At 68.8% G+C, this 55,971-nt stretch carries 56 protein-coding genes and 1 pseudogene (2 of these 57 running past the window's edge); 14 read left to right on the top strand and 43 right to left on the bottom strand.

Annotated elements, in window-relative coordinates; all coding sequences use genetic code 11:
* The 3 genes from FSB78_RS03055 to lptG all read left to right on the top strand — a co-directional run.
* Window positions 1–111 carry the end of an ATP-binding protein gene (locus FSB78_RS03055; protein WP_147083974.1) on the top strand. The gene continues 1,776 nt to the left of window position 1, outside the view, so 111 of the gene's 1,887 nt are visible here — the last part of the coding sequence; its start codon lies beyond the left edge, outside the window; its stop codon occupies window positions 109–111.
* A 111-nt stretch (window positions 112–222) separates the two neighbouring features.
* Window positions 223–1,419: an LPS export ABC transporter permease LptF gene (gene lptF, locus FSB78_RS03050; RefSeq protein ID WP_147079856.1), complete on the top strand. Its 1,197-nt coding sequence runs from the start codon at window positions 223–225 to the stop codon at window positions 1,417–1,419.
* Window positions 1,416–2,513, top strand: a complete 1,098-nt coding sequence (gene lptG, locus FSB78_RS03045; RefSeq protein WP_147079855.1) for an LPS export ABC transporter permease LptG — start codon at window positions 1,416–1,418, stop codon at window positions 2,511–2,513. Before lptF ends, lptG begins: the two co-directional genes overlap by 4 nt.
* A gap of 140 nt (window positions 2,514–2,653) precedes the next feature.
* Here lptG and FSB78_RS03040 read toward each other — a convergent pair whose 3' ends face one another.
* Window positions 2,654–3,757 carry a fatty acid desaturase family protein gene (locus FSB78_RS03040; RefSeq protein WP_242007958.1) on the bottom strand — a complete coding sequence of 368 codons (1,104 nt, stop codon included), beginning with the start codon at window positions 3,755–3,757 and terminating at the stop codon, window positions 2,654–2,656.
* A gap of 130 nt (window positions 3,758–3,887) precedes the next feature.
* Here FSB78_RS03040 and FSB78_RS03035 point away from each other — a divergent pair, with 130 nt between their 5' ends.
* On the top strand, window positions 3,888–5,039 hold the full coding sequence (locus FSB78_RS03035) for an N-acetyltransferase (RefSeq protein WP_147079853.1): 1,152 nt from the start codon (window positions 3,888–3,890) through the stop codon (window positions 5,037–5,039).
* 38 nt (window positions 5,040–5,077) lie between these two features.
* Here FSB78_RS03035 and FSB78_RS03030 read toward each other — a convergent pair whose 3' ends face one another.
* From FSB78_RS03030 to FSB78_RS02995, 9 genes are all read right to left on the bottom strand, one after another.
* Window positions 5,078–5,881, bottom strand: a complete 804-nt coding sequence (locus FSB78_RS03030) for a transporter (RefSeq protein WP_147079851.1) — start codon at window positions 5,879–5,881, stop codon at window positions 5,078–5,080.
* A gap of 9 nt (window positions 5,882–5,890) precedes the next feature.
* Entirely contained in the window at window positions 5,891–6,655 is a 765-nt protein-coding gene (gene xth / locus FSB78_RS03025) for an exodeoxyribonuclease III (protein ID WP_147079849.1), read from the bottom strand.
* A 23-nt stretch (window positions 6,656–6,678) separates the two neighbouring features.
* Entirely contained in the window at window positions 6,679–7,017 is a 339-nt protein-coding gene (gene erpA / locus FSB78_RS03020; protein ID WP_147079847.1) for an iron-sulfur cluster insertion protein ErpA, read from the bottom strand.
* A 264-nt stretch (window positions 7,018–7,281) separates the two neighbouring features.
* Window positions 7,282–8,409, bottom strand: coding sequence for a M23 family metallopeptidase (locus tag FSB78_RS03015; RefSeq protein WP_242007956.1), 1,128 nt, complete (start codon window positions 8,407–8,409; stop codon window positions 7,282–7,284).
* Window positions 8,410–8,685: 276 nt separating this feature from the next.
* Entirely contained in the window at window positions 8,686–9,144 is a 459-nt protein-coding gene (locus FSB78_RS03010) for a peroxiredoxin (RefSeq protein WP_147079843.1), read from the bottom strand.
* Window positions 9,137–11,737 carry a bifunctional [glutamine synthetase] adenylyltransferase/[glutamine synthetase]-adenylyl-L-tyrosine phosphorylase gene (locus FSB78_RS03005; RefSeq protein ID WP_242007954.1) on the bottom strand — a complete coding sequence of 867 codons (2,601 nt, stop codon included), beginning with the start codon at window positions 11,735–11,737 and terminating at the stop codon, window positions 9,137–9,139. Before FSB78_RS03005 ends, FSB78_RS03010 begins: the two co-directional genes overlap by 8 nt.
* 353 nt (window positions 11,738–12,090) lie before the next feature.
* The gene (locus FSB78_RS03000) at window positions 12,091–12,747 is read right to left on the bottom strand and encodes a sigma-70 family RNA polymerase sigma factor (RefSeq protein WP_147079838.1); all 657 of its coding nucleotides are present in this window, start codon (window positions 12,745–12,747) and stop codon (window positions 12,091–12,093) included.
* 96 nt (window positions 12,748–12,843) lie between these two features.
* Window positions 12,844–12,981, bottom strand: coding sequence for a hypothetical protein (locus tag FSB78_RS19230; RefSeq protein WP_199743104.1), 138 nt, complete (start codon window positions 12,979–12,981; stop codon window positions 12,844–12,846).
* A gap of 47 nt (window positions 12,982–13,028) precedes the next feature.
* The gene (locus FSB78_RS02995; RefSeq protein ID WP_147079836.1) at window positions 13,029–13,826 is read right to left on the bottom strand and encodes a response regulator; all 798 of its coding nucleotides are present in this window, start codon (window positions 13,824–13,826) and stop codon (window positions 13,029–13,031) included.
* 301 nt (window positions 13,827–14,127) lie between these two features.
* Here FSB78_RS02995 and FSB78_RS19420 point away from each other — a divergent pair, with 301 nt between their 5' ends.
* From FSB78_RS19420 to FSB78_RS02985, 3 genes are all read left to right on the top strand, one after another.
* Window positions 14,128–14,268, top strand: coding sequence for a NepR family anti-sigma factor (locus tag FSB78_RS19420; RefSeq protein WP_242007952.1), 141 nt, complete (start codon window positions 14,128–14,130; stop codon window positions 14,266–14,268).
* Between the two features lie 74 nt (window positions 14,269–14,342).
* Window positions 14,343–15,887, top strand: a complete 1,545-nt coding sequence (locus FSB78_RS02990) for a sensor histidine kinase (RefSeq protein WP_147079834.1) — start codon at window positions 14,343–14,345, stop codon at window positions 15,885–15,887.
* 292 nt (window positions 15,888–16,179) lie between these two features.
* Window positions 16,180–16,314: an entericidin A/B family lipoprotein gene (locus tag FSB78_RS02985; protein WP_147079832.1), complete on the top strand. Its 135-nt coding sequence runs from the start codon at window positions 16,180–16,182 to the stop codon at window positions 16,312–16,314.
* 100 nt (window positions 16,315–16,414) lie between these two features.
* Here FSB78_RS02985 and tatC read toward each other — a convergent pair whose 3' ends face one another.
* The 8 genes from tatC to argS form a co-directional block, all read right to left on the bottom strand.
* Window positions 16,415–17,182: a twin-arginine translocase subunit TatC gene (tatC, locus tag FSB78_RS02980; RefSeq protein ID WP_147079830.1), complete on the bottom strand. Its 768-nt coding sequence runs from the start codon at window positions 17,180–17,182 to the stop codon at window positions 16,415–16,417.
* Entirely contained in the window at window positions 17,179–17,682 is a 504-nt protein-coding gene (tatB, locus tag FSB78_RS02975) for a Sec-independent protein translocase protein TatB (RefSeq protein ID WP_147079827.1), read from the bottom strand. Before tatB ends, tatC begins: the two co-directional genes overlap by 4 nt.
* A gap of 36 nt (window positions 17,683–17,718) precedes the next feature.
* Window positions 17,719–17,955 (bottom strand): Sec-independent protein translocase subunit TatA, encoded by a 237-nt coding sequence (locus FSB78_RS02970; RefSeq protein ID WP_147079825.1) that lies wholly within the window; start codon window positions 17,953–17,955, stop codon window positions 17,719–17,721.
* Between the two features lie 28 nt (window positions 17,956–17,983).
* Entirely contained in the window at window positions 17,984–18,559 is a 576-nt protein-coding gene (gene scpB, locus FSB78_RS02965; protein ID WP_147079822.1) for an SMC-Scp complex subunit ScpB, read from the bottom strand.
* Entirely contained in the window at window positions 18,556–19,278 is a 723-nt protein-coding gene (locus FSB78_RS02960) for a segregation and condensation protein A (protein ID WP_147079820.1), read from the bottom strand. Before FSB78_RS02960 ends, scpB begins: the two co-directional genes overlap by 4 nt.
* 16 nt (window positions 19,279–19,294) lie before the next feature.
* Window positions 19,295–20,296: a glycoside hydrolase family 3 N-terminal domain-containing protein gene (locus FSB78_RS02955; RefSeq protein ID WP_147079818.1), complete on the bottom strand. Its 1,002-nt coding sequence runs from the start codon at window positions 20,294–20,296 to the stop codon at window positions 19,295–19,297.
* A 160-nt stretch (window positions 20,297–20,456) separates the two neighbouring features.
* Window positions 20,457–21,179 carry an SPOR domain-containing protein gene (locus tag FSB78_RS02950; protein WP_147079816.1) on the bottom strand — a complete coding sequence of 241 codons (723 nt, stop codon included), beginning with the start codon at window positions 21,177–21,179 and terminating at the stop codon, window positions 20,457–20,459.
* The gene (argS, locus tag FSB78_RS02945) at window positions 21,179–22,903 is read right to left on the bottom strand and encodes an arginine--tRNA ligase (RefSeq protein ID WP_147079814.1); all 1,725 of its coding nucleotides are present in this window, start codon (window positions 22,901–22,903) and stop codon (window positions 21,179–21,181) included. The genes FSB78_RS02950 and argS overlap by 1 nt, the downstream gene beginning before the upstream one ends.
* A 203-nt stretch (window positions 22,904–23,106) precedes the next feature.
* Between argS and FSB78_RS02940 the strand changes: the two genes are divergently transcribed.
* Window positions 23,107–23,412 carry a hypothetical protein gene (locus FSB78_RS02940; RefSeq protein ID WP_199743103.1) on the top strand — a complete coding sequence of 102 codons (306 nt, stop codon included), beginning with the start codon at window positions 23,107–23,109 and terminating at the stop codon, window positions 23,410–23,412.
* A gap of 107 nt (window positions 23,413–23,519) precedes the next feature.
* On the opposite strand, the gene FSB78_RS02935 is transcribed toward FSB78_RS02940, so the two are convergent.
* The 20 genes from FSB78_RS02935 to FSB78_RS02840 form a co-directional block, all read right to left on the bottom strand.
* Window positions 23,520–24,686, bottom strand: a complete 1,167-nt coding sequence (locus FSB78_RS02935; protein WP_147079812.1) for a deoxyguanosinetriphosphate triphosphohydrolase — start codon at window positions 24,684–24,686, stop codon at window positions 23,520–23,522.
* The gene (locus FSB78_RS02930; RefSeq protein WP_147079810.1) at window positions 24,683–26,959 is read right to left on the bottom strand and encodes an SPOR domain-containing protein; all 2,277 of its coding nucleotides are present in this window, start codon (window positions 26,957–26,959) and stop codon (window positions 24,683–24,685) included. Before FSB78_RS02930 ends, FSB78_RS02935 begins: the two co-directional genes overlap by 4 nt.
* 218 nt (window positions 26,960–27,177) lie before the next feature.
* Complete coding sequence (gene ftsZ, locus FSB78_RS02925; protein WP_147079808.1) at window positions 27,178–28,701, bottom strand: cell division protein FtsZ; 1,524 nt, start codon at window positions 28,699–28,701, stop codon at window positions 27,178–27,180.
* 109 nt (window positions 28,702–28,810) lie between these two features.
* Window positions 28,811–30,073: a cell division protein FtsA gene (gene ftsA, locus FSB78_RS02920; protein WP_147079806.1), complete on the bottom strand. Its 1,263-nt coding sequence runs from the start codon at window positions 30,071–30,073 to the stop codon at window positions 28,811–28,813.
* Window positions 30,074–31,021, bottom strand: a complete 948-nt coding sequence (locus FSB78_RS02915; protein ID WP_147079804.1) for a cell division protein FtsQ/DivIB — start codon at window positions 31,019–31,021, stop codon at window positions 30,074–30,076.
* On the bottom strand, window positions 31,018–31,968 hold the full coding sequence (locus tag FSB78_RS02910; RefSeq protein WP_147079802.1) for a D-alanine--D-alanine ligase: 951 nt from the start codon (window positions 31,966–31,968) through the stop codon (window positions 31,018–31,020). Before FSB78_RS02910 ends, FSB78_RS02915 begins: the two co-directional genes overlap by 4 nt.
* Window positions 31,965–32,960, bottom strand: a complete 996-nt coding sequence (gene murB, locus FSB78_RS02905; RefSeq protein ID WP_422396724.1) for a UDP-N-acetylmuramate dehydrogenase — start codon at window positions 32,958–32,960, stop codon at window positions 31,965–31,967. The genes FSB78_RS02910 and murB overlap by 4 nt, the downstream gene beginning before the upstream one ends.
* 83 nt (window positions 32,961–33,043) lie before the next feature.
* Window positions 33,044–34,474 carry a UDP-N-acetylmuramate--L-alanine ligase gene (gene murC / locus FSB78_RS02900; protein WP_147079798.1) on the bottom strand — a complete coding sequence of 477 codons (1,431 nt, stop codon included), beginning with the start codon at window positions 34,472–34,474 and terminating at the stop codon, window positions 33,044–33,046.
* A 13-nt stretch (window positions 34,475–34,487) separates the two neighbouring features.
* Window positions 34,488–35,642 (bottom strand): undecaprenyldiphospho-muramoylpentapeptide beta-N-acetylglucosaminyltransferase, encoded by a 1,155-nt coding sequence (murG, locus tag FSB78_RS02895; RefSeq protein WP_147079796.1) that lies wholly within the window; start codon window positions 35,640–35,642, stop codon window positions 34,488–34,490.
* Window positions 35,639–36,820, bottom strand: coding sequence for an FtsW/RodA/SpoVE family cell cycle protein (locus tag FSB78_RS02890; RefSeq protein WP_147083972.1), 1,182 nt, complete (start codon window positions 36,818–36,820; stop codon window positions 35,639–35,641). Before FSB78_RS02890 ends, murG begins: the two co-directional genes overlap by 4 nt.
* A gap of 59 nt (window positions 36,821–36,879) precedes the next feature.
* Window positions 36,880–38,169, bottom strand: a complete 1,290-nt coding sequence (gene murD, locus FSB78_RS02885) for a UDP-N-acetylmuramoyl-L-alanine--D-glutamate ligase (protein ID WP_147079794.1) — start codon at window positions 38,167–38,169, stop codon at window positions 36,880–36,882.
* On the bottom strand, window positions 38,166–39,236 hold the full coding sequence (gene mraY, locus FSB78_RS02880; RefSeq protein ID WP_147079792.1) for a phospho-N-acetylmuramoyl-pentapeptide-transferase: 1,071 nt from the start codon (window positions 39,234–39,236) through the stop codon (window positions 38,166–38,168). Before mraY ends, murD begins: the two co-directional genes overlap by 4 nt.
* Complete coding sequence (locus FSB78_RS02875) at window positions 39,236–40,594, bottom strand: UDP-N-acetylmuramoyl-tripeptide--D-alanyl-D-alanine ligase (protein WP_147079790.1); 1,359 nt, start codon at window positions 40,592–40,594, stop codon at window positions 39,236–39,238. The genes mraY and FSB78_RS02875 overlap by 1 nt, the downstream gene beginning before the upstream one ends.
* A gap of 121 nt (window positions 40,595–40,715) precedes the next feature.
* Complete coding sequence (locus FSB78_RS02870; protein WP_147079788.1) at window positions 40,716–42,143, bottom strand: UDP-N-acetylmuramoyl-L-alanyl-D-glutamate--2,6-diaminopimelate ligase; 1,428 nt, start codon at window positions 42,141–42,143, stop codon at window positions 40,716–40,718.
* 10 nt (window positions 42,144–42,153) lie between these two features.
* Window positions 42,154–43,872 carry a peptidoglycan D,D-transpeptidase FtsI family protein gene (locus tag FSB78_RS02865; protein WP_147079786.1) on the bottom strand — a complete coding sequence of 573 codons (1,719 nt, stop codon included), beginning with the start codon at window positions 43,870–43,872 and terminating at the stop codon, window positions 42,154–42,156.
* Window positions 43,869–44,549 (bottom strand): hypothetical protein, encoded by a 681-nt coding sequence (locus FSB78_RS02860; RefSeq protein ID WP_147079784.1) that lies wholly within the window; start codon window positions 44,547–44,549, stop codon window positions 43,869–43,871. Before FSB78_RS02860 ends, FSB78_RS02865 begins: the two co-directional genes overlap by 4 nt.
* Window positions 44,546–45,490 carry a 16S rRNA (cytosine(1402)-N(4))-methyltransferase RsmH gene (gene rsmH / locus FSB78_RS02855; RefSeq protein WP_147079782.1) on the bottom strand — a complete coding sequence of 315 codons (945 nt, stop codon included), beginning with the start codon at window positions 45,488–45,490 and terminating at the stop codon, window positions 44,546–44,548. Before rsmH ends, FSB78_RS02860 begins: the two co-directional genes overlap by 4 nt.
* Entirely contained in the window at window positions 45,487–45,987 is a 501-nt protein-coding gene (locus FSB78_RS02850) for a division/cell wall cluster transcriptional repressor MraZ (RefSeq protein WP_147079780.1), read from the bottom strand. Before FSB78_RS02850 ends, rsmH begins: the two co-directional genes overlap by 4 nt.
* Window positions 45,988–46,327: 340 nt before the next feature.
* The gene (locus tag FSB78_RS02845; RefSeq protein WP_147079778.1) at window positions 46,328–46,564 is read right to left on the bottom strand and encodes a hypothetical protein; all 237 of its coding nucleotides are present in this window, start codon (window positions 46,562–46,564) and stop codon (window positions 46,328–46,330) included.
* A gap of 77 nt (window positions 46,565–46,641) precedes the next feature.
* The gene (locus tag FSB78_RS02840) at window positions 46,642–47,610 is read right to left on the bottom strand and encodes a cysteine synthase A (protein WP_147079776.1); all 969 of its coding nucleotides are present in this window, start codon (window positions 47,608–47,610) and stop codon (window positions 46,642–46,644) included.
* Window positions 47,611–47,882: 272 nt separating this feature from the next.
* On the opposite strand from FSB78_RS02840, the gene FSB78_RS02835 reads away from it, so the two are divergent.
* From FSB78_RS02835 to aat, 3 genes are all read left to right on the top strand, one after another.
* Window positions 47,883–48,251 (top strand): hypothetical protein, encoded by a 369-nt coding sequence (locus tag FSB78_RS02835; RefSeq protein WP_422396666.1) that lies wholly within the window; start codon window positions 47,883–47,885, stop codon window positions 48,249–48,251.
* Window positions 48,252–48,359: 108 nt separating this feature from the next.
* Window positions 48,360–49,064 carry a ParA family protein gene (locus FSB78_RS02830; protein ID WP_147083971.1) on the top strand — a complete coding sequence of 235 codons (705 nt, stop codon included), beginning with the start codon at window positions 48,360–48,362 and terminating at the stop codon, window positions 49,062–49,064.
* Window positions 49,064–49,783: a leucyl/phenylalanyl-tRNA--protein transferase gene (aat, locus tag FSB78_RS02825; protein WP_147079772.1), complete on the top strand. Its 720-nt coding sequence runs from the start codon at window positions 49,064–49,066 to the stop codon at window positions 49,781–49,783. Before FSB78_RS02830 ends, aat begins: the two co-directional genes overlap by 1 nt.
* Window positions 49,784–49,818: 35 nt before the next feature.
* Here aat and FSB78_RS19415 read toward each other — a convergent pair.
* The 5 genes and pseudogenes from FSB78_RS19415 to FSB78_RS02800 form a co-directional block, all read right to left on the bottom strand.
* A pseudogene (locus tag FSB78_RS19415) lies at window positions 49,819–50,052 on the bottom strand (DUF2155 domain-containing protein); the annotation flags it as partial.
* 194 nt (window positions 50,053–50,246) lie between these two features.
* Window positions 50,247–50,639: an NADH:ubiquinone oxidoreductase subunit NDUFA12 gene (locus tag FSB78_RS02815; RefSeq protein WP_147079770.1), complete on the bottom strand. Its 393-nt coding sequence runs from the start codon at window positions 50,637–50,639 to the stop codon at window positions 50,247–50,249.
* Window positions 50,640–50,829: 190 nt separating this feature from the next.
* Complete coding sequence (locus tag FSB78_RS02810) at window positions 50,830–51,330, bottom strand: DUF192 domain-containing protein (protein WP_242007950.1); 501 nt, start codon at window positions 51,328–51,330, stop codon at window positions 50,830–50,832.
* The gene (locus FSB78_RS02805) at window positions 51,330–51,860 is read right to left on the bottom strand and encodes a cold-shock protein (RefSeq protein ID WP_242008398.1); all 531 of its coding nucleotides are present in this window, start codon (window positions 51,858–51,860) and stop codon (window positions 51,330–51,332) included. The genes FSB78_RS02810 and FSB78_RS02805 overlap by 1 nt, the downstream gene beginning before the upstream one ends.
* A gap of 113 nt (window positions 51,861–51,973) precedes the next feature.
* On the bottom strand, window positions 51,974–52,525 hold the full coding sequence (locus FSB78_RS02800; RefSeq protein ID WP_242007948.1) for a regulatory protein RecX: 552 nt from the start codon (window positions 52,523–52,525) through the stop codon (window positions 51,974–51,976).
* Window positions 52,526–52,635: 110 nt separating this feature from the next.
* Here FSB78_RS02800 and FSB78_RS02795 point away from each other — a divergent pair, with 110 nt between their 5' ends.
* The 3 genes from FSB78_RS02795 to FSB78_RS02785 form a co-directional block, all read left to right on the top strand.
* Window positions 52,636–54,387: a fatty acyl-AMP ligase gene (locus tag FSB78_RS02795; RefSeq protein WP_147079764.1), complete on the top strand. Its 1,752-nt coding sequence runs from the start codon at window positions 52,636–52,638 to the stop codon at window positions 54,385–54,387.
* A 31-nt stretch (window positions 54,388–54,418) separates the two neighbouring features.
* A complete protein-coding gene (locus tag FSB78_RS02790) occupies window positions 54,419–55,132 on the top strand; it encodes a FadR/GntR family transcriptional regulator (protein WP_147079762.1) in 714 nt (237 codons plus the stop codon).
* Window positions 55,133–55,534: 402 nt separating this feature from the next.
* Window positions 55,535–55,971, top strand: the 5' end (the start) of a protein-coding gene (locus tag FSB78_RS02785; protein WP_242007947.1) for a TonB-dependent receptor. The gene runs 3,163 nt beyond the window's last position; only the first 437 of its 3,600 coding nucleotides appear in the window; its start codon is at window positions 55,535–55,537; its stop codon lies beyond the right edge, outside the window.

Below are 55,971 nucleotides of genomic sequence, written 5' to 3'. Positions count from 1 at the left end.
GGGCACGAGGTGTTGCGCAAGCCGTTCACGCTGACCGGGCTGGAACGCGCGGTCGCGGCCGCGGTCGCCGCCGACCGACCCGCGACGCTACGGCCGATCGCCGCCGAATAGTCGCGCGATAGCGCGTGACGCCCTGCCCCGCCCCGCCTATATCCGGCGCGGATGATGCCCGCCAATCTCCCCGCCCTTCGAGCCTAGCCCATGAAATCCATCGATCGTTACATGGCCAGGCTCATCGCGGTGCCGCTGTTCGCGACGCTGCTGATCGCCGTCATGCTGTTCGTGCTCGACCGGATGCTGGGGCTGTTCAACTTCGTCGCGACGCAGGGCGGGCCGATCAGCGTGGTGTGGCGGATGCTCGCCAACCTGCTCCCCGAATATCTGGGCCTGGGCATTCCGATCGGGCTGCTGCTCGGCATCCTGCTCGCGTTCCGCCGGCTCGCGACCTCGTCCGAGCTCGACGTGCTGCGCGGCGTCGGCATGAGCTACAGCCGGCTGCTGCGCGTGCCGTACATGTACACGATCGCGCTGGCGCTCACGAACCTCGCCATCGTCGGCTATGTCCAGCCGATCGCCCGCTATTATTACGAGGGGCTGCGGTTCGAGCTGCGCACCGGCGCGCTCGGCGCCTCGATCAAGGTCGGTGAGTTCACCAATCTCGGCGACCGGATGACGATGCGCATCGAGCAGAGCAAGGACAAGGGCCGCGAGCTGTCGGGCATCTTCGTCCATGCGCAGTCGCAGAACGGCGACTGGGTCGGGGTGACCGCCGATCGCGGCAAGTTCCTCGCGACCGATGATCCCAACGTCATCATCTTCCGCCTGGCGAACGGCACGCTGATCCACAACCGGCCCGAGTTCAAGGCGCCGCGCGTGCTGACGTTCAGCAGCCACGATCTGCCGATCAACCTGCCGAAATTCGGCAATTTCCGTGTCCGCGGCGGCCGCAACCTCGAATACACGCTGCCCGAACTGGCGCGGCAGGGCAAAAGCGCGGCGAGCCTCGAGGCGCGCGACAGCAGCCGGTCGGAATTCCACTTCCGCCTGGCCGAGGTCGCGACGATGTTCCTGCTGCCGATGCTCGCACTCGCGCTCGGCGTGCCACCCAAGCGATCCTCGTCCGCGTTCGGCGTGTTCCTCGCGATCGTGATGATCGTCACCTATCACAAGGTGAACCAGTACGCCGCCGACATCGGCGAGCTCGGCCGGATCGACCCGATCATCGCGCTGTGGGTGCCGTTCACGATCTTCGCCGGGCTGATCCTCTGGATGTACTATACGATCGCCTATGTCCCCGGCGGGCAGCCGATCGGCGCGCTCGAACGCGTCTTCTCCAAGGCCGCGAAGGCGATCACCAGCCGCCTTCCCGGGCGCCGTAGAGATGTGGGTAGAGATCTGGCCCCCGGAGTGCCGGCATGACCTTCACCAGTTTCTTCCCGTCGCGCACCGTCGCGATCTACATGGCGCGGCTGTTCCTCGTCCGGACCTTCGCAGTCCTGGCCGCGCTGGTTCTGGTGCTGCAGGCGCTCGACCTGCTCAGCGAATCCGGCCGGATCCTGGCCTTCCCGGGCAATGGCGACGCACAAGTCTGGCATTATGTCGGGCTGCGCGTGCCGCAGATCATCGCGCGTTTCCTGCCCTTCTCGGTGCTGCTCGGCACCATCCTGACGCTGATCACGATGAACCAGAACAGCGAGATCATCGCGCTCAAGGGTTCCGGCCTGTCGGCGCACCAGGTGCTCGCGCCGCTGCTGGTGGCGAGCATGGGCATCGCGGTGATCAGCTTCGTGTTCAGCGACCGCGTCGTCGCGCGCGCGACCGCGACGCTCGACCAGTGGCAGAAGGTCGATTACGGCCGCCTGCCGATCGATCGCGGCGATCGCACCAATGTCTGGGTCCGCGACGGCGACGACCTGATCGAGGTCGCGCAGATCCGCGGCCGCGGCAACGCCGCACGGCTCGGCGGCGTAACGCTCTACGACCGGACCGGCGGCAACCTCGTGGCGGTGGTCCACGCTGACCATGGCCGGCGCGTCGCCGGCGGCTGGGCGATCTGGCCTGCCAACCGGTTCGACGTCGCGAAGGGCACCGTGACCCAGCTCGGCACGGCGGTGGTCGCCAAGAACGTCCGTCCCGACCAGTTCACGCTGTCGAGCGTCGACGCCGACGGCCTGTCGTTCGGCGCGCTGAAGTCGGCGATCGCGGACCTGTCCGATGCCGGTCGCCCGACCAAGGCGCTCGAGGGGTCGCTGTGGCACAAATTGTCGGGGCCGTTGTCGGCGGTGCTGATGCCGCTGCTGGGCGCGGTCGCCGCGTTCGGAATCGCGCGCTCAGGCAAGCTGTTCATCCGCGCGGTGATCGGGATGGCGCTGGGCTTCGCCTATTTCGTCGCGGACAATTTCGCGCTCGCGATGGGCAATCTCGGCGCCTACCCGCCGTTCCTCGCCGCCTGGGCGCCGTTCCTGCTCTTCTTCCTGATCGGCGAAGCGGTGCTGATCCGCAGCGAGGAATAGGGGGTCGCGTATCCCCCACACCGTCATCCTGAGGAAAGCCAGGACCCAGGGTAACTAAAGCTGCCACCTGTAACTCTGGATCCTGACTTTCGTCAGGATGACGGGGGAAAGCGCAGCTCTCCCCCGGAAACGTCGAGAAGTTACCGCGCCACCATCGTGCTGCGGGCGATCTTGCCGACCAGCCCTGGCAGACCCGGATAGCTCGCCTTGTGATAAGGCGACATCGCATCGAGCGTGCCAGAGAGCCGGCGATGCGCCTCGCCCAGCGCGTGGTACGGAACGCCGGGCAACAGGTGATGCAGCGCGTGGTAGCGCAGGCCGACCGGCGCCCACAGCATCGGCAGCAGCGCCGGCGGCGGCACGTTGACGCTGTCGAGATACTGCGCGGTGACGCTCATCACTTCGCCCTCATTCTCCCAGAGATGCGCGACCAGCGTGCGGACCTGGTTGAGCACGGCGACGGCCGAGCCGACCACCATCGCGATCGCGAACCCGTGGAGCGGAATGACGCCGGTCACGACCATCGTCAGCAGCGCGACCGCCCAGATCGACGTCGCGACCTCGGTCCTGAGCCACTGCGCACGGAACTCGCCCTCGGGCAGGCGGCGGCGGAACGACGGGTTGATCGACAGCGCCGAATAACGCTCGACGACGACCTTGCGGAACCCCGGGATCACCGCGGACAAGGGCGCCAGCACACCGTAGCGGATCAGCAGCCCGACCGGCGCCAGCGCCGAGACGAGGATGAACAGCGGCAACGTCCACGGCTTCATCAGCGCGAGCGGCAGATATTCGGGATCCTCCGACGTGCCGTAGCGCGTCTTGGCATGGTGGAGGTTGTGGACGCCCTCGTACATGAACGACGGCACCATCATCGGTACGCCGACCAGCGCGTTCCAGCCCGCCCGGAACCCGGGCAGCGCGGCATGCTTGATATGCGTGAGCTCGTGGATGAAGCTGAGCGCGCGGTACAGCGCGAGCACCGAGACGACCCCGGCGGCGATCATCCACCCGGTCGACGCAGTGGTCACCGCGATGCCGAGCGCGCCATAGCCGATGCCGACCGAGGCGAGCAGGTCGCCCCAGTAGATCGCGCGGCTCGGCGTGATCAGGTCGCGCGTCGCCTCCGCCGCGGTCCGCAACATCGCCTTGTCGTCGGCGACCCGGTGCGTGGGCTGCGAGATCGGCGCCGCCGTGGCGGGGCCGCGCGAAAGAGCGAGCGAGCTGTCCATAAGGCTATCCATTACCGGTAGATAATGGCGAGACAGTGACTTTACAGCCCGGCGCCGTTTGGAAACGCTGCGTTGCGCCATCGCCTTGACACAGGCGTCTGCCCAAGGGAACGAATGCCCCCGAACAACAAGGCGTCGTCATTTGGCCACCACCGTTATCCGTCCGATCGACTCGAAGCGCGACCGCAAGGCCTTCGTCGACCTGCCCTTTCGCCTCTATGCCGACGATCCCAACTGGGTGCCGCCGCTGAAGGGTGAGGCGCTGGGGCTGATCACGCCCGAGAAGAATGGCTGGTTCAGCCATGCCAAGGCGCAGCTGTTCCTTGCCGAGCGCGACGGCCGCGTCATCGGGCGGATATCGGCGCATATCGACACGCTGGCGCTGACGATGCCGTCGGCGCAGGGCTTCGGCCCGGGCGTCGGCCAATGGGGGCTGTTCGACGCCGAGGATGCAGCGACCGGGGCAGAGCTGATCGCGACCGCCGAGGACTGGCTGCGCGGCCAGGGCATGACCCGCGCGCTGGGCCCGATCAGCATGTCGATCTGGGAGGAGCCCGGGCTGCTGATCGAGGGCTACGACCATCCGCCGACGATCATGATGGGCCATGCCAAGCCGGACTATCGCGGCTGGATCGAGGGCGCGGGATACGAGCCGGTCAAGCAGCTGATGACCTATGAGGTCGACGTCACGCGCAACTTCCCGCCGATCGTCCAGCGGATCATCAAGTCGGGCGAGAACAACCCGCGCATCGTCATCCGCGAGGTCGACAAGACCAGGTTCGAGGAAGAGGCAGCGATCATCCTCGGCATCCTCAACGATGCCTGGTCGGACAATTGGGGGTTCGTGCCGCTCACCGAACCCGAGATCAAGGACGTCGGCGTCAAGCTGAAGCCGATCGTGTTCAACGACCTGATCCGCATCGCCGAGGTCGACGGCAAGCCGGCCGCGTTCATGATCACGCTTCCCGATCTCAACGAGCCGATCAAGCCGCTGAACGGCAGCCTGTTCCCGTTCGGCTGGGCGAAACTGCTGTGGTGGCTGCGCAAGCCCAAGGTCCGCACCGTGCGCGTGCCGTTGATGGGCGTCGTCAAGGAGCTGCAATCGTCGCGGATGGCGAGCCAGCTCGCCTTCATGATGATCGAATATATCCGCCGCGCCTCGGTCGCCAATTACGACGCGAAGCGCGCGGAGATCGGCTGGATCCTTGACGACAACCAGGGAATGCGCTCGATCGCCGAGACGATCGAGAGTCGCATGAACAAGGTATACCAGGTCTACGGCAAGACGCTCTAACGCGCCGCTACTGTTCTCCCGCGAAGGCGGGAGAACAGTCAGAACAGGATCGCGCCGCCCGTCACCAGCCGCACGTCCGGTGCGGCATGGTTCAGCCCGACCGCCCCGAGCAGGTCGAACTGAAGTCCGTTGCGCGGTTGCCACGCGAACGAGCCTGCGGCAACCGCCTCGGTATGCCGGTCGGCCGGATCGTCGTCGCGCGCGACCGACAGTTCGCCGACCACGCTCCATTGCTTGCTTAGTGCGTAACCCAAGCCCACGATCTCGCTATAGGCCAGGTGCCGGCCATGCGCGTCCTGGTCGGGCATCGCGTCCACTTCGCTGGTCAGCGCCAGGTTCACCGTGTCCGACAGGTCGTAGGTCACGGGCACGATGACCCCCGTCCCCCAATCGCCCTGCCCGATCGGGTCGCGCCCGACCGGCAGCGTGACGAACGGCTCGATGCCGTAGGACAGGCCCTTTCCGTCTGGGTTGGCGAGGTTCTGGCGCAGGGCAAGCCGGACGTCGCCGACGCCGTTGACGGTGTCGATGGCGCCGGTCGTCTTGTCGCGCGTGCGGGCATGGCCGAACCCGGTCCAGCCGATCTCCGCCTCGGTCGTAATACCCAGGCCGATCCGCACCAGCAGATCCCCCGAGAGTATCGTGTCCTCGCGCGAATCGGCGCTGTCGTCGCGCGTCCAGTCGATCCCGGACATCTCGGCCTGGACCCTGCCCGGCTCGGTGACGCAGGCCGAGGATCCGATGCTCGGCCGGTTGGGGCAGAAACGCGGTTCGTCCGCCTGCGCCAGCGCGGGTGTCGCCGCCATCATCGCGAGCCCGAACAGCCCCAGTCGTCCGATCATATCCGTCCCTTATCGCAGGCGTACCCAGGTCGGCGCATGGTCGCTGGCCTTTTCGCGGCCGCGATAGGCCTTGTCGACGCCCGCGTCGATCATCCGATCGGCGGCCTGTGGGCTGAGCAGCAGATGATCGATCCGGAACCCGGCATCGCGCGGCCACGCCCCCGCCTGATAGTCCCAGAACGTCCACACCTTGCCCTTGGGGAATTGCGTGCGGAGCGAATCGGTCCACCCCTGCGCCACCAACGCGCGGTAGCGTTCGCGGCTCTCGGGCTGCATCAGCGCGTCGTCCTGCATCGCGCGCACCGAGAAGGTATCGTCGTCGTTCGCGATGACGTTGAAGTCGCCGGCGATCACCGCCGGTTTCTCCTCCGCGAGCAGAGCGCGCGCACGCGCCGCGAGCCGGTCCATCCAGCGCAGCTTGTAGTCGAACTTGGGCCCCGGCTGCGGATTGCCGTTGGGCAGATAGAGCGCGCCGACGACGAGGCCGTCGACCTCCGCCTCCAGATAGCGGCTATGCTCGTCCTCGGGTTCACCCTCCAGCCCGCGCTGGCGTTCGACCGGCGTGCTGCCCCTGGCGAGGATCGCGACGCCGTTCCAGCTCTTCTGGCCGTGCCAGATCGCGCCGTAACCGAGCTCCTCGATCTCCGCGATCGGAAACGCCTCGGCCTTCAGCTCCTGCAGGCAGACGATGTCGGGCTGTTGCTCGATCAGATATTCGACCAGCCGCGGCAGCCGCGCCTTGATGCCGTTGACGTTGTAGGTAACGATTTTCATGCGGCCACGCTTAGCGCGGCGGATCAGATCGCGAAACTGGAACCGCAGCCACAGCCCGACGCAGCGTTCGGGTTCTCGACCTTGAACGCAGCCCCGCCGAGCGATTCGACATAGTCGACCGCGCAACCGCGGACGAGATCGATGCTGACGCTGTCGACGACCAGGCGGACGCCATCGGTCTCGGCGATGATGTCGTCGCTCTCCGCCGCGTCGGCGAAGCCGAACTTGTACTGGAACCCCGAACAGCCGCCGCCATCGACCGACAGGCGCAGGATTGCAGGCTTGCCCTGCTTGGACGCGATCGCCGCGACTCGCGCCGCCGCGGAGGGGGTCAGGATGATCTCGGGTGCCAGCGTTGCCATGGGGTGGAGATAGGGCGTCGCGGGGGGCGGGGCAACCTGCGGTCGCTCCGCGCCGGCTACTGGTTCGTCGTCCAGCGACGACGCTTCAACGCAGCCAACGACGCGTCACCTAGCCGCTGCCTTGTGCCTCACACCTCATCCGTCACCCCAGCGAAGGTGGGGTCTCCCGTTATCGGCCACGCCCTTGCCGCACGAGATCCCAGCCTTCGCTAGGATGACGATAGGGGGCTAGGATGACGGTCGGGCAGGACCGCCGACGAGCGCTCAGTCCTGCGCGGCAGGGCCCGTCGTCGAGATCGGGATCGCACGGACCGAGCGGTCCTGCGCGGCGAGCAGGTAGTCCGCGGTGGTCAGGAACGGCACCGGGTTTACCGCATGGCCGTCGATGCGGACCTCGTAATGCAGATGCGGACCGGTCGAGCGCCCGGTCGAGCCCATCAGCGCGATCAGCTGGCCGCGGGTCACGCGGGCGTTGTCGGCGACGAGGATCTTCGACAGGTGACCGTAGCGGGTCGCGATGCCCTTGCCGTGGTTCAGCTCGACGAGGTTGCCGTACCCGCCCTGCAGGCCGGCATGGCTGACGATGCCATCGGCGGTCGCGTAGATCGGCGTGCCGACCGGGCCGGGGATATCGACGCCGGCATGCATCGCCGCGGTGCCGCGGAACGGGTCCGAGCGGATCCCGAAATTGCTGGTGAAGGCGAGCGTGTGGACCGGATGGACCGACGGGATCGCAATCACGCCCTGCTGCAGCGTGTCGAGCTTCTTCCAGGTCTGGAACAGCGTGCGGAACTGCGCGTCGGCGCGCAGGTCCGAGGTTGCTTCCTCGCTGGCCGCATCGATCATCGGGCCACCCATCGCAGCCGAGCCCGCGGCGCTGCGCTTCACGATGCGCGCGGGGCGCAGGCCGAGCTTGCGAACCGCGGCAGTGGTGTCGGCATAGCGCTGGTCGAGCAGGCGCTGCGCGGCACCGGCGAGAACGACCTGGCGTCCCTCTGCCTTGACCAGCGGCCGGACGACGTCGGCGGAAACCTTCTCGGCGGTGGGATCGATCGAGAGCGTGGCGAGCGCGAGCTGCTTCGCATCACCCTTGCCGGTGATCGCGGCGGCGATCAGCGCCTGGCGCTGGTCGATGCGGCGGGCATGAACCTCGGCGGTGCGGCGGATCGTCGCGACGCGGGCGTGGAGCTGGCCAATCTGGCGCTCCATGTGCGCGACCTGCTGGTCCGAACTGGCAGTCGCGACGACACCCGTCGCGGCAGCGGCACCGTAGCCGGAGAAGCCGATCGTCACCGCGCCGATGGCGGCCATCACGGCCTGGCTCTTGCCGCCGATGCTGACGCGCTTCAGCGAGCGGCCATCGTGGAACAGAACGTCGCGCGTCGCGAACATGCGCTTGATACGGCTGGCGAAGGCGGCTGCGGATACGGAAATAATGACTGGTCCCCGACATTGAACGGGCCGCATTCCCCCTGAGAAATGCAGCGCCGGATACGGTCCTGAAGTGCAGCCCCTCCGCCCATCAGACAGGAGCGTTTAGGAACGATCCGCTTTAGTCAGGCAAGAGCCGCGCGCCAGACCGCCAGCTTCGCGCGGCGAGTCGTTGAATACAGTCACAAATGTCGGAACGAACTAAGATTTCGCCACAACCGCGACCTGCTGCCAAGTTCAGCTGCGCAGCGTGCCGACCGCGGCAAGGACCGCGTCGACATGGCCCGGAACGCGGACCTTCCGCCACGCCGTGACCAGCTTGCCATCGGCGCCGAACAGGAACGTCGCACGCTCGATTCCCAGATACTTGCGGCCGTACATGGCCTTCTCGACCCATACGCCGAACGCCTCGCAGACGCTGCCGTCGGGATCGGTCGCCAGCGCCACGGACAAGGCGTGCTTGGCGGTGAACTTGGCGTGCGCCTCGGGGCTGTCCTTCGAAATCCCGACCACCACCGCGCCGGCCTCTGCGAAGGCGGGGGCGAGCGCGGTGAAGTCCTGCCCCTCCCGCGTGCAGCCGGCGGTGTCGTCCTTCGGATAGAAATACACCACCAGCGGCAGGCCCAGCTCGGCGAGCGGCATCGGGCCATCCGCCATCAGCACCGTCACGTCGGGGATTTCGTCGCCTTCAACCACGGGTCAGCTCCTGCCATGTCCGCTCGACCTCCTGCCGGGTCGTCGCCAGCGTGGCAACCACCGCGGTCCAGTCGGCCAGCCCCAGCGCACGCGCGACGAGCGCCTGCGTCGCCGGTCCGGGCACCTGCGAATCGGGCGCGACCAGCCGCAACGTGACCAGCAGCCGGGTGAGCAGGTCGTGCGCCGCGCGCATCTCGGCCGGGAGCAGCCCCTGCCCGACCAGGTCGTCGATCGCAGATCCCAGGTTGGGATGGAGCCCCACGCGCCGGACGAGCTGCACGACGTGCACCGCGAATTCGAGGTCGACCAGCCCGCCCGGCAGTAGCTTGGCATCGAGTTCGCCGCGCGGCGGCTTGTGCGCCGCCATCTCGGCGCGCATCGCGACGGCGTCCGCAACGATGTCGCGTGATGGCCGCGCGCCGCCCAGCACCGCGGCGATCACCGCCGACACCGCCGCGCGCGCATCGGCCGAGCCGAACACCGGTCGCGCGCGCGTCAGCGCCATATGCTCCCAGGTCCAGGCGTCCTCGCGCTGGTAGCGCGCGAAGCTGTCGAGCGTGACGACCAGCGGCCCCTGCCCACCCGACGGCCGCAGCCGCGTGTCGATCTGGTAAAGCGGCCCCGCCGGCGTCGCCACCGATAGCGCCGCGGTCAGCCGCTGTGCGAGACGGTTGTAGTAGAGCGTCGCGCCCAGCGGCTTGGCGCCGTCCGATTCGGCGGTGAAGCTGCCAGTGAACAGGTAGATCAGGTCGAGGTCGGACGCGTGCGTCAGCATCGCGCCCCCCATCCGCCCGAGCGCGAGGATGACGAGTTCGCTGCCCGGCACGACGCCGTGCGCGCGTGCGAACTCGGCGATCGTCGCGTCCGCCAGCACGCCGATCGCGGCTTCCGCGACGCGGGCGTAGCCGGCCGCGACGTCGAGCGGGTCGGCGATCCCGGCGACGATCTGCGCGCCGAGCGCGAACCGCCGTTCGCCGACCACGCGCCGGACATGGTCGAGCCGCGCCTGGTAATCGCCCCCCGTCTCGTGCGCGCGCATCGTCGCCATCAGCGACGCGACATCGCCCACCGGATCGAACGCGGTGGCGTCGATCAGGCCGTCGAGCAGGTCGGGGCGCCGGCCCAGATCGTCCGCCAGCGTCGGCGCATGGCTGAGGATCGTGGCGAGCAGAGTCGCGAGCCCCGGCCGGGCTTCGAGCAGGCGAAAGATGTTGATCGCGCTCGGCAGCCGCTCGAGCAGCGCATCGAGCCGCAGCAGCGCCGCCTGCGGCACCGGCGCCGTCGCCAGCGCGGGCACCAGGGTCGGCAGCACCGCCTCCAGCGCCTCACGCGCGGCGGGACTGCGCAGCGCCGGATAGGCCGCGCTGCGCCAGGTCTCGATGCGTTGCCGCGCCGCCGCCGCATCGCTGAACCCCGCGCGCGCGAGATCGTCCTCCAGCGTCACCGCGTCGTGCGAGAAGGCAGGCCGGACGTCGTCGTCGAGCGCATCGTAGATCCGCCCGATACCGGCAACGTGCGGCGCCAGCGCCTCCAGCAACGCGCGCGAATCGTCGAGCCCGTGCAGCTTCGCGACCCGCTCCAGCGCATCGCCGGTCGGCAGCCTGTGCGTCTGGCGATCGTCGATCATCTGCACGCGGTGCTCGATCGTCCGCAGCACCGTGTAGCCGTCGATGAGGATCGCGGCATCGTCGGGATCGATCCACCCCGCCGCAGCCAGCCGCGCCAGCGCCTCGCGCGTCGCCGGTGCGCGCAGCGCCGGGTCGCGCCCGCCATGGATCAGCTGGTGGATCTGCGCGAAGAACTCCGCCTCGCGGATCCCGCCGCGCCCGCGCTTCAGGTCGTAGCCTGCGCCGAACACCTGCCCCTGCGCATGGTGGTCGCGAATCCGTCGCGAGATTCCCCGGATCTCGCCGATCGCGCCGAAATCGAGCGCGCGGCGCCAGACGAACGGCCGGACCGCATCGAGAAAGCGTTGCCCCAGCGCGATGTCGCCCGCCGCGGCCCTCGCACGAATGAACGCGGCCCGCTCCCACGGCAGCGCCTGCGCCTCGTAATAGCCGATCGCCGCATCGACCGGCAGGACGATGGGCGTGATCTCCGGGGACGGCCGTAACCGCAGGTCGACACGCAGCACATACCCGTCGCCGTCACGCGCCTGCAGCAACTCGACCACGCGCTTGCCGATGCGCACGGCCGCCTCCTCGGGCTCCTCGCGGGCACGCCTCGGCAACGTCTCGGGGTCGAACAGCAGGATCGGATCGATGTCGGACGAGTAATTGAGCTCGCCGCTCCCCTGTTTGCCGAGCGCGATGCCGACGAACCCGTGGGGTACCTCGCCCGGCGTGCGCTCCTCGATCGCAGCGCGGATCGCGGTATCGAGCGCGTAGTCCGCAAAGCCGGTCAGCGCCTCCGTCACCGCGGTCAGGTCGAGCACGCCCGCGATATCACCGATCGCGACGTTCAGCGCCAATGCCCGGCGCTCGATCCGCAAGCGGCGCCCCACCGGCATGTCGGGCGTCGCGCTCGATTTCGTCAGATCCAACCGACCGGCGGAGAGAGCCGCATCGAGCCCGGGCTCGCGGTCCAGCGCCATGGCAAGAAAGGGAGAGAACCGGCGCGCTCGCTCCACGGCGGCAGCCACGGGGTCGGGCGGTGCCACGCCGTCCATGCGATCAGAATTCCCTGCTGCCAGCACATCTCGTCACAGAAAGCAACAAAATCCGTTCTCGACCGTTCCTACCCCATGACATATGCATTTCTCACGATAGGCCAGGAAAAGGAAGGTCGCCAAATCGTCCGCCGTCCGCAAGCCACCGACGTGGTCGGACACGCGCTCCGCAACGCATTCAGCGAGGCGCCGGGCGTACCGGACGATATGGCGATGATCCTGCGGCAACTCGACTGCATCGGCCGGGCCTGAGCCCGGCGATCGCCGGCCGGCGGGTTTTACCGCCCCCGGCTCAGTTCCTCGACGTCGCCCATGATCGTATCGAGCGCGGTCTTGCTGGTATCGGTTTCGTGATCGCGGCGTGACGGCAGCGACCCGTCGGTCAGGATGGTCTCGAGGGCGACCCGGCCACGCGCCACGCGGCTCTTGATCGTCCCCACCGCGACATTGCAGATTTCCGCTGCCTCTTCATAGGCAAAGCCGCCCGCGCCGACGAGGATCAACGCCTCGCGTTGCGGCTGCGGCAGATGCATCAGCGCACGCTGCATGTCGCCCAGCTCGACGTGGCGATCCTGGCTGGCCGGTGCCGCGAGGATGCGATCGGCGACCAGGTCGTCCCATTCGCCCTTGAAACGCGCGCGGCGCATCTGCGACAGATACAGGTTGCGCAGGATGATGAAGGTCCAGGCGCGCATGTTGGTACCGGCCTGGAACCGCAGACGCGCCGCCCACGCCTTGAGCAGGGTTTCCTGCACGAGATCGTCGGCAAGGTCGCGGCTGCCCGACAGCGAGCGACCGAACGCGCGCAGATGCGGGATGACCTGCGCGAGCTGCACCTTGAACTCGGCGTCGGACAGGGAGACGTGCTCGATCGGCGCAACCGCCTCTGCGGCCTCCTCGTCGGCGTCGTGTTCAGGCGGAGCTGCTTGCGTCATGGAAATCCGATCAATCCCGTAGTGTCCGTCACGCGTGCGTAACAATAATTGCCGACGCACGCACCTTGGCGAGTCACGCGGGCGGATGAATGGTCGTTAGCGCAGGACCAGGACCGCAAAGATCACGATGACCAGGACGAGCGATATCCCCAGAATGTATCGGGTCATGTGCGGGGTCGCCCCCGCACGTGCTTCGTCGGTCGAGACATGGATTTGTTCGTTAGGATCAGCCATGCCGCGTCAACTCCCTAAAGCCGTTTTGGGTCCGTAACTGTTTGCGATCAACCGGTCGGCAACGTCGCCTGGTTGAAAAACAGCGCCTGGCTGATCGCCGCCTTCACCGTCGACCGCTGGAACGGCTTGGTGATCAGGAAGGTCGGCTCGGGGCGCTCGCCGGTGAGCAACCGCTCCGGGAACGCAGTGATGAAGATCACCGGCACTTCGAACTCGGCCAGGATATCCTTGACCGCGTCGATGCCCGAGCTGTCGTCCGCCAGCTGGATGTCGGCGAGCACGAGCCCGGGACGATCCTCCATCGCCAGGCCGACGGCTTCGTCGCGCGTGACGGCGACGCCGGTCACGTCATGGCCCAGGTCGCGCACGATCGTCTCGATATCCATCGCGATGATCGGCTCGTCCTCGATGATCAGCACGCGGGCGCGCGTCTGGTTCTCGATCTCGGACAATGCCTCGGCGACCAGCGAGTCGACCTCGTCGGTGTCGACCTCGATCAGATACGCGGCGTCCTCGGGCGTGAACCCTTCCATCGCGGTCAGCAACAGCGCCTGGCGCGACAGCGGCGTCATCCGGGCAAGGCGCGCACGCGCGGTCGCCTCATGGCCGCTCGTGTCGCCCTCGTCGGCGACCTCGTCGTAGTTCGCGGACGACCAGATCGCATGGAACATGCGGTACAGGCCGAGCCGCGGATCGACGTCGCGCGGAAATTCCTCCGGCGCCGCGACGATCGCTTCCAGCGTGGCGCGAACATATTTGTCGCCATGGCTCTGGCTGCCCGTCAGCGCGCGGCCGTAGCGGCGCAGGAACGGTAGATGCGGTGCGAGTTGCTGTCCGAGCGACATGGGTAATGATAACTCCCTGATCCTGTGCGGCCACCATGTGTCGGCTGGCTCGCGTCATTGCAATGGCCGCCGCCAAAATCGCGAACAGCCCGGCACGCTTGGTTCTGCATACCCAGCTGTCGCTTGTGCTTTTTTCGCGTCGGTAACGGAACCATCGAGAGGCTATTTGGTTTCACAGGCAATCTTTTAGCGAAAATGCGGCTGGACGCGGACCGGCGCGGCAGGCATTCGCCAACATATCGAGTGCGTCGTGCAGGGGGAAATTTTGAATTTTGACGACGACACGCCGAAGAGTTCCGCTGTGAAACCAGGCACCAAGACGGCGACCAAGGTTGGCGACGGGGACCAGCGGATGGGCTCGGCGCTGCGATCGGTCTATCAGAAGACGGTCGACGAGGCGGTGCCCGACGAAATGCTGGCGCTGCTCGGCAAGCTGGACTGACGGCGGGCCGCATGGCCTTGCCGCCCCCCACCCAGACCGAACCGTCTACTGCCCCGGACGACGACCCCACCAGCATGTCCTTCTTCGCGATCCGGCGTTTGCCGACCGGCGCCAAGCTTTTCCTGATCCTGAGCGCGGCGCTGTTGCCGCTCGCGCTGATCGCGATCTTCGCCACGCTGCAGACGACGCGTCTGGCCGATGCGGAAGCACGGGCGCGGCTGCGCGTGACCGCGAACGAGAGCGCCCGCGCGATTGCGATCGAGCTGATCGGCGACATGACTGCCTTGCGCGTGGCCGTGAATGCGCTGGGCACCGATCCCGCCGACGCGCCGTCCTGTGCCCGGGCGCAGGGGGTGTTCGCGCAGCAATCGTCCGCAGGCACGCGCTTCGTCATCGCCGATCGCCGCGGTCGGGTGCTGTGCGGCGAGCCTCTCCCCGACCCGGTCGCGGTACGGCCGGGCGACACTCCCATCGCCGCCGCCATCCTGCCCAACCGCGGGCTGGTCCTGGCGATCTCCGGCCCCAACGGCCAGACCACCGCGCGCGCCTATTTCCCGCAGCGCTTCCTCGAGACGATCGGCCGGCCGACCAGCCGCGCACTGACCTTCAGCAGTGCGCTGGTGCTCGGCGAGGACACGCTCGTGCTCGAGAGCATCCCCGACGAGGAGCCGCTCGATCGGCTCGAGACGATGCGGACCGATCTCGGCATTGCCGGGATCGCGCTGCGCACCAGCGTCCGCAGCGCGCCGATCACGTCGCCCGTGGTGATCGCGATGCTGCTGCCGTTGCTGATGTGGCTGGCGGCCGCGAGCATCGCCTGGTTCGTGGTCGACCATCTGCTGATCCGCCCGCTGCGCAACCTGCGCGCGAGCGTCGCCGCGTTCCAGCCGGGCAAGGAGATCGACTCGGGCAGCGTCCGCACGCTGCCCGCGCAGGAGATCCGCGAACTCGGCGAGACCTTCCAGGCGATCAGCCGCACCGTCGCCCTGCATGAGGCCGGGCTTGCCGAGGGGCTCGTCCGCCAGACCAAGCTGACCCGCGAAGTCCATCACCGCGTGAAGAACAACCTGCAGGTCATTTCCAGCCTGATCAACTTCCACGCCCGCAGCGCGAAGAGCGCGGATGCGACAGAGGCCTATTCGTCGATCCAGCGCCGCGTCGATGCGCTGGCGGTCGTCCACCGCAATCATTTCGCCGAGATGGAGGAGAATCGCGGGCTCAACCTGCGGACGATGATCGGCGAACTCGCCGCGAATATCCGCGCGACCGCGCCCGACCGCTCGCATGGCCTCGGCATCACGCTCGATATCGATCCCTACCTCGTCAACCAGGACGTCGCCGTCGCGCTGGCCTTTCTGGTCACGGAGACGATCGAGCTGGCGATGACGTGCGATCCCACCGCGCAGATCCGCATCGTCGTGAAGCCGTCGGACGATCCCGCACGTGCGGTCCTCCGCGTCGTGTCGCGTGCGCTGGTCGAAAGCGACATGCTGCGCGAGGCGGCGGCTCGCTATGGCCGCGTGATGGAGGGCCTCTCGCGCCAGCTCCGCTCGCCGCTGCACCACGACCCGCTGGCGGGTGCCTATGAGATCGCGTTCGCGTTCACGGGCCGCGACTGACGCTGGTTCGCACCGGCTGCGAAAGCCGGCTTCGAGGTTGGCTGCGAAAAAAGTTCTCGACAGCTGGAACCGAGCGACACGCCTGCCGTTTTACTGTTCGGATGGCGATTTTATGCCCCCCCGCTCTCGCCGTCCAAGTCATAGGCCCGGAAGCATCCACCCTCCCCCCCCCGGTGATGCTTCCGGGTCTTTTCACATTCCACAGATTGACGACGGTCGTTCCGTTGAAGGAACGAAACCGGCGTCCGATCATTGGGAACCCGGCATTCAAGCCCGTTCAGGAGATGGTATCATGCGTAAGTTGGTAGGTTTGGCGTTTGTCGCCGGCGCGTTGATGGTATCGGCATGCAACACGGTCGAGGGCGCCGGCAAGGACGTCAGCTCGGCCGGCCGCACGGTCGCCAAGACGGCGAACGACGCCAAGTAAACCGCTTTCCTCGCGGATACGGAACGGGCCCCGGTGCAGCCGCACCGGGGCCCGTTTTCGTTTTGGGGACAGGCCGCCCCACCGGCGTCGGCCGGTGCGCCTAGCCCTCGACGATCTCGGTCCCGGCGGCCTTCGCGCGGCTCCGCTCTGTGAACCAGATCCCGATCAGCGCGAGCTCGTAGAGGATCGTCAACGGGATCGCGAGCAGCAACTGCGACCCGATATCCGGCGGCGTCAGCACCGCGGCGATCGCGAACGCCGCGACGATCGCATAGCGCCGCGCCCCGATCAGCTGCTTGCGGGTCACGATCCCGGCGCGCTCGAGCAGCATCAGCAGCACGGGCAGCAGGAAGGCCAGCCCGAAGCCGAACAGGAACTGCATGATGAACGACAGGTAGTTGCCGATCGCGGGCAGTGCCTCTCGCTTCACCCCGCCGACCATGCCGTCGAACCCGAGCAGGAAGTGCAGCGCCATCGGGACCGCGATGTAATACGCCATCGCCGCGCCCATCAGGAACAGCACCGGCGTCGCCAGGATGAAGGGCAGCAGCGCGCGCTTCTCCTTCTTGTACAGCCCCGGCGCGACGAACTGCCACAGCTGGTTCGCGATCACCGGGAAGGACAGCATCATCGCCGCGAAGAACGCGACCTTGATCTGGACGAAGAACGCCTCGAAGATCTCGGTATAGATCACCGTGTTCTGCCCGGCGACGAGCAGCGGGTGAACGAGGAAGCCGAAGATGTCCTCGGCGAAATACATCGCCACCCCGAACGTCACGACCAGCGCGGCGATGCAGTAGAGCAGGCGGCGGCGCAGTTCGATCAGGTGATCGAGCAGGGGCGCGCGGCTGTCGTCGATCTCGCTCATGACTTCGCGACGTCCCTGTCGTCGGCACCCGGCTTGCCATCGGGAATGCCGGGTGCCGCGGGATCGAACAGATCGGGCGTATGCACCGGCGCAGCGGCGGGTACGGGTGCGGGCACTGGAGGGGCTGCGGCATGGTCCGGCTCGGCCGGTGCCACCACTGGCTTGTCGACCATCACCGCGGGCGCGGTGCCGTCTTCCTCCACGTGACCGACGTCAGCGACAGGATGAACGTCGGCCGCCGGATGCTCGTCCGACGTCGATGTCTGCGGATGCTCGCGCATGATCCGCTCGTTCTCGCTGGCCCAGCGTTTCTCCATCTCCTCGAGCTCCGCCTCGCGGACCATCGAATCGAATCCCGAACGGAATTGCCGCGCGACGCCGCGGGCCTTGCCGACCCAATAGCCGACGACCCGCATCGCCTTCGGCAAATCCTTCGGCCCGATCACGACGAGCGCGACGAAGCCGACCAGCAACAGCTCGGATGGCGCGATATCGAACATTCAGCCGCGCCTGTCTTGGTACGTCAAACGGGCGTCCTAGCGGTCTTCGCGGACGCGATTGCCGTCGCGGTCGAACGCGGGATCGGCGGTCTTCTTCGCTTCGATGCGCGCTGCGGGCTTGGCGTCGTCCTCGTCCTGCTCGGACATGCCCTTCTTGAAGTTCTTCACGCCCTTGGCGACGTCGCCCATCAGGTTCGAGAAACGACCGCCGCCGAGCAGAAGGATCGCTACGACCGCAAGCACGAGTAGGTGGATCGGGCTGAAACCGCCCATGGCAATTCTCCTGGAAACTCTTCCCTATCTAGTCGTCTTCGTGCGGGTTTGCCACCTCCAGTTGCTCGAAGGCGAGATCGACCGGATCGAGCAGGCCGGCGGCGCGAAGATCGTCGATTCCCGGCAGGTCCCGGCGGCTCGCCAACCCGAAATGGACGAGGAATTCGGGGCTCGTCGCATAGGTCAGCGGCCGCCCCGGCACGTCGCGCCGCCCCGCGGGGCGAACCCACCCCGCCTCCATCAGCACGTCGATCGTGCCCTTCGAGATCTGCACGCCGCGGATCGCCTCGATCTCCGCGCGCGTGACCGGCTCGTGATAGGCGATGATCGCCAGCGTCTCGATCCCCGCGCGACTGAGCTTGCGCGGTTCCTCGCGGTCGCGGCGCAGCAGATGCGCCAGGTCGGGCGCGGTCTGGACCTGCCAGCGCTCGCCGCGCCGGACGATCCCAATGCCGCGCCCGGTATAGTCCTCCACCAGCCGGTCGAGCGCGGCGCGGACGTCGCCCGCCCCGACATGCGCGCGAATCGCATCGAGCGTCAGCGGCACGTCGCTCGCGAACAGCACCGCCTCGACCGCGCGCGTGAAATCGTCGGGCGGGGTCACAGCGCGCGCAGATAGAGCGGCGCGAACGGCCCCGCCTGGCGCAACTCCACCCGCCCCTGCCGCGCCAGTTCCAGCGCCGCGACGAAGCTCGACGCCAGCGCCGACCGCCGCAGCGCCTCGCCCGATTCGGGCAGGAAGCTCTCGATCACGCTCCAGTCGATGCGTTCGCCGAGCAGCATCGACACGCGCTCGAGCGCCGCTTCCAGCGTCATTACCGCGCGGTCGGCGACGACGTGCATCACTGGCCGCGTCCGTGCGCTGATCCGGCCATAGGCGGCGATCAAGTCGTAGATCTCGGCGGTCCACAGCGCGGTGCGGACGGTACGCAGCCCCTCGGGCGCCCCGCGCGCGAAGACGTCGCGGCCAGTCCGATCGCGTGCCATCAGCCGCGCCCCCGCCTCCCGCATCGCGCTCAGTCGTTCGAGCCGCAGCTGCAGCTTCATCGCCAGTTCTTCGGGGTCGGGCTCCGCCTGCGGGTCGCGCGGCAACAGCAGCGCGGACTTCAAATAGGCGAGCCATGCCGCCATCACGAGATAGTCGGCGGCCAGCTCCAGTTTCAGGCTCCGCGCCTGGTCGACATAGGCGAGATACTGCTCGACCAGCGCGAGGATCGAGATCGCGCGCAGATCGACTTTCTGTCCGCGCGCCAGCGCCAGCAACAGGTCGAGCGGCCCCTCCCACCCGTCCAGCTCCAGCGTCAGTGTCTCGTCGGCGGTCATGCCGCGAGCTTAGCGCTCAGTTCACCGCCATCAAGGCGTCGCGCCGGGCGATCAACTCCGCGAAGTCGCCCTGCGGCGCGCCGACGCTCGCCATCGCGCGATCGAGCCGCGCGCGCGACGACGCCGCGATGTCGCCGAGCCGGCCCGCGATCTCGGTCATCTGCGCCATCTTCGCATGGCAATCGAGCACCAGGTCGCAACCCGCTGCAATCGCACCCGCGGCCTTGTCGCCCGCGCTGCCCGACAGCGCCTTCATGTCGATATCGTCGGTCATCAGCAGCCCGTCGAACCCGATCCGCCCGCGGATGACGTCCGCGATGACGGTCGGCGACAGCGTCGCGGGGCGCTGCGGATCCCAGGCGTCGAACACGATGTGCGAGGTCATCCCCATCGGCGCGCCGTTCAGCGTGCGGAACGGTTCGATATCGATCTCGAGCTCGTCGTCGCTCGCGGTCACGGTCGGCAGCAGGTGGTGCGAATCGACCTGGGCGCGGCCATGCCCGGGCATGTGCTTGACGACGCCGACGACACCGCCTGCCGCCAGCCCCTCAAGCGTCGCGCGCCCCATCGCCGCGACACGCATCGGCTCGGATCCGAACGCGCGGATGGTGATCGCTTCGGTGGTGTCGGGTTGCGCGACGTCGAGCAGCGGCAGGCAGTCGACGGTGATCCCGACCTCGGCGAGCATCAGACCCAGCGCCTGCGCATTGGCGCGCACCGCCTGGATCGCGGTCATCGGCGCGCGCTCGTACAGCGCATCGAAGGCGGGGCCGGCGGGGAAGTCGGGCCATTCCGGCGGCCCCATCCGCGCGACGCGTCCGCCCTCCTGGTCGATCAAAATCGCGAGATCGTCGCGACCCGCCACGTCACGCAGCGATTCGGTCAGCGCGCGCAGCTGCGCGCGGTCGGCGACGTTACGCTTGAAGAGGATGTAGCCGGCAGGCTCCGCGTCCGCGAAGAACGCGCGCTCGTCGGGGGTCAGGGTGAGGCCGGACAGGCCGAAGATCACGGGTTTCATGGGCTGGGGGCTTAGCCGTCCGCCCCTATCCCGTCACCCCTTCGCCCTTCTGTTCTCCCGCGAAGGCGGGAGCCCAGGGTCAAGCAGCGACACCGCCCGTAACCCTGGACTCCCGCCTACGCGGGAGAACCGAGGCGGGTCGCGTCAGCTTGCGCCGAAATCAGCTCGCAACGAAACACGTCTCGCCGGCAACGCGCAGCCGCCCGCAGATATCGGCCGCCTGGTTCGCGCTACCCGCATTCACGCGCAGCCGGTACAGCGTGCGCCCACCCGCCGCGACCGGCTGGACCGACTTGCCCAGCGCGGCGACATAGGCGAACCGCTTCGAGAAGCGATCCCAGGCGGCGTTGGCGACCGACTCGCTCGGAAACGCCCCCAGCTGAACCAGCGAGCCCGCAACCGCCGCACTGGCGTTGCCCGAGCGCGATGCCGAGACCGGCGCGGTGGCGACCAGCCGCCCGCCCGAAGCCGGGACCTGCGCGACCGCGTTGCGCCCCGTGGGATCCTTGGCGGCGACGGCCTTGGCGCGCTGCCCTGCGACCGGCGTTTCCGGCACGCCGCGCAGGTCGATCGCGCCGTTGCCCGCGCCCTTGCCGGCGCTCGTGGCGATCGCGCTGTTGCCCTCGCCCTCGACCTTGAGGCCGCCCGGATCGGTCGGCTTGACCTTGTAGTCGCCTTCCTGCGCGGCGATCAGCTGGCCGTCGCCCGTGAGCGGGCGGTGCTGCAGCGTGTAGATCCCGAAGATGATCGCGGCGAGCACGCCCAGACCCAGCACGACGAGCGCGACGACGCGGCCGAGACCGACGCCTTCCTCCTCATCGGGTTCGACCGTTTCCAGCCAGGGAAGCCGGTCTTCCTCGCGCAGATCCATGTCGTCGGCCATCATTTCATCTCCGAAACCGCCTCGACACCCATGATACCGAGGCCGTTGCGGATAATCTGCCCGATCGCGTCCGCCAAGGAAAGACGTGCCGCAGTCGCGCCGGGATCCTCGACGACGAGGAAGCGGCGGTCGGGGCGGTCGTTCCCGACATTCCACAGCGCGTGGAAAGCGGCGGCCAAGTCATAGAGATAGAACGCAATCCGGTGCGGTTCACGCGCCGTCGCCGCGGTCTCGACGATGCGCGGGAACTGCGCCGCGAGCTGCACCAGCGCCAGTTCGTCCGTATCAAGCCGGGACAGATCCGCCGAAACCGCTGCAATTCCCGCCTCCGCCGCACGCCGGTGCAGCGATGCGATGCGCGCATGCGCGTACTGGACGTAGAAGACCGGGTTGTCCTTCGATGCCTCGACGACCTTGGCGAAGTCGAAATCCATCTGCGCGTCGGACCGCCGGGTCAGCATCGTGAAGCGCACGACGTCCTTGCCGACCTCGCGCACGACGTCGGCCAGCGTCACGAAATTGCCCGAGCGCTTCGACATCTTGACCGGCTCGCCCGCGCGCAGCAGCCGGACCATCTGAACCAGCTTGACGTCGAACCGCGTCTTGCCGCCGGTCAGCGCGGCGACCGCGGCGACGATCCGCTTGACGGTGCCGCCATGGTCCGCGCCCCAGATGTCGATCAGCTGGTCGGCGGTCTGGCTCTTCTGGAAATGATAGGCGAGATCGGCGCCGAAATAGGTCCACGACCCGTTCGACTTCTTGATCGGCCGGTCCTGGTCGTCGCCGAACTGCGTCGATCGGAACAGCGGCAGCTCGACCGGCTCCCAGTCGTCCGCCATCTCGCCCTTGGGCGCCTCGAGCACGCCGTCATAGACCAGGTCGCGCGAGCGCAGCTCGGCCTCCGCCGCCTCGGGCTTGCCCAGCGCCTGCAGTTCGGCCTCGGACGAGAACACCTCATGCTCGATCCCGAGCAGCGCCAGGTCGGCGCGGATCATCACCATCATCGCCGCGACCGCACGCGTGCGGAAGGTGATCAGCCAGTCGCTCTCGGGCGCGTCGACGAAGCGGTCGCCGAACTCGGCGGCCAGCGCCTGCCCGACCGGCATCAGATACTCGCCCGGGTACAGCCCCTCCGGGATCGTCACTGCCTCGCCCAGCGCCTCGCGGTAGCGCAGGTGCGCCGACCGCGCGAGCACGTCGACCTGCCCGCCGGCGTCGTTGACGTAATATTCGCGGATCACGCGGTGCCCGGCGAATTCGAGCAAAGCGGCGAGCGCGTCGCCCACCACCGCGCCGCGGCAATGCCCCATGTGCATCGGCCCGGTCGGGTTAGCCGAGACATATTCGATGTTGACCGTGATCCCGCGGCCTTGCGTCGAGCGGCCGTAATCGGCGCCCGCCGCGTGCACCGCCGCCAGCTCGCCGCGCCACGCGTCGTCTGTCAGCTTGAGGTTGATGAAGCCCGGCCCCGCGACGCTCGCGCTCGCGACGTCCTCCAGCTTCGACAATTCGCCGACCAGCGCCTCGGCGAGCATCCGCGGATTGGTCTTGGCGGGCTTGGCCAGCACCATCGCGGCGTTGGTCGCGAGATCGCCATGGCTGGCGTCGCGCGGCGGCTCGACGGTGACGTTCCGGCGGTCCAGCCCGGCGGGCAGCGTCCCCGCTGCGGTCAGCGCGTCGAGCGCCGCATCGATATGCGCGGCGAAACGGATGTAGAGCGTCATCGAAGGTTCCAGGCTTGGCACGAAAGCGCGTCCCTTAGCCGCTCGGCTCAAAATTGAGAAGCGACGGGTTTGTGACGGATTGCGTCTCACGCAATCGCATTCGGTGGGTTTGCATTTGCCACTCATGCTGCACCGCAATATTTTGCAGCTCTGAGACCGGCCCTGCTGATCCGGCTCGACACCAACATTGTGGAGAAACGATCATGCGCAAGACCATCCTGATCCTGACCGCCGCTGCCGCCGCCATGACGTCGTCGATCGGCATCGCCGCTGACGCCCGCCAGAGCTTCGTCCATAACGGCAGCACCTATGTCTACACCGCGAGCCGCCAGGACGGCCGCCAGGTGATCGACGGCCGCCGCCTGCCGTCGGGCGAAGCCTTCCACCTCGTCGTTCGCGGCGACCGTGTCTCGGGGACCTCGGGCGGCGTGCCGGTATCGTTCAACACGCGCGAAGCAGCCGGCGCTGCGGGCGGCGTTGCCAGCGGGATCGCCACCACGGCGAACTGATTTGGCCTAGCCCCCTCCGTTCGCCCTGAGCGAAGTCGAAGGGCATCTGTCCCAGGTGCTTCGACTTCGCTCAGTACGAACGGGGGGATTTCACAGCTCAGGCTTTGCTAAAACCCCTCGGGCAGATCGATCGGCCCGACGATCTCGCGGTAGCGCGACACCGCATAGCGATCCGTCATCCCCGCGATGAAGTCGGCAATGTGCCGGCTCCGCTCGGGTTCCGCCTCGGGCAACCGCGCGCGCCACTCCTCCGGGATGGCCCCCGGGTCGGCGCGATAGGCCGCGAACAGCCCTGCGACGATCCCATGCGCCGCCCCCGCCGCCTCGAGCTGGCGCGGATGGTGGTACAAGTTCGCATACATGAAACGCTTCAGGTCGCGCTCTTCCTCGCGCATCGCGTCGGTGAAGCCGACCAGGCAGGTTCCCGCCGCGCGGACGTCCTCGACGCTGCCGACACCGCTGTCCGCGATCCGCCGGCGCGTCTCCGCGATCAGGTCGTTCGCCATCGTCCCGATCTGGCTGCGCACCAGCTCGCCCATCAGATGTTTGGGCTCCACGTCGGGATAGCGCGCGCGCGCCTCGTCCCAGCCGCGCGCGACCAGCGGCACCGAGAGCAACTGGTCGAGCGTCAGCAACCCCGCGCGCAGACCGTCGTCGATGTCGTGATTGTCGTACGCGATGTCGTCCGCGATCGCCGCGACCTGCGCCTCGAGACTCGAAAAGCTCGTCAGGTCCAACGGGAATTCCGCATCCGCCGCCGCCAGCGCCCAGCCCGGATGCCGCACCGGCCCATTATGCTTCGCAAGCCCCTCCAGCGTCTCCCAACTCAGGTTCAACCCGCGCCAGCGCGGATAGGGGTGCTCGATCGCCACCAGCGTGCGCAGCGTGTGGCCATTATGATCGAACCCGCCCTGCCCTTTCAGCGCAGCCTTCAGCGCATCCTCGCCGGCATGGCCGAACGGCGGATGGCCGATGTCGTGCGCCAGGCAAAGTGCCTCGGTCAGGTCCTCGTTGAGCGCCAATGTGCGCGCGATCGTCCGCCCGATCTGCGCGACTTCCAGGCTGTGCGTCAGCCGGACGCGGAAATGGTCGCCGTCGGGCGCCATGAACACCTGCGTCTTGTGCCGCAGGCGGCGGAAGCTGATCGAGTGAATGATCCGGTCGCGGTCGCGCTGGAAGACGTCGCGGGGGCCGCGCGCGGTCCCGTTCTGTTCCTCGTGAAGCCGACCTTTGCTGCGACCCGGGTCCGAAGCCCAGGGCGCACGGTAGCTCATTTCGCGGGAAGCCTCGTGACGGCCTGCCCCGCATCGCTGGTGAAGGTGAACGCCGACACGCCGCCCTTGGCGAGCTGGTTGACGAAGCTGCGCGCCTCGGCATCGGTCTTGAACGGCCCGGTCAGCACGCGGTTGGTCGCGCGCAGCGGCGTGGTCCAGCCGCTGCGCGCCGCGAACACCGTCGGTGCCTTGGCCTTCACGGCCTTCCACGCCTTGGGCAGGTCGCCCTCGGTCGCGCCGCCCGCGACCTGCACCCAGATCCGCTCAGGATTGGCGCGCGCGATCCGCTTCTCCTCGGCCGCTTCCTTGTCGGCCAGCGCCTTCTCGGCCGCGGCGGCCTTCTTCTCGGCGAGCGCCTTCTTGTCGGCCAGCGCCTTCTTGTCCGCCGCCTTCTTGGCGACCGCGGCCTTCTCGGCGGCGAGCTTCTTCGCGAGCACGGCCTTCGCCGCGGCATCGCGCTGCGCCTTGGCCTCCGCCTCGGCGAGGACGCGCGCCGCATCGCTCGACATCGCCGCGACGGCAGGCGCCGCGCTCGTCACCGGCGCGGCGGCGACCGGCGCGACGTCGAGCTCGGACGCCGGGATCGACAGCCCGGCGACGATTCGCGCCAGGATCGAATCATCGCCAGTCCGCCCGATCGATGGCGGCGCAGCGGCAACCTCTGCCGCGGGAGTCGGTGTCGCGGCCACGGCGACCGGTGCCGGCACGACTTGTGTCGGTGCCGGCGTGACCGTGGCCGGGCGTACGGCGGTCGCCGACAGCGACGCAGTCGGCGCTGCCGCAACAACCGCCGTACCGCCCGAAAAACCAGGCGACGGCAAGGGCTGCGCGCTCGCCACCGGGGATGCCGGGACCGTCGGCGACGGCGCCGTGGTCGGCAGGCTCGTGCTCGACGCGCGCGTGACCGGCGTGCTGGTCGGTGCAGGTATCGCCGCCATCTGCGCCACCATCGTTGCCGGCAGCTGCCCGCTCGCGGTCGGCATCGGCGCCCGCACCGGCGCGGACTGCGCCAGCACCGGCGCGATGGTCCGGGTCTCGACCTGGGTCTCGGTCCTGGTCGCGCCCTGGGTCTGCACCTGCGCCAGCGTCGTCGGCGCGCGATACGCGTACGGCGTCACGGGAACCGCTGTCCGGGCCGGCACCTGCGCGACGACGACGGGCGTCGACGACACGGTCGTCACGGGCGCGGTGCGAACCGGCGCCTGCGCAACGACGACCGGCGCCGGCAGCGCCTGAACGGTCGTCGGCGCGGTACGGACCGGAACCTGCGCCACCGCCGCGGGGGCCGGCGCCGCCTGGACCGTCCTGGTCGCGCCCTGCCGAATCGAATCCTGCCGGGTCGCATTTTGCCGGACCGCAGCCATCTCCGTGCGAGACGTCTGCCGCCGGTCGCGCTTCTGCGCCTTTTGCGATTGTGCCGAGGGCACGACGACCGGCTGCGCGGCGGCCATCATCACCGGCACCGTCGGGTCGGGACCCAGCATCGGCAGCGGCGGCGTCATCCGCGCATCGGCAAGCCGTTCGGGCGTGGCGTGGATTTCGCCGAAATGGACGGCAAAGGCGCGGTCGCTCGCTGGCAGCGACGGCAGCCGCGCAAAGAACGGCAACAGCCCCTGCGCCATCCCGGCCGGCATCATCGTCGTCGCGATCCGCTCGGCGGCGGGCACGTCGCCGGTCATCGCCAGGATGAACGCACGCGCGCGCCACGCGCCGCGGTCGGTCTTCTGCAACAGCGGCGCGAGCTGCTGCAACGCCAGCTCCTGCTTGCCCGAAATGCCGAGCGACAGCGCGTAGCGCCGGACCGTCTCGTCGTCGGGGGTATCGCGCAGCGCCACGCGGTAGTCGCGTTGCGCGCGGTCCTGCTGCCCGACCAGATCATAGGCGAGCGCGCGGTCGGTCGCGAACCGGCGCGGGTCGAGACCCAGCGCCTCGGCCTGCGAGAAATAGCGGAGCGCCTCGCCGGGTCGTTCCGAGCGGACGAGGATCGATGCCATCCCCGCCTTGATGCGGCCGTTGCGCGGATCGACCTTTTCCGCGCGCGCGAACAGCGCGGCGGCGCCGCTCAGGTCGCCGACGTCGATCGACAATTCGCCCGCGCGCAGCAGCGCATCGACATTCTGCGGACTCGACGCCAGCTGGCGCATTACGTCGCCCAACCGGTCGGCGTCCGTCGTGCCCGGCAGCGCCTGCACGACTTCCTGCGCCGAAAGCGCGCATGGCGCCGTCGCCAGCAACAGCACGGCGGTCAGGGAAAGGGTGAATCTATGAGTCATGGAGTGAACGACAGCTAGACCCGAGTACGGCCGAAGCGGCAATGTCACGTGAGGACGGTCGCGACGAAATGGGTACGGGCGGCGACGAACGTCGGAAGCTGCTGAAAAAGCCGCATTCCCGTCACCGGTCGCCGGGTCACGCCGCCCTGCTCACCGAACAAGGCGACGCGAGTCCCTGGGCGTGACCCCGGGGGCCGACGACGGGTCGGCCAGCCCGGTTACTGGTTGTTCTGCCGATGGAGGAACCGCGGAATATCGAGGGGGTCCGGGGTCGGCGTCTCGCCGTCTTCCTTGGCCGCGCCGCGAGCGGCATTCGACATGCGCTCGAACAAGGTGCCACCCAACTTCACGCGCGGCGTCGGCGCCGGTGCGGCCTCGGGGGCGGCTTCGGCACCCGGTGCGAGCCAGCGACGGCGTGCGCCGCCTTCGTCCGCGGCCGGAGTCGGCACATGGCCGGTCGCGACCGCTGGCGACGTGCCGAACGGCTCGTCGGCAAAGCTGCGCGGCGGCTCGGGCACGATCGTCTCGGCACCCAGCACCAGTTCCTCGTCGGCATCGGCTGCCGGCTCGGGCTTGATCGCGGAGGACGCGCCCAGGTCGAGCGGCTCTTCCTCGGCGGCGGGAGCCGTTGCCGGCGCGGCGGCGACGGGCGCTGCAGCGGCCGGCGCAGGGGCTGCGGCTTCGGTCGGGCGGAACGAGGTGGTCTCGTCGGTCTTGCGGATGCCGCCGAAGCTGAACGAGCGCGTGGGCTCTAGCGGTGCAGCCGGTGCCTTGGCGTCGGCGTCGATCCCGGTCGCGACGACCGAGACGCGGATCTTGCCTTCCAGCTCCTGGTTGAACGCCGAACCCCAGATGATGTTGGCATCGGGATCGACCAGGTCGCGGATATGGTTCGCCGCCTCGTCGACCTCGAGCAGGCGCATGTCGTCGCCACCGGTGATCGAGATGATGACGCCCTTGGCGCCCTGCATGCTGACGCCTTCGAGCAGCGGGTTCGAGATCGCCTTTTGTGCAGCCTCGAGCGCGCGGTTGTCGCCGCTCGCCTCGCCGGTGCCCATCATCGCCTTGCCCATTTCCTGCATCACGCTGCGGACGTCGGCGAAGTCGAGGTTGATGAGGCCCGGCATGACCATCAGGTCGGTGATGCTGCGCACGCCTTGCTGCAACACCTCGTCCGCCATCGTGAACGCTTCCTTGAAGGTCGTGTTCGCGTTGGCGATGAGGAACAGGTTCTGGTTGGGGATGACGATCAGCGTATCGACGTACTTCTGCAGTTCCTCGATGCCGCCCTCGGCCGACTTGGCGCGACGGTTGCCTTCGAACGCGAACGGCTTGGTCACGACGCCGACGGTCAGGATGCCCATGTCGCGCGCCGCCTTGGCGATGACCGGGGCTGCGCCCGTGCCGGTGCCGCCGCCCATGCCCGCGGTGATGAAGCACATGTGCGCGCCTTCGAGCATCTTGGCGAGCTGGTCGATCGTCTCCTCGGCCGCCGCGCGACCGATCTCGGGACGGCTACCTGCGCCGAGCCCTTGCGTGATCTTGGTGCCGAGCTGGATGCGCTGCGGCGCGGTCGACTGCTTCAGCGCCTGCGCGTCGGTGTTCGCGACGAGGAAGTCCACGCCCTGGACGTCGGCACGCATCATGTTGGCGATCGCGTTGCCGCCGGCGCCGCCGACGCCGATCACCGCGATGCGGGGGGCCAGTTCGTCCACTTCGGGACTCAAGAATTCGATGCTCATCGCCTGTCTCCGCACATCCCGGATGATACGCTGCCGGGCCCCTGATTAACTGTTTTGCACTATCGACTTGCGACGTTCCACACAAAAGCGTGCCGAACGTCACCAATCCTCAATAATTCGCGCGTGCCGCCTGGATCAGCTTGCGCATCATGCCCATGCCCTTGGGCCGATGCACCGTCGTCCGTTGCGGCGCGAGCCCGCGCAGGTCGACCGGATCGGTCGCTGCATAGAAGGCCAGCCCCGCTAGCGTGGCGAACGCCGGTCCGCCATGCGCCTCTGGCAGGGCGGTCAGTCCGCGCGGCCGGCCGATGCGGACCGAGCGTCCCAGCGCCTGTTGCGCATAGTCGGCGACGCCCTTCAGCTCGGCGCCGCCACCAGTCAGCACGACCTGCCGCCCGACCGGCCCCTCGAACTTCAGCTTGGCGAGCGCGGTGCGCACCTCGCCCATCTGATGTTCGAGCCGCTGGCGGATCACGCCGATCAGCTGCGCCTTGGTGATCTGCGCGCCCTCGCCCGCGCCGTCCTCGGCGGAGATCGGGATCACCGGGATCATGTCGTGGTTGTCGCGCGGGGACGCATTGGCCGACCCGTGGAAGCACTTCATCCGCTCGGCGAGCTGGCGCCGGGTGCCGAACGCCGAGGCGATGTCGTCGGTGATGTCCTGCGCGCCGATCGGGATCGAGGTCAGCCCGACCAGCATCCCGCCCGCGAACAGCGACACGTTGGTGATCCCCGCCCCCATCTCGACCAGCGCGACGCCGAGCTCACGCTCCTCCTCCGACAGGCAGGCCAGCCCCGTCGCGACCGGCGAGGCAATGATCGACTTCACCTCGAGATGCGCCGACCGCACGCACAGGTCGAGGTTGCGCACCGGCGACCCGTCCGCGGCGACGACGTGGATGTGCACGCCCAGCCGGTCGGCATGCAACCCGAGCGGCTTCTTCACCCCCGTCAGCCCGTCGAGCGTGTAGAGCGCGGGCTGTGCGTGCAGCACCATCCGCCCCTGCGGGTCGATCGAGTTGCGCCCCGCCGCGAGCAGTGCGTCGATGTCCTGCTGTTCCACCCGGTGGCCGCCCAGCTCGAACTCGACCTCCGCGACGTCGCTGACCAGCCCGCCGGCCGAGAAGCCGACCCAGACATTCTCGATGTTGATCCCCGCGATCCGCTCGGCCTGCTCGACCGCCTCGCGCACCGCGGCCTCGGTCGCGGCCATGTCGGCGATATAGCCGCGCTTGACGCCGCGGCTCTCGCGCTGGCCGGTGCCGAGCACGATCAGCTCGCCGCCATCGCCCTTCTGCGCGATCATCGCCGACACCTTCGACGATCCGATATCGAGCGCCGTGATCAGGCCCTCGGGTGCTACCTTCGCCATCTAGACTTCCTCGCCTGTTGCGGCCGCCCCCGCGGTCTCCGATCGGGTCTTCATCGACGTCGTATCCTGCGCCGGCACGTCGACGCTGTGCGCCAGGCTCGCGCCCGGCTTGCGCGCGACCAGCTTGGTCGGATCGCGCATGTCGAACCGGATCCAGCCGCGCCCCAGCAGCGGCCGCGACCCGTCGAGTTCGGCGAACTTCACCAGCGCACGAGGCGCCCCATCTTCGGGCAGTGCAAGCGTCTCGCCGCTCTCGAAGGTCAGGTCCCAGCGCCGGTTGCCGACCCAGGTCGCCGCTTTCACACGCGGCCTGAGCGCGGGCGCGGCGGCGAGCAGGGTCTGGTACGACGCCTCCTGCCGATCCGCGCCAGGACCGATCACCAGCGGCAGGTTCGGGATCGCATCGGGCTGCACCGGCTCGAGCAGCACGCCCGCCGCATCGATCAGCGTCAGCTGGCCATTGTCCTGCCACACCGCCGCCGGCGTCCGCTCGACGATATCGACGAGCAGGGTGTTGGGCAGCCGCCGCGACACGTGCGCGTCGGAAATCCACCCGTATCGCAACAACTTCTGGCGGATACTTTCCAGGTCGACAGAGAGCATCGAGGTCTGGTTCTGCTTGTCTTCCAGCGCGACCGCATAGACCGACATGCGGTCCATCCGCTTCAGGCCCGTGACCTCGATCTGGTCGACCTTGAACCCGGCGCGCCCCGCGCCCTCGGCCACCGCGCCGCCGATCATGCCCGGAATCCCGATCCAGACCGCGCCCGCGATGGCCACCGCCGCGCCCGCGCCGAGGATCGACCAGGTCGCGAGCTTCTTCAGCGTCTCCTCGCTGACCGGCAGCATGCCGATCACGCGGTCCATCACCGACACCTTCTTGACCGCGACCTTCCGCCGCGGCGCTGGCCGTTTGGGCGGAGGCCCGCGCTTGATCGTGCGGCTCATGGAGTGCCGTCCACCACCGGCCAGTCCGCGGCCATCGCCTCGTCGACGATCGCCTGGACCAGCGCGGCATAGCTCATGCCGATGTGCCGTGCCTGTTCGGGGACCAGGCTCAGCGGAGTCATCCCCGGCTGCGTGTTCACCTCGAGCAGGAACAGCCCGTCGACCCCGCGCTCGTCGTCCCAGCGGAAGTCCGACCGCGACGCGCCCTTGCAGCCGAGCAGCCGGTGCGCCTCGAGCGCGAGGCTCTTGCACGCCTCCGCGATCTCGTCGGGGATGTTCGCCGGGCATTCGTGCACCGTCATGCCGTCGGTGTATTTCGCGTCGTAGTCGTACCAGCCGCTTTTGGGGATCAGCTCGGTCACCCCGAGCGCCGCCCCGCCGAGCACCGCGGTCGTCAGCTCGCGCCCGCGGATATAGGGTTCGGCCAGCAGCTCGTCGAAATCGATCCAGGGCCCGGTCGCATCACGCGCGATCGGGTTGCCGTAATTGCCTTCATCGGTGACGATCGCGACGCCGACCGACGAGCCTTCGTTGACGGGCTTCAGCACATAGGGCCGCGCCATCGGATCGGCCTCGAACAGGTCTGCCGACTTGACGATCCGGCCGCCCGGCATCGGGATACCCGCGGGGACCAGCGCCTGCTTGGTCAGCACCTTGTCGATCGCGATCACCGAGGTCGCGAGCCCCGAATGCGTGTAGCGCAAGCCCATCAGGTCGAGCAGTCCCTGCACCGACCCGTCCTCGCCCGGCGTGCCGTGCAGCGCGTTGAACACGAGGTCGGGCCTCGCCTCGGCCAGCCGCGCCGCGACCTGCCGGTCCATGTCGATCCGCGTGACGCGGTGCCCGAGTGATTCGAGCGCGTCGGCGACCCCCGCGCCCGACATCAGCGAAACGTCGCGCTCCGCCGACCAGCCGCCCATCAGGACCGCGATGTGGAGGGGGTTCATGCCTCCCCTCCCGCCTGCGGGAGGGGTTGGGGGAGGGCCTGTTCGGAACACGTGTCGGACACGCCCTCCCCTAGCCCCTCCCGCGAGCGGGAGGGGAATACCCCAACCCGCTGGATTTCCCATTCCAGCGTCACCCCCGAATGCGCCTTCACCTTGTCCCGTACCTCTTCGCCCAGTGCCTCGATCTCGGCGCTCGACGCAGACCCGAGGTTCAGCAGGAAATTACAGTGTTTCTCGCTCACCTGCGCGTCGCCGCGCGTGAGGCCCCGGCAGCCGGCGGCGTCGATCAGCGCCCAGGCCTTGTACCCCTCGGGATTCTTGAACGTCGAGCCGCCGGTGCGCGATCGCAGCGGCTGCGACGCCTCGCGCTCGGCGGCGATGCGGTCCATCTCGACGCCGATCGTAACGGGGTCGCCGGGCGTCCCCGAGAACACCGCCTCGACCACCACGGCCCCCGCGGGCAGGTCCGAGTGGCGATAGACGTAGCCGAGCCGCGCGGCGGGCCAGGTCTCGACGGCGCCGTTGCGCGTGACGACGGTCGCCTCGACCAGGATGTCGCTGACGTCGCGGCCATAGGCGCCCGCGTTCATCCGGACCGCGCCGCCGACCGTGCCGGGGATCCCGCGGAGGAATTCGAGGCCCGCGATCCCGGCGTCGCGCGCGGCGCTGGCGACGGTGATCCCCATCGCCCCTGCGCCTGCACGAACGCGGCCGTCCTCGACCGAGACCTTCGCCATCGCCTTGGGCAGGCGGACGACGATCCCGGGTACGCCGCCGTCGCGGACGATCAGGTTCGAGCCGACGCCGACCGGGAGCACGGGTGTCGCGGGATCCAGGCTGGCAAGCATTTCCGAAAGATCAGCGATATCGGCAGGCCGAACCAGCCACTCCGCCGGCCCGCCGGTCCGAAACCAGATGAAGTCCGCAAGGCTGCCGTTGGGCACCACCGTCCCCCTCCCGCTTGCGGGAGGGGCTAGGGGTGGGAACGAGATAGCCGCCAACGCGTCGCCCGAGGCGGGAACAGGCCCTCCCCCAACCCCTCCCGCAAGCGGGAGGGGAGAAGATGCGCGCGCACTCACGCCACGACCATCCGCTTCGCGGCGATGGCATCCGCCAACCCGGCCGCCCATTTCGTGATGTCACCCGCCCCCAAGCACACGACCATGTCGTCCGCCTCGATCGTCGCCGCCAGCTCCTCGGCCAGCGCATCCGCATCCGCCACCGTCGCCGCAAACCGATGCCCGCGCCGCTTCAGCCCCTCGACCAAAGCCGCCGCGTCGACGCCCTCGACCGGAGCCTCGCCGGCGGCATAGACCGGCGCGACCAGCACCCGGTCGGCGTCGTTGAACGCGGTCTGGAAGTCCTCCATCAGATTGCCGAGCCGCGAATAGCGATGCGGCTGCACCACCGCGATGACGCGGCCCTTGGCCCCCTCGCGCGCGGCGGCGAGCACCGCGCGGATCTCGACCGGATGATGGCCGTAATCGTCGATGATCGTGGCGCCCCCGCTTTCACCAAAGGGTACGTCGCCGACCTTGGTAAAGCGCCGCTTCACCCCACCGAACTTGGCGAAGCCCTGCTGGATCGTCGCATCGTCGATCCCGAGTTCCAGCGCCACGCCGATCGCCGCCAGTGCGTTCTGGACGTTGTGCCGGCCCGGCATCGGCATCTCGATCCCCTCGATCGAGCGCGTGCCGCCGTCGCGCGAACGTACGATGCACTCGAAGCGGTTGCCGCCCGGGATCGGCGTCACGTTGACGCCGCGCACATCGGCCTGCGCGGAGAAGCCGTACGTCACCACGCGCCGGTCGCGGACGCGCGGCAGGATCCCCTGCACTTCCGGATGATCGAGGCACAGCACCGCGGCGCCGTAGAAGGGCACGTTCTCGACGAACTCGACGAACGCGTCCTTCACCGCGTCGAACGACCCGTAATGGTCGAGATGCTCGGGATCGATATTGGTCACGACCGCGATCGTGCCGTCCAATCGCAGGAAGCTGCCGTCGCTCTCGTCCGCCTCGACGACCATCCAGTCCGAGGCGCCGAGGCGCGCGTTCGATCCGTAGCTGTTGATGATGCCGCCGTTGATCACGGTGGGGTCGACCCCGCCCGCATCGAGCAGCGCCGCGACCATCGACGTCGTCGTGGTCTTGCCGTGCGTCCCCGCGACCGCGACGGTCGACTTCAGCCGCATCAGCTCGGCGAGCATCTCCGCACGCCGCACCACGGGCACGCGCGCGTTCAGCGCCGCCTCGACTTCGGGGTTCGAGCGCACGATCGCGGTCGACACCACGACCACTGCGGCATCGCCGATATTTTCCGCGGCGTGCCCGATCGCGACCGGGATGCCCTTGTCGCGCAGGCCCTGCACGACATAGCCCTCGGCCACGTCGGACCCCTGCACGCGGTAGCCGAGATTCTTCATCACCTCGGCGATGCCCGACATGCCGATCCCGCCGATCCCGACGAAGTGGATCGTCCCGATATCGGTCGCCACGCCCCTCATGCTTCGAAACCCTTCATGCGAATTGCGCCTTCGGCTTGGCCGGCGCGCCGACGGGAAGCCGCGCGACCGGCGAATCCAGGCTCTCGACCAGGTCGGCCAGGTCGCTGACCGCGTTCGGCCGGCCGACGCTGCGCGCGCGTCCGGCGGCATTTTCGAGCGCGGCGGGATCGAGCCCGAGCTTCTGCATCTGCTTGGCCAGCTCGACCGCGGTGAACTCGCGCTGCGCGATCGTGCGCGCGCCACCGACCGTGGTCATCTCGCGCGCGTTGACCGTCTGGTGGTCGTCGGTCGCGCTCGGCAGCGGCACCAGGATCGCCGGCCGGCCTGCCGCGGTCAGCTCGGCGATCGTCGACGCACCCGCGCGCGCGATCACCAGATGCGCCCAGGCGAGCTGCTCGGGCATGTCGGGCAGATAGGTCGCGAGTTCGGCCGGGATCTGATGCTCGGCATATTTCGCGCGTACCGCGTCGATGTCCTCGATGCGCGCCTGGTGCGTCACCTGCAGCCGGCGGCGGAAGGTCACCGGCAGCATCGCGAGCCCGTCGGGCACGACCTGGCTGAGGATGCTCGCACCCTGGCTGCCGCCGGTGACGAGTACGCGGAAGATGCCGTCCTCTTCCAGCAGCGGATAGGGGCGGGTGCGCAGTGCCAGCACCGCCTCGCGCACCGGATTGCCGACGAGGTGCGTCTTCGCTTCCAGCTTCGGGGTGAGGCGCTCGGTGCGCTCATAGGAGGTCGCGATTGCGTCGACGCGGCCGGCGACGAACCGGTTGACCCGCCCCAGCACCGCGTTCTGCTCGTGCACCGCGGTCGGGATGCCGTCCGCGAACGCCGCCAGCAGCGCGGGCATCGCCGGATAGCCGCCAAAGCCGATCACCGCGGCGGGGCGGAAGGTCTTGTACAGCTCGCGCGCCATCGCCCGGCCGCGCCACATCTCGCGCAGCGCCTTCGCCCAGCCAAGCGGTCCGCCGGTGAGGCGACCGGCCGGCAGGACATGCGTCTGGATGTCATCGAACAGCCCGGGAAAGCGCACGCCGCGCGCATCGCTGACCAGCGCCACGCGGTGGCCGCGCTTGGTCAGTTCCGCGGCGAGCGCTGCGGCGGGAACCATGTGTCCCCCGGTGCCGCCGGCGGCCAGGACATAATGCCGAGATCTGTTGACGTTCATTCACCACTCCAGCGGACGACGTAGGGGCTCCGCGTGAGAAACGGATTGCGCCGGGTGAACGCCAGCAGCAACCCCATGCCGATCGACAGCGCGATCATCGACGATCCGCCATAGCTGATAAAGGGCAAGGTCATGCCCTTCGATGGTGCAAGCCCGGTGTTCACCGCCATGCTGACCAGCGCCTGCGCGCCGAACTGCGTCGCGAGGCCCGCGGCGGCCAGCAGCTTGAACTCGTCCTGTTCGTCGAGCAGCTTGACGAACACGCGCACCACGATCGCGAGGAACAGCAGCGCGATGATCGAGCAGGCGATCAGGCCGAATTCCTCGCCGATCACCGAGAAGATATAGTCGGTATGCGCCTCGGGCAGCCCGAACTTGGCCGACCCGCCGCCGGGGCCGGTCCCGGTCCAGCCACCGCCGGTCAGCGTGTTGTGCGCCGCGTTGGTCTGGAAATGATCGCTCGCGCCGTCGCCTTCCGCGGTCGGGAACAGGAACGCGTCGATGCGGTTGCGGGCGGTGCCGTAGAACATGTACGCCGCGCCGAGCCCGATCGGCACGCACGCCACCAGCCCCGCCATCACCCGGATCGGCGTGCCCGCGATCATCAGCAGCGCCATCCACACCGAACAATAGATGATCGTCTGGCCGAAATCGGGCTGGAGCATCAGCATCGCGGCGATCGCCGCGGTCAGCCCCCCGGTGATCAGCACGGTCGGCAGCTCCGGGTCCTTCGCGCGCAGCGACAACAGCCACGCGACGCTGACGATGAACATCGGCTTCAGGAACTCGGACGGCTGGAACTGCGCGAAGCTGAACCCGATCCAGCGGCGCGCGCCGTTGACCTCGACCCCGATGAACGGCGTGACCGCGAGGATCGCGATCAGCACCGCGGTCCCGACCAGCGCCATCCGCCGCGCCATCGGCACGGGCATCATCGACACCCCGAACAGCACCGGCATCGACACCGCGACCCAGATCAGCTGTCGCCAGAAATAATAGAGCGGGGCGAGTTTGCGGTGCTCGCCCGAATAGCGCACCGCGGTCGCCGGGCTCGCCGCCGCCACCGCGATCAGCCCGATCGCGATCAGGAACAAGGTCAGCAGCAGGAGCATCCGGTCGATGTCCCAGAACCAGGTGCCGAGCGGCGAGCGATCGCCACGCCCGCCCCGCCGCTTCATCTTCGCGACGATCCCGCGGCCCTTGATGTCGTTCAGGTCGCTCACAGCGCGCGCATCCGTCATAATGCGTCCACCGCGGCGCGGAACGCGGCGCCGCGCTCCTCGTAATCGCGGAACTGGTCGAAGCTAGCACAAGCCGGCGACAACAGCACGGTCTCGCCTGCGCGCGCCTTAGCCGCAGCCGCACGCACCGCGGCGTCGAGCGTCCCGGCCTCCTCGACGGGCATGTCCCCCTTCAGGATTTGCGCGAAGCGCGGGCCCGCCTCGCCGATCGTGTAGGCGCGGACGACATGGCCGAAGGCGGGACGGCAGGCGTCTAGATCGTCGCTCTTGGCCTTGCCGCCGACGATCCAGTGCACGCGCTCGAACGCGGCGAGCGCGGGCGCGACGGAGTCGGGGTTGGTCGCCTTGCTGTCGTTGACATACGCGACGCCGTCGACGACGCGGACGCGCTCCATGCGGTGCGCGAGACCGGTAAAGCTGGCGAGCCCTGCCTCGATATCGGAGTCGCCGACGCCCAATGCCTTCGCGACCGCGGTCGCGGCGAGCGCGTTCTGCGCGTTGTGCGGCCCCTGCAACGACGGCCACGCGCTCTGGTCGACGGCGGCGCCGGGCGCGACCGTCGTCACACGATCCGATCGCCCCGACAGGCTGTCCGCGATCCGGGCAGACGCGTCGTCGCCGATCCCGATCACCACGGCATGCCCGGCCGACTGCATCGCGAACAACCGCGCCTTCGACGCGGCATAGCCCTCGAACCCGTCATAGCGATCGAGGTGATCGGGCGTGATGTTGAGCAGCACTGCGACGTCGCAGTCGAGGCTCTGCGTCAGGTCGATCTGGTAGCTCGACAGCTCGAGCACATAGACGCCGCCTTCGGGGAGCGGCTCCTGCCCGAGGATCGGCAGCCCGATATTGCCGCCCATCAGCGTCGGGACGCCCGCGGTCTTCAGGATGTGATGCACCAGCGCGGTGGTCGTCGACTTGCCGTTGGTGCCGGTGATCCCGACGACCTTGTGCGGCGGCAGGTCGGCCCGCGCCTGCGCGAACAGCTCGATGTCGCCGATCACAGGGACACCGGCGGCGCGCGCCTGCGCGGCGAGCGGGTGCGTGTTGAGCGGCACGCCGGGCGACACCACCAGCGCCGCGGCACCGGTCAGGTCGAGCAGCGCGGGGTCATGGACGATCACCCCGTCGACCGTTTCGGCCCGCTCGCGCGCCGCCGGATCGCTGTCCCACGCGACGACATAGCCGCCCGCCGCGGCGAGCGCGCGCACGCTCGCCAGGCCCGACCGCGCCAGTCCCAGCACAGCGTACCGCTTCTCCGCCCAGGCGCGTGCGCGGATCACCGCAGCTTCAACGTCGACAGGCCGGCCAGCGCCAGCACGAACGCGATGATCCAGAAACGGATCACGACGGTCGCCTCGGCCCAGCCGAGTTGCTCGAAATGATGGTGGATCGGCGCCATGCGGAACACGCGCTTGCCGGTGCGCTTGTAGAAGAACACCTGGATGATCACCGACAGCGCCTCGACGACGAACAGCCCGCCGATGATCCCGAGCACGATCTCGTGATGCGCGACCACAGCGATGGTGCCCAGCGCGCCGCCCAAGGCCAGCGAGCCGGTGTCACCCATGAACACCGCCGCCGGCGGCGCGTTGAACCACAGGAACGCGAGCCCCGCGCCGACGATCGCGCCGCAGAAGATCGCCAGCTCGCCAGCCCCCGGCACGTGCGGGATGCCCAGATAGCTCGCGAACTTCACGTTGCCCGCCAGATACACGATCAGCATGAACGCGACGCTGGCGATGATCACCGGCATCGTCGCGAGGCCGTCGAGCCCGTCGGTCAGGTTCACCGCATTGCCGAACGCGACGATCGTGAACGCCGCGAAGACGGGGAAGAACCAGCCGAGGTCGAGGTAGAAGCGGTCGGTGAACGGCAGGTACAGATGCGGGCCGTTCTGGCTCATGATGATCGTCGCGGCGATCCCGGCGATCGCGAATTCGAGCAGCAACCGCGTCCGTCCCGACACGCCCGCGCTGCTCGCCTTCCGGACCTTGTCGTAATCGTCCATGAACCCGATCGACCCGAACCCGAGCGTCACGAACAGGCACGCCCAGACATAGGCGTTGCTCAGATCCATCCACATCAGGATGGCGAGCCCCATGCTGGTCAGGATCATCAGCCCGCCCATCGTCGGCGTGCCACGCTTGGCGAGGTGCGTCTGCGGGCCGTCGGCGCGGATCGGCTGCCCCTTGCCCTGGCGGACGCGCAGCCAGCCGATGAAGCGCGGGCCGATGATCAGCCCGATCAGCAGCGCGGTCGCGACCGCGCCGCCGGTGCGCGTCGACTGATAGCGAAGCAGGTTGAGCACGCCGGGAAACCCCAGATGCTCGGCGATCCAGTACAGCATTAGTTTTTTCCGTCCGCGAGGGCAGCGACCAGCCGCGACAGCCCGACGCCGTTCGATCCCTTGACCAGCACCGTGTCGCCCGGCGCCAGGATCGTCCGTAACGACGAAAGCGCAGCGGCAGAGTCGGGCACATGGACGATATCGATCCGCCCCTCAAGCGCGGCGGCCAGCGGCGCCATCGCTTCACCGACCAGCAGCGCCGTTTCGACGCGCGCGGCGAGGATCGGCTCGGCCAGGCCGGCATGATAGGCGTCCGACCCCTCGCCCAGCTCGCGCATCTCGCCGAGCACCACGACGTGCCGTCCGGGCTCGTTGGCCAGCACCGCGAGCGTCGCGCGCATCGAGGCGGGGTTGGCGTTGTAGCTCTCGTCGATCACCAGCACGTCGCCCGCCACGAACCGCGCGCCGCGCCCCTGCAACCCGCCGAGCTCGGCGAGCGCGAGCCCAGCGAGGCCGAGGTCGCCGCCCGCCGCATCGACACAGGCGAGCACGCCCAGCGCGTTCGAGACCCAGTGCATGCCGGGCTGCGCGATCGTGAAGCTCAGCTCGCGGTCGCGGAACGCCGCGGTGACGAAGGTCCCGCCGGTCGCCAGCCGCATCGTCTCGATCGCGCGCACGTCCGCGCCCTTTTCGAGGCCGAACGTCACGATCCGGCCGGCATGGGGCGCAGCATGGCCGATCAGCCGGTCGCGGTGCGGGCTGTCATAGGGGATGATCGCAACGCCGTCCGACCCGAGCCCGGCGAAAATCTCGCCCTTGGCGTCCGCAATCGCGCTTTCGTCGGGGAAGAAGGCGGTGTGCGCCGGCGCGATCGTGGTCACCATCGCGATATGCGGGCGCACCAGCTGCGTCAGCTCGGCGAGTTCGCCGGCATGGTTCATGCCCATCTCGAACACGCCGAACCGGGCCTCGCGCGGCATCCGCGCCAGGCTCAGCGGCACGCCGGTATGGTTGTTGTAGCTCTTGACCGAGCGATGCGCTGCGCCCGGCGCCGCGCGGTCGAGACAGGCGAACAATGCTTCCTTGGCGCTGGTCTTGCCGACCGATCCGGTGACCCCGACGATCGTCGCGGAGGACCGCGCGCGGCTGGCGCGACCGAGGTCCTGCAGCGCGACGAAGCTGTCGGCGACCAGGACGTGCGGATGGTCGGTCGGCGCGGACACGATCGCCCCCGCCGCGCCTTGCGCGAACGCCTGGTCGAGGAAGCGGTGGCCGTCGCTCGCCTCGCCCTTCATCGCGACGAACAGGTCGCCGGGGCCAACCTCGCGCGAATCGAACGCGACGCCGGTCACGGCGAAGTCCCCGGACGCGGTACCCCCGGTAGCCGCGGCGATCTCGGCGGAAGTCCAAAGACTCACTGCCCCCCTCCCGCCTGCGGGAGGGGCTGGGGGAGGGCATGTCCCCGAACGACCACGATCATCGGGGAGGACAGGCCCTCCCCTAGCCCCTCCCGCAAGCGGGAGGGGAACAGCGCCCCCCTCACGCCGCGCACTCCCGCGCGACCGAGACGTCGTCGAACGGCAACACCATGTCGCCGACGATCTGCCCCTGCTCGTGTCCCTTGCCCGCAACCAGCACGATATCCTCGGGCCCCGCGTCACGGATCGCCGCCGCGATCGCCGCGCGACGATCGCCGATCTCCTCGGCGCCGACCGCGCCCTTCAGCACGTCGCGCCGGATCGCCGCCGCATCTTCAGTCCGCGGATTGTCGTCGGTCACGATCACGCGGTCCGCCTCGGCGATCGCGACCCGCCCCATCGTCTCGCGCTTGCCGGTATCGCGGTCACCGCCCGCGCCGAACACGACGACCAGCTTGCCACCCGCATGCGGCTTCAGCGCCGCGATCGCCGCCTCCAGCGCGTCGGGCGTGTGCGCGTAATCGACATAGACCGGCGCGCCGCTCTTCGCGATCGCCGCGCGCTCGAGCCGCCCGCGCACCGGCTGCAAGCGCGCCAGATTGGCGATCGTCGCCGCGACATCGCCGCCGGTCGCGATCACCAGCCCCGCCGACACCAGCGCGTTCGCTGCCTGGTACGCGCCGATCAGCGGCAGGTTCACCGTGTGGGTCCTGCCCTCGGCCTCGATCGTCAGCCCCTGCCCCAGCAAGGTCGGATCGCGCCCGACGAGGCGCAGCGTATCGCCTTGCGTCCCCACCGTGACCAACCGGTTGCCGCGCTCGCGCGCCAGATCGATGACACGTGCGCTCTGCGGGTCGTCCGCCCACACCACCGCGGTGCCCTCGGGCGACAGGATCTCGGAGAACAGCCGGATCTTCGCGGTGAAATACGCCGCCATGTCGCCGTGGTAATCGAGGTGATCGCGGCTGAGATTGGTGAACGCCGCGGCTGCGACGGTCAGCCCCTCGGTGCGGTACTGCGTCAGGCCGTGGCTCGACGCCTCGAACGCCAGGTGCGTGACGCCTTCGCGCGCCAGCCCGGCGACGTTCGACAGGAACGTCACCACGTCGGGCGTCGTCAGCCCGGTCGTCACGCGCTCGTCGGCGGTCGTCACGCCCAGCGTGCCCACCGACGCCGCATGGAACCCCGCCATCCGCCACAATTGCCGCGTCATCTCAACGCACGAGGTCTTGCCGTTGGTCCCGGTCACCGCGACCGAGGTCGCCGGGAACGGCGCGAAGAACGTCGCCGCCAGCCGGGCGAACGCCTCGCGCGGATTGGAATCGGCGATATAGGCGGCGCCCTCGATCTGCAGCCCTGGCCGTGCGACGATCGCGATCGCGCCCGAGCGGATGGCGTCGGCGATATAGTCCTCGCCGTTGACGCGCGCGCCCTCGAACGCGCCGAACACCGTGCCCGGCGCGACCTTGCGATGGTCGATCGCGAACCCGGTGACCTGGCGCTCGCCGGCTCCGGTCCCGTCGGAGTTGATCAGCGCAGCCAGTTTCATCTGTCCATCCTCATTGGCCGGTCGGTTGCTTCGCCCCCGGCTCCTGCCAGAGCAACGGCGTGATGTCGGACACGTCGATATCGCGGTTGGCATCGGGAATCACGCCCAGCATCGATCCGACGCGCGAGATCGTCCGCCCGACGACCGGCGCCGCGTTCCAGGCGGCGGTCTTCCACCCGCCGGTTTCCTTAGTGCCGTTGGGCGAATCGAGCATCGCCAGCACGACGTAGCGCGGCGCATCCATCGGGAAGGCGGCGGCGAAGGTCGCGACGTTGCGCGACCGGTCGTATCCGCCCGCGACCGCGGCCTCGGCGGTGCCGGTCTTGCCGCCGACACGGTAGCCCGGCGCCTCGCCCTTGCGACCGGTGCCGCGCAGCACGATCAGCCGCAACAGCTGGCGCATCCGCGCGCTGGTCGCCTCGCTGATCACGCGGCGGCCCTTGGCGGCGTGACCCGGCTCGACCTTCAGCAGCGTCGCCGGACGCCAGGTCCCGCCATTGACCAGGGCGGCATAGGCGCTCGCCAGGTGCAGCGGCGTCACCGCGATGCCGTGGCCGAACGCGGTGGTCATGACGGTCGTGCGCGCCCAGTATTTCGGCCAGAGCGGCCGCGCCTTCTCGCGCAGCTCGATATCGGGGCGCGTGTCGAAGCCCAGCTTGCGGAACATCGTCTGCATCTTGGTCGCGCCCACTTCGTCGGCCACGCGCGAGGTCGCCACGTTCGACGAATAGATCAGCGTCTCGGGGATGTTCAGCCAGCGCTTCGGATCGCCGCGCTCGTCGTGGATCGTGTAGCGGCCGACCTGCAGCGGATGCGTCGCGTCGAAGCGCCGCGCCATGCTGGTGACGACGCCGGTGTCGATCGCGGTCGCCATCGCGATCGGCTTGAACGTCGAGCCGAGCTCGTAGACGCTCTGCGTCACCGAATTGCGCAGCTCCTCGGTCCCCGCCATCCCGACCCGGTTGGGGTTGAAGAACGGCAGCGAGGTCATCGCGATCACTTCGCCGGTGTCCACGTCGAGCACCACGCCGGCCGCGGCGCGCGCGCCGAACGTCGTCATCGCGCGGTTCAGTTCGCTGTCCATCGCCGCCTGCACCCGCGTGTCGAGCGACAGCGCCACCGGCACATGGTTGAGCGCGGGGTTGGTCAGCCGCTCGTCGAGCACGCGCTCCATGCCGCTCATGCCGTGCCCGTCGGTCGACAGGAAGCCGAGCGCATGCGACGCCATCGTCGACTGCGGATAGAGGCGCTGCGTCTCTCGGTCGAACACGATGCCGGGTTCGCCGATCGCGTTGACCTGCTCGACCAGCGCGGGGCTCGCGCGGCGCTGCAGATAGGCGAAATTGCGGTTCGACGTCAGCACCGCATAATAATGTGCCTGGTCGCCGCCCTCGGGCATCAGCGCGGAGAGCTTGCTGGCGATGTCGCTCGGGTCGCCGATCAGCTTCTTGGGGTGGACCGCGATCGTCCAGGCGTCGATCGTCCGTGCGAGCGGCGCGCCGTTGCGGTCGACGATATCGCCGCGCCCCGCGATCGCCGCGGCCACCGCCTGCGGGTCGGCCATCGAACTCAGCACGCCGAGCATGCCCAGCCGCGCGATCACCAGCAGCACCGCCGCGCCGAACAACACCATGAGCATCATCAGCCGCGTATGTGCCGTCGCAACCAGCGCATGGCGCTGGCCGGCGCTACGCCGCTCGGGGACGGGCCGGGCGACGAGCACGGTCACCGGCGGCGACGCGCCTCGGCGCGGGCACCGCTGAGGATGTCACCCAGCGTGTTGTCGGACAGCAGCTTGTCGTCGAGCATCGCGACCGCCTGCGGCCGGACCTTGGCGACCGCCAGCTTGGCGCTCAGCTTGTCGGCCATGCGCTGCGGCAGCGCACGGACGATCGCCGCCTCGGCGGCGCGCGACGGCGCGGTCGAGACGTGGATCACCGCGGGCTTGAGCGCGGCGTTGGCGGCGGTCTGCACCGCGACCTTCATGACCTGGGGGGCTGCCTGGGGCGCCGCCTGGGCCTGGGCGATGGCGGTGGGCTGCGGCATCGTCACGGGCATCGACGGCACCAGCAGCGACGCCATCCGCGTGTCGGCGGCGCCACCCAGCGGCTGGTTGACGTCGATCGCGGCGAGCGCGCTCTCACTGGTCACGAACTGGCCGGCGACCGGGGCGGACAGCGCCAGCGTGTCGCCGTTCCAGCGCTCGAGCTGCGCCAGGTTGCCGCGCGTGTCGAACTCGGTCTCGAGCGCGCGGATATCGCGCTCGGCCGACCGGATCTGACCGTTGACCGCCTCGAGCTTCTTGCGCTCGGCCGCCACCTGCAGTGACACCAGGTAGAAGCCGAGCACGACGGCCACACAGCCCCCGAACCAGCCCACGCCCCTCAACCGATACGCCGCCGTCATCTCGTCACCTCGTTCGCCCAGGGTAATGCCGCGGTTCGCCGCGCCGTTCGTAATGTTGCCGACCGTGCACGCGGGTTGCGCGCCAGCTCGGCCTCGCTCGCCTTCACGCCGCGCCCGACCGCCTCGAAACTCGGGGCGACCGGCGCATTGGCCTGCGGAAGATGTCGCGAACCTGAAGGGGTGCCGCCGCTGCGCGCGCGCAGGAAATGCTTCACCATCCGGTCCTCGAGACTGTGGAAGGTGACGATCGCGAGACGGCCGCCCGGCTTCAGCACGCGCTCGGCGGCGGCCAGGCCATCGGCCAGCTCGCCCAGCTCGCGGTTCACATGGATGCGGATCGCCTGGAAGACGCGAGTCGCCGGATCCTTCTTGTCGTGCGGCTTGTAGCCGAGCGCACGGCGGACGACGTGCGCCAGCTCGCCCGTGCGCGTCAGCGGGCGCGCCGCGACGATCGCGCGCGCGACGCGGCGCGACTTGGGCTCGTCGCCGTAGCGATAGATGATGTCGGCGATCTCGGCTTCGTCGGCGTCGTTGAGGAAGTCGGCAGCCGACATCCCCGCCTGCGCCATCCGCATGTCGAGCGGCCCGTCGGCCTGGAACGAGAAGCCGCGCTCGGCCTGATCGAGCTGCATCGACGACACGCCGATATCGAGCGTCACGCCGTCGACCGGCACCGCGCCGCGCGCCGCGAGTTCGCTCTCCATCGCGGAGAAGTCGGCGGCGACCAGCGTCAGCCCGTCGAGCGCCAGCGCCTCGCCCGCCGCGATCGCGTCGGGATCGCGGTCGAACGCGATCACCCGCGCGCCGCTCGACAGCAGCATGCGCGTATAGCCACCGGCGCCGAACGTGCCGTCGACGATCGTCTCGCCGGGCGCGGGGGCGAGCGCGGCGACGACCTCGTCGATCAGGACCGGGATGTGCGGTTCGTCGGGACGGCTCACAGCGCCACCCCGCGTTCGGCCATGTAGAAGCGCGCCATCTCCTTGACGACGGGGGGCAGCCCGTCGGTGGCAATCAGCGTCGCGGGGTCCCAGATCTCGATATAGTCGAGCACGCCGTAGAAGAACGCGTGCCCCTTGATCCCCGCATAGAAGCGCGGGAACGCGGGCATGATGAACCGCCCGGAGCCGTCGAACGGCACCGCTTCGCCCGAGGCACCGGCACGCTTGCGGTTATAGTCGATGTCGCCGTCGTCGGCGAGGTTGGCGGCTTCGAGCCGGTCGAGGCGCTCGGCGAGCAGGTCGACATAGCCGGGATCATAGGCGACGAGGCACCGGTTCTTCTGATGTGCGCCGATGATGATCGTCCCGCCGTCCTTGCCATTGGCCTTCGGCGCGTTGGCGGAGAGGATGGCGCGGAGTGCGGAGGGGATGGCTACCCGACCCTTGTCGTCGACAAGGCCGATGCCGTCTCCCTGATACCGACCCCTGTTCGTCACGCCAATCAGCCCCATGCATGGCGCGCGCGCTTTCTCGTTCCGAAACACGACCTTCGTCGCGATTCCGGTGCCTGCGTCAGCAAACGATAGAGCGTGCCCCTGTGTTAATCTCTGTCTATCACAGCGATCACGGGACGCAACGGGAGATTCGGGGAATTAAGGGGATTTACTGGGTTTTCGCCTGCCAGTCCGGGGAAATGTCCAACCGCCACGGTTCGGTGCCCGGAAAACCGCGATCCCGACGGGCACGACCGCCCCGTCCCCGGCAAACGGGGACGAACGGGACGTCCGGAACGAGGTAGGAGGACGGGGATGGAGGCATATCCCCGAATTTCCCGGCTTACTGCGCCGCCTGCGTGTTCGCACTGGGCGCGACGCCCATCTGCGCCAGCGGCTCGCCAGTGCGGTCGGCGTCGACGCTGTTGGAGACCGCCATGTTCGCGACGACGTCGGGCTGCGCGGCGCCGGCGGCCTGCACCGGCCGCTCGCGCGTGGCCGACCCGATGATCGCACCCGCCAGGCCGATCATCAGCACGATGACAGCGAGCCCGATCATGCCGACCTTGGCACGCTGCATGCTCTGGGAAAGATTCTGTTTCGGCTTCATCTTGTCGCGCGGAGATACCCGACTGTCGCGCGATTGTCGACCGAACCTCAATCCAGACCCTTTGCCGCACGCCATTCCGGGTCGTAAAGCGTGGAAAGATAGCGGAATCCGGTATCGCACAGGATCGTCGCGATCCGCTTTCCCGGGCCCAGATGCCGCGCCAGCGCGACCGCCCCGGCGACGTTGATCCCCGACGACAGGCCTAGGCACAGCCCCTCCTCGTCGAGCAGCCGATGCACCCATTCCATGCCCTCGCGGTCGGACAGGCGGAACTGCGTGTCGATCGGCGCGCCCTCGAGATTGGCGGTGATCCGCCCCTGCCCGATCCCCTCGGCGACCGACGACCCCTCGGCCTTCAGCTCGCCATGCGCATAGTAATTGTACAGCGCCGCGCCGTGCGGATCGCTGAGCGCGATGCAGACGCTCTCGTCCTTCGCCTTCAGCCCCAGCCCCACGCCCGCGATCGTGCCGCCGGTGCCCGCCGCGCAGGTGAAGCCGTCGACGCGGCCGTCCATCTGCGCCCAGATCTCCTCGGCGGTACCAACGATATGCGCGCGCCGGTTGGCGATGTTGTCGAACTGGTTGGCCCAGATCGCGCCCGGCGTCTCCTCGGCGATCCGCCGCGAGGTGTGGACGAAATGGCCGGGGTTGGAGAAGGCCGCGGCGGGCACCAGCACCAGCTCGGCGCCCAGCGCGCGCAGCGTGTCCATCTTCTCGCGGCTCTGCGTCTCGGGCATGACGATGATTGTCTTGTAGCCCTTGGCGTTGGCGACCAGCGCGAGGCCGATCCCGGTATTGCCCGCGGTGCCCTCGACGATCGTCCCGCCCGGCTGCAGCATGCCGCGCGCCTCGGCGTCCTCGACGATGTACAGCGCGGCGCGATCCTTCACCGACGCGCCGGGGTTGGTGAATTCGCACTTGCCGAAGATGTCGCAGCCGGTCGCCTCGCTCGGCCCCTTGAGCCGGACGAGCGGAGTGTTGCCGATCAAGGCCAGCGTGTCGGATGTCGTATGCATCAGGCCTAGATGGCGCGGCATGCGCCCGGCGACAAGCGAGCTAAGCTTTCGCCGCGAAAAGCCCTCCGTCACTACGGATGCCCGAACCAGTCCGGTAGGATGGGTCAGGCATCATCCCGTCGCCGGTCCGCATCGGCCGGTCGCACGCATGGCTCCGTTTCCCGCGCGGCTGGCCGATGCCGTAGCGTCCGAATATGGTCATGCGAAGGTAAACCATCTTGACGCTCCATGCTGCATGCGCGAAGCCCGGTCCCGCTATGAAAACCCTTCCCATGACCGCCGTCGCCGCGCTGCTCGTGCTGGCTGCCTGCAACTCCAAGCCTGCCGCACCCGAGGTGCTGGACAGCAATCCGGACCCCATGGCGAACACGCTCGCCAACGCGGCCCCCGTCGAGCTGCCGCCGGCGATCAAGTCGGAAAAGACGTTGCGCTGCAAGGACAACACGCTTGTCTATGTCACCTTCTTCGAAGGCGACAAGCAGGCCGTCGTGAAGACCAAGCAGGACGGCACGCCAACCAAGCTGGTCGCCGAGGCTGCCGGTGCGGCGAAGACCGCCGAGGGCGGCTGGTCGATGACCGGTGGCGACAGCGAAGTCGTCCTGACGCAGCCGGGCAAGGCGGCCCAGACCTGCCACACCTGATCGGCGACGGTCTGATCCCACAAGTCCTATCCGGCCGGCGGTACTCCCGTCGGCCGTTTTTGCGTGCGCCGCTTGCCTAAGCCGCCGCCGGGCGGCACGCTGCACGTCATGGCCACCATCGCGATCTACAGCCTGAAGGGCGGCGTCGGGAAGACGACGCTGGCGGTCAATTTGGCCTGGTGCGCGGCCGCGCTGTCGGCACGTCGCACGCTGCTCTGGGATCTCGACCCGCAGGCCGCGGCGACCTGGCTGCTCGGCGGGACCAACCGCGACCAGGCGCAGGCGGTATTCTCGAAGGACGTCTCGGTCGCCAGCCAGGCCCGGCCGACGCGCTACCCGAAGCTCGACCTGATCGGCGCCGATGCCTCGCTCCGCCGGCTCGACCAGCTGTTCCACGATCTCGACAAGAAGAAGCGGCTGGCCAAGCTGCTCGCAGAGCTCAAGGGCTATGACCGCGTCATCCTCGACCGTCCGCCCGGGCTGACCGAGACTGCGGACCAGGTGATGCGCGCCGCCGACCTTATCGTCATCCCGGTGATCCCCTCGCCGCTCGCGCAGCGCGCCTATGCCGAAGTCGTCCGCCATCTCGGTGGGCGAGCGCCGCTGATGCCGGTCCACGTCATGGTCGATCGCCGCCGCGCGCTGCATGCCGAGGCGCTCGCGGCCGAACCCGGCTGGCCGGTGATCCCGATGGCGAGTGCGATCGAGGGGATGGCGGCGAAACGCAAGCCCGTCGGCGTGTCTGCACCGCGCTCCCCCGCCGCACAGGCCTTTGCCGACCTGTGGCGCGCGATCGAGCACCGGATCGCCTGATGGAGATGCTCGACCCGCAACTCGTGCTCGGTGCCTATTCGGTCGGGGTGTTCCCGATGGCCGACGATCGCAACGCGGCCAGCGTTTATTGGGTCGAACCGCGCCGCCGCGCGATCCTGCCGCTCGACGGTTTCCGCCTGTCGAAGTCGCTCAGGAAGCGGGTCGTCTCCGATCGCTTCCGCGTCACCGTCGACACCGCGTTCGAACAGGTCGTGCAGCTGTGCGCCGAAAGCGTCGAGGGACGCCCCGACACCTGGATCAACGCCGGGATCGAGCGCGTCTTCCTGACTCTGCACGCCATGGGGTTCGCGCATTCGGTCGAATGCTGGGACGGCGATCGGCTGGTCGGCGGGCTCTACGGCCTCGCGCTGGGCCGCGCGTTCTTCGGCGAGAGCATGGTCAGCCGTGCGACCGATGCGTCGAAGGTCGCGCTCGCCTCGCTGGTCGCGCGGTTGAAGGCAGGCGGGTTCACGCTGCTCGATTGCCAGTTCCAGACCGCGCACCTCGCCTCGCTGGGCGCGGTCGAGATCGCGCGCGCCGATTACGTGGCGTTGCTCTCCGCCGCGCTCGACGGCGTCGTGGGGGCGTCTGGTTCGACCTCGGCGGCGGGCGACTTCTTCGCGCTCGACCGCTTGGCCGGCGCCGCCTCGGACGCCGACGTCGTGTCCGGCCCGGTCGCCGGGAAGGTCATCGCGCAACTCTTGGTCCAGACGTCGTAGATCGGGTGCTCGACCGCGTTCAGCGCGGGGCGCTCCTTGTACAACCAGCCCGAAAACGTCCGCCGCCACTTCTTGTCGATGCCGCGTACCACGACCTGGACGAATGCGCCGGTCAACTGCTCGGGCTCCCAGGGGGCGGTCCGCTCGCAGGCGCGCAGGCGAAGCACGACGTCACCGAGCCGGGTCGCCTGGCCGGGTTTCAACGTGATGTCGCGGGTTTCGCCGTTGCGCTTGTTGAGCAGGCCGATCACCGCGACGCGCTGTGCCATCGGGGTGCCGCCGTTCGCGAGCGTCGCGCTGGCGGTATCTATCGTCTCGACCGAGGAATCCGCGCTTTCGTCTGCCATCGGCAGGTCCTGCCGCGCGGCGACCGTCGTGGGGCGGTCGCCGGTCCAGGCGCGATAGCCGAACCAGCCACCGAGCCCGAGCACCGCGACCAACACGGCCGCGGCGATCCAGCGTGTCATCCTTCGGGCGTCCACGCTTCGTAATCGCCCGTCGCGGCGGCGCGGGTGCCGCCCTTTTCGAGCGCGCCGGCAGGGCGATAGGCGAGCGCGGTACCGGTCTGGTTGGCGAGCGCGGGCTTCTGCCAGCTGCGGACCGGCGGCAGCGCGCGGTCAGGCACGTCGTCGACCTGGTGATGCAACCAGCTGAACCACGGCGGCGGCACGCGGCTCGCGTCGTTCGACCCCGAATAGATCACCCAGCGCCGCGGGTTGCCGTTGGTGTCCTTGCCACCCTCGTAATAGAGGTTGCCGGCCGCATCCTCCCCCATCTTCGCCTTGCCGCGAAGGCCGAATTTGGTGCCAAGGGTGGCGCCGTTCCACCAGGTGAAGGTCGATGCGAGGAAGCCCATGGCCGTGCGCTTAACCCGAAGGCTGCCGGGCGGCAATTGGTTATTGTTACCGCCCCACGGATCCTCCCCCGCCAGGGGAGGTGGCACCGAAGGTGACGGAGGGGGAGGACACGAAACAGCGGTTACCCTGTCCGCCCTCCGTCAGGCTGCGCCTGCCACCTTCCGCTGGCGGGGGAGGATCGGAAGCGCCCTACCCCTTCGGCCCGCCGGCCCAGGTCACGCGGTCGCCCTCGGCGATACCGAGTGCCGCCGCCCTGCCGCCCATGATCTCCAGCACCGCGCCGACCGGCTCGCCCGACGGGATCGGCGTCTCCGAGAACGGCACGGTGTTCTCCGCGATCCGCGCGATCGTCCCGTCGGGGCGGATATAGACGATGTCGAGCGGGCTCGGCGTGTTCTTCATCCAGAAGGCTGCGTCGCGCGGGGCCCCGCCGCCCGCCGGATAGGGCCAGAAGATCATCCCGCCATCGGGCTTCAGGTCGGTGCGGTACATCAGCCCGCGCTCCTGTTCGGCCGCCGTCTTGGCGATCTCGACCGTGAACGCGTGCGCGCCGTTGGTGCTGGTGATGCTCAGCGGCATCGTCCGCACCGCGGCCTGTTCGGTGTCGCCGCCACGCGTCGCGACCACCGCGACGCCACCCGCGCCAACCAGCAGCAGCGCCGCCAGCGCCGCCTTCATCGATACGATCATCAGAATCCCTCTTCGACAGCCACCGCGAGCGGACCCTTGCGTCCGTCGGTGATCCGCGCGCGCAGCGGCTGGTCGGGCTCGACCGTCTCGATACCCCCGCGGCGCAGCGTTTCCATATGCACGAAGATATCGCTGCCGTCGCTGTCGCGGACCAGGAAGCCATAGCCCTTGAGCCGGTTGAACCACTTGACCGTCACCGCCTCGAACGGCCCGGCATCGGCGACCAGCAATGCCGGGTCGACGCGATCGGTCGCGCCGGGGGTGCGCGACGCCTCCTCGACCGCACCGGACATATCGATCGACACGATCTCGCGCGCCTGGAAGCCGCGGCCACGCTGGACGACGAGGGTCTCGACCCGAGCGCCCTCGGGCAGGCTGCGGCGACCATGGGGTTGCAGCACCGAGAAATGGACAAGGATGTCGCCGACGTCCGCATCGTCCGCCACCGCGAAGCCGAACCCGCGTGTGACGTCGAACCATTTGATCGTGCCGGACGCCGCCCGCGCGTCGCTGCTCCCGGCCGCGCCCATGGCTATGGCGCCGCCCGGCTGCTCATTGTCCGCTTGCGTTTCGCTACGCATCTTACCACCCCTTGCCCCCTAGCTAGCATGGTTCGTCGAACCCGCAACGACTTGGGATATAGTCATTCAAAATCTTTCTCGTCGACATCGTCCTTCGGCGGCGACGAGACGATTCGCCGCGCCAGCGCAAAGCCGTGCCCGGCGCGGATCATCGCGCCGATCTGCTTCTCGCGCAGCACGCGGTCGGCTTCGTCCAGCGCATAGGGCCCGATCCGCTTGCGGCGTGCAAAGGCCAGCGCGGACGTCACCGCGCGATCGGCGATCGCCGGCGCCACCGCATCGGTATCCGCCTCGTCGATCCGCGCCTCGCGCAGCGCGCCCGCGACGCGGCGGCCGCCGAGCCCGCGGCGCTGCATCGCCGCCGCCTTCGCCTCGGCGAACACGCGGTCGTCGACATAGCCCAGCCCTGCCATCCGCTCGGCGAGCGCGGCGGGATCGGCCGGCTCGCCCTCCCAGCCGCGCTCGCGGATCTTGCGCACCAGATACTCGGTGAGCTTGCCGCGCGAGGTCGCGAAGCGCTCGACATAGCGAAGCGCCAGCCGCTCGAGCGCGGCGGCGTCGAGCGGCGGGATGGGGCGACGCTCGCGCGCGGCTTTGCTTTGGTTAAAGGTCACGCCATCATTGTGCCACACTGACAGCCGAAATTGAACGCCACGGTCTGTCAGGGCCATTTTCTGGCGCCGCGCGTTGCGCAGCGGCGCTATTGACGAAGACAGGGACTGCGATGACCAACCTCTCGGTGAGCACTGCGGATCCCATCCGCACCACCCCGACCGCAGACGCGCTGCCGCGCCGGTTCGCCGACTTCGGTACGCTGGGTGAGGCGCTGGACTATGCCGCGACCGGCGTGCGCGGGCTGAACTTCCACGACGCGCGCGGCACGCTCGCGCGGCCCTACCCTTATGCGGAGCTGCACGCCGACGCGCTGGCGATGGCCGACCGGCTGATCGCGGCAGGCGTCGTGCCCAAGGATCGCATCGCGCTGGTCGCCGAGACCGGCCCCGAATTCGCCGCGCTGTTCTTCGGTGTCGTGTACGCCGGCGCATGGCCGGTGCCGCTGCCGCTGCCCGCCTCGTTCGGCGGTCGCGAATCCTATATCGAACAGCTCCGTGTCCAGCTCACCAGCTGCGACCCCAAGATGCTGATCTTCCCGCCCGAACTCGCGCAGATGGCGAGCGAGGCGGCCCGGCTTGCCGGCGTCGAGGGCATCGACTGGTCGGCGTTCGCGCAGGGGGAGGCCCCGAAGGCCACGCTGCCCAAGGCGAGCCCCGACGACATCGCCTATCTCCAGTACAGCAGCGGATCGACCCGTTTCCCGCACGGCGTGGTCATCACGCACGCCGCGCTGCTCAACAACCTCGCCGCGCACAGCCACGGCATGGCGGTCTGCGAGACCGATCGCTGCGTCTCGTGGCTGCCCTGGTACCACGACATGGGACTGGTCGGCTGCTTCCTGTCGCCGATCGCGAACCAGGTCTCGACCGATTACCTCAAGACCGAGGATTTCGCGCGCCGTCCGCTCGCCTGGCTCGACCTGATCAGCCGCAACGACGGCACCACGCTCAGCTATTCGCCGACCTTCGGCTACGACATCTGCGCGCGCCGCATCTCCAGCCAGACCAAGGCGAGCGACCGCTTCGACCTGTCGCGCTGGCGGGTGGCGGGCAACGGCGCCGACATGATCCGCCCCGACGTCATGCAGAGCTTCGTCGACGCGTTCGCGGACGCCGGGTTCAAGGCCAGCGCGTTCCTGCCGAGCTACGGTCTCGCCGAGGCGACGCTCGCGGTCTCGCTGATGCCGCCGGGCGAAGGCATCCGCGTCGAGCTGGTCGAGGAGACCCAGCTCTCGGGCGGCGCGCACGGCAAGGACCGCCCGCAGCGCTACCGCGCGATCGTCAACTGCGGCAAGCCGGTGCGCGACATGGTCGTCGAGATCCGCGAAGAGGACGGCACCCCCCTGCCCGAGCGCGCGATCGGCAAGCTGTGGTGCAAGGGCAAGTCGGTGATGGTCGGCTATTTCCGCGACGACGCCGCGACCGAGGCCTGCATGTCCGACGGTTGGCTCGACACCGGCGACATGGGCTACATGTCCGACGGCTATATCTACATCGTCGGCCGCGCCAAGGACATGATCATCGTCAACGGCCGCAACCACTGGCCGCAGGACATCGAATGGGCGGTCGAGCAGCTGCCGGGGTTCAAGGCCGGCGACATCGCCGCGTTCGCGATCACCACGCCGGGCGGCGAGGAAACCCCCGCGGTGCTCGTCCAGTGCCGCAGTTCCGACGAGGCGGAACGCACACGCCTGCGCGACGAGATCCGCGACCGCGTGCGGTCGGTGACGGGGATGAACTGCGTAATCGAACTGATCCCGCCGCGCACGCTGCCGCGCACCAGCTCTGGCAAGCTCAGCCGCACCAAGGCGCGCAACCTGTATCTCAGCGGCGACATCAAGCCGTACGACATCGCCGCCTGACGCCATCCCGGTCCAGCGAGGAAAGGCGTCCATGACCGCCGCACCCGACCCGTCCTCGCCCCGGCCCGGCCGCAACCTGACGCACGCGATGCTCGACTCCATCGGTCGGGCGATCGTCACCGGTGCCTATGACGACACGGCGTTCCCGACCGAGGCGCAGCTGACCGAACAGCACCGGGTCAGCCGCTCGGTGACGCGCGAGGCGGTCAAGATGCTGACCGCCAAGGGGTTGCTCAGTGCCCGCGCGCGCGTCGGCACGGTGGTCCAGCCCTCCGCGTCGTGGAACCTGTTCGATACCGACGTGCTGCGCTGGCTGCTCGAACGGACGTTCTCGGTCGAGTTGCTCAGGCATTTCACCGAGCTGCGGCTCGCGATCGAACCCGAAGCCGCCGCGCTCGCCGCACGCCATGCGCAGGCACACCAGCACGACCGGATCCGCGACGGCCTCGACCGGATGAAGCGCGCCGAGACCGGCGGCGACGACCCGCTCGATGCGGACATCGCGTTCCACGTCGCGATCCTGCAGGCGTCGGGCAACCCGTTCTACGCCCAGCTGCGCGAGATGGTCAGCACCGCGCTCAAGACCTCGATCCGCTTCACCAACGGCATCGCCGGCCGCAGCGCCAACATCCGCGATCACGCCGCGGTCTGCGACGCGATCAGCCGCGGCGAGCCCGACGCCGCCCGCATGGCGATGCGGACGCTGATCCAGGACGTCCTCGACCTGATCGACACCGTCGACTAGCCACCGCACCGCTGCGCCGGCCGCTCTCCGATCCTCCCCCGCCAGGGGGAGGTGGCGCCAAAGGCGACGGAGGGGGCGGACCCGGAACGCTGGTTACCCTTGCCACCCGCTCCGCTGCCCCCTGGCGGGCAAGGAACAAGGGACCGGCAACATCCGAACACCGCCTCTCCTCTCGACGAAACCCGACCCGAACTCCCATTCGGCAATTTATCATATTATTACTTGCCGTCACACAATGTGGTGATACTGTAACGACCGTCGCACTTCGCAATGGAGGCGATTTCCAGGCGTGCCGAACGAGCAACGCCGGACAACAACAGGGAACCGGCGTGCCCCGCACGACGGTAAAGGGAGAGGATAATGAGCATTCGCAAGAATGTACGCGTGCGTATGGCCGCGACCGTGTCTTGGACTATGTTGGGCGTCGCGCTGGGATCGCCCGGAACCGCTTGGGGGCAAGCGAATCCGGGGCGTCCGGGTAGCAGCACGTCGGACGTCGGCAGCAGCGGCGCGACGAACGAAGACATCGTCGTGGTCGGATCGCGCGCCAGCCAGCAATCCGCCAATAATCGCAAGAAGTCCGCCAAGACCGCGACCGATTCGATCGTCGCCGACGACATCGGATCCTTCCCCGATCGCAACGTCAACGAAGCCATTTCACGTATCCCCGGCGTCGCGCTCGGCCGCAACGAGTTCGGCGAGGGCGATTCGGTCGCGGTGCGCGGCAACGGTCCCGACCTGACCCGCGTCGAACTCGACGGTATCGGCGTGCAGAGCACCACGGGCCTTGCGCTCGGACCCGGCGGCGGCCGCAGCGCCGATCTGCGCGAACTGCCCGC

It is taken from the genome of Sphingomonas ginsenosidivorax (genome assembly GCF_007995065.1).
GTDB lineage: Bacteria > Pseudomonadota > Alphaproteobacteria > Sphingomonadales > Sphingomonadaceae > Sphingomonas > Sphingomonas ginsenosidivorax.
Note: the sequence above shows the minus strand (reverse complement) of the source record. Positions and strands in the feature narration are given on the sequence as shown.

Excerpts from the sequence above, each read along its gene's own strand:
- FSB78_RS02835 (WP_422396666.1), top strand. The coding sequence starts at position 47,883 with ATGACCGCCGTCGCCGCGCTGCTCGTGCTGGCTGCCTGCAACTCCAAG.
- FSB78_RS03000 (WP_147079838.1), bottom strand. The coding sequence starts at position 12,747 with ATGACGCAAGCAGCTCCGCCTGAACACGACGCCGACGAGGAGGCCGCA.
- FSB78_RS02805 (WP_242008398.1), bottom strand. The coding sequence starts at position 51,860 with ATGGGCGCGGCCGGGAGCAGCGACGCGCGGGCGGCGTCCGGCACGATC.
- FSB78_RS03015 (WP_242007956.1), bottom strand. The coding sequence starts at position 8,409 with ATGTTCGCGACGCGCGACGTTCTGTTCCACGATGGCCGCTCGCTGAAG.
- FSB78_RS02890 (WP_147083972.1), bottom strand. The coding sequence starts at position 36,820 with ATGAAGCGGCGGGGCGGGCGTGGCGATCGCTCGCCGCTCGGCACCTGG.
- FSB78_RS02940 (WP_199743103.1), top strand. The coding sequence starts at position 23,107 with ATGCGCAAGACCATCCTGATCCTGACCGCCGCTGCCGCCGCCATGACG.
- FSB78_RS02955 (WP_147079818.1), bottom strand. The coding sequence starts at position 20,296 with ATGAAACCCGTGATCTTCGGCCTGTCCGGCCTCACCCTGACCCCCGAC.
- FSB78_RS02970 (WP_147079825.1), bottom strand. The coding sequence starts at position 17,955 with ATGGGCGGTTTCAGCCCGATCCACCTACTCGTGCTTGCGGTCGTAGCG.
- FSB78_RS02935 (WP_147079812.1), bottom strand. The coding sequence starts at position 24,686 with ATGAGCTACCGTGCGCCCTGGGCTTCGGACCCGGGTCGCAGCAAAGGT.
- erpA (WP_147079847.1), bottom strand. The coding sequence starts at position 7,017 with ATGGCAACGCTGGCACCCGAGATCATCCTGACCCCCTCCGCGGCGGCG.
- FSB78_RS02795 (WP_147079764.1), top strand. The coding sequence starts at position 52,636 with ATGACCAACCTCTCGGTGAGCACTGCGGATCCCATCCGCACCACCCCG.
- FSB78_RS02985 (WP_147079832.1), top strand. The coding sequence starts at position 16,180 with ATGCGTAAGTTGGTAGGTTTGGCGTTTGTCGCCGGCGCGTTGATGGTA.
- FSB78_RS19230 (WP_199743104.1), bottom strand. The coding sequence starts at position 12,981 with ATGGCTGATCCTAACGAACAAATCCATGTCTCGACCGACGAAGCACGT.
- FSB78_RS02990 (WP_147079834.1), top strand. The coding sequence starts at position 14,343 with ATGTCCTTCTTCGCGATCCGGCGTTTGCCGACCGGCGCCAAGCTTTTC.
- FSB78_RS02915 (WP_147079804.1), bottom strand. The coding sequence starts at position 31,021 with ATGAGCCGCACGATCAAGCGCGGGCCTCCGCCCAAACGGCCAGCGCCG.
- FSB78_RS02830 (WP_147083971.1), top strand. The coding sequence starts at position 48,360 with ATGGCCACCATCGCGATCTACAGCCTGAAGGGCGGCGTCGGGAAGACG.
- FSB78_RS02840 (WP_147079776.1), bottom strand. The coding sequence starts at position 47,610 with ATGCATACGACATCCGACACGCTGGCCTTGATCGGCAACACTCCGCTC.
- murG (WP_147079796.1), bottom strand. The coding sequence starts at position 35,642 with ATGAACGTCAACAGATCTCGGCATTATGTCCTGGCCGCCGGCGGCACC.
- FSB78_RS02910 (WP_147079802.1), bottom strand. The coding sequence starts at position 31,968 with ATGAACCCCCTCCACATCGCGGTCCTGATGGGCGGCTGGTCGGCGGAG.
- FSB78_RS02870 (WP_147079788.1), bottom strand. The coding sequence starts at position 42,143 with ATGAAACTGGCTGCGCTGATCAACTCCGACGGGACCGGAGCCGGCGAG.
- FSB78_RS02860 (WP_147079784.1), bottom strand. The coding sequence starts at position 44,549 with ATGACGGCGGCGTATCGGTTGAGGGGCGTGGGCTGGTTCGGGGGCTGT.
- FSB78_RS02995 (WP_147079836.1), bottom strand. The coding sequence starts at position 13,826 with ATGTCGCTCGGACAGCAACTCGCACCGCATCTACCGTTCCTGCGCCGC.
- tatB (WP_147079827.1), bottom strand. The coding sequence starts at position 17,682 with ATGTTCGATATCGCGCCATCCGAGCTGTTGCTGGTCGGCTTCGTCGCG.
- murC (WP_147079798.1), bottom strand. The coding sequence starts at position 34,474 with ATGAGGGGCGTGGCGACCGATATCGGGACGATCCACTTCGTCGGGATC.
- FSB78_RS02790 (WP_147079762.1), top strand. The coding sequence starts at position 54,419 with ATGACCGCCGCACCCGACCCGTCCTCGCCCCGGCCCGGCCGCAACCTG.
- FSB78_RS02960 (WP_147079820.1), bottom strand. The coding sequence starts at position 19,278 with ATGACCGCCGACGAGACACTGACGCTGGAGCTGGACGGGTGGGAGGGG.
- ftsA (WP_147079806.1), bottom strand. The coding sequence starts at position 30,073 with ATGGCGAAGGTAGCACCCGAGGGCCTGATCACGGCGCTCGATATCGGA.
- argS (WP_147079814.1), bottom strand. The coding sequence starts at position 22,903 with ATGACGCTCTACATCCGTTTCGCCGCGCATATCGATGCGGCGCTCGAC.
- ftsZ (WP_147079808.1), bottom strand. The coding sequence starts at position 28,701 with ATGAGCATCGAATTCTTGAGTCCCGAAGTGGACGAACTGGCCCCCCGC.
- xth (WP_147079849.1), bottom strand. The coding sequence starts at position 6,655 with ATGAAAATCGTTACCTACAACGTCAACGGCATCAAGGCGCGGCTGCCG.
- FSB78_RS03030 (WP_147079851.1), bottom strand. The coding sequence starts at position 5,881 with ATGATCGGACGACTGGGGCTGTTCGGGCTCGCGATGATGGCGGCGACA.
- lptF (WP_147079856.1), top strand. The coding sequence starts at position 223 with ATGGCCAGGCTCATCGCGGTGCCGCTGTTCGCGACGCTGCTGATCGCC.
- FSB78_RS02845 (WP_147079778.1), bottom strand. The coding sequence starts at position 46,564 with ATGCAGCGTGCCAAGGTCGGCATGATCGGGCTCGCTGTCATCGTGCTG.
- FSB78_RS03005 (WP_242007954.1), bottom strand. The coding sequence starts at position 11,737 with ATGGCGCTGGACCGCGAGCCCGGGCTCGATGCGGCTCTCTCCGCCGGT.
- FSB78_RS02815 (WP_147079770.1), bottom strand. The coding sequence starts at position 50,639 with ATGGGCTTCCTCGCATCGACCTTCACCTGGTGGAACGGCGCCACCCTT.
- tatC (WP_147079830.1), bottom strand. The coding sequence starts at position 17,182 with ATGAGCGAGATCGACGACAGCCGCGCGCCCCTGCTCGATCACCTGATC.
- FSB78_RS02950 (WP_147079816.1), bottom strand. The coding sequence starts at position 21,179 with ATGGCCGACGACATGGATCTGCGCGAGGAAGACCGGCTTCCCTGGCTG.
- lptG (WP_147079855.1), top strand. The coding sequence starts at position 1,416 with ATGACCTTCACCAGTTTCTTCCCGTCGCGCACCGTCGCGATCTACATG.
- FSB78_RS03040 (WP_242007958.1), bottom strand. The coding sequence starts at position 3,757 with ATGGATAGCCTTATGGACAGCTCGCTCGCTCTTTCGCGCGGCCCCGCC.
- FSB78_RS02810 (WP_242007950.1), bottom strand. The coding sequence starts at position 51,330 with ATGATCGTATCGATGAAGGCGGCGCTGGCGGCGCTGCTGCTGGTTGGC.
- FSB78_RS02930 (WP_147079810.1), bottom strand. The coding sequence starts at position 26,959 with ATGACTCATAGATTCACCCTTTCCCTGACCGCCGTGCTGTTGCTGGCG.
- aat (WP_147079772.1), top strand. The coding sequence starts at position 49,064 with ATGGAGATGCTCGACCCGCAACTCGTGCTCGGTGCCTATTCGGTCGGG.
- mraY (WP_147079792.1), bottom strand. The coding sequence starts at position 39,236 with ATGCTGTACTGGATCGCCGAGCATCTGGGGTTTCCCGGCGTGCTCAAC.